Below are 57,671 nucleotides of genomic sequence, written 5' to 3'. Positions count from 1 at the left end.
AAATGATTCTGAGATTCATATTCAAGGGGAATTAGTTTCCAAACCTTATATTGATATCACTCTTGCATTAATGAAAAGTTTTGGTATTACCGTAAATCACGATCAATATCGGATTTTCCATATTAAAGGCCGACAGCAATACGTTTCTCCTGGTCACTATTTGGTTGAAGGCGATGCCTCTTCTGCATCCTATTTTCTGGCGGCGGCGGCAATTAAAGGCGGCGCTGTACGGGTGACCGGAATTGGTAAACATAGCCTGCAAGGGGATACCAAATTTGCCGATGTGCTGGAGAAAATGGGGGCGAAAATTCGTTGGGGCGATGATTTTGTTGAATGTGAGCGTGGCGCCCTTACTGGCATTGATATGGATATGAATGAGATCCCTGATGCTGCTATGACCATTGCAACCACGGCGTTGTTTGCGGCAGGGGAGACCGTCATTCGCAATATATACAACTGGCGGGTAAAAGAGACGGATCGGCTCCATGCGATGGCGACTGAATTACGTAAAGTCGGCGCAGAGGTGGAAGAGGGGGTTGATTACATTCGCATCACACCGCCATCAAGATTATTACCGGCTGAAATTGGCACCTATAATGATCACCGAATGGCGATGTGTTTCTCGTTGGTAGCGCTGTCCGATACGCCGGTTACCATTCTCGATCCAGGTTGTACAGCGAAGACTTTTCCCGATTATTTCGATCAATTGGAGAGATTAAGCCAGCGAAAGTCATAATTATCGATTATTATGATTCAATAAAGCGTATTTCTTTGAGCAAAATCTATCTACATGGCATGCGCTTATTTCGTTCACTCTGTGAGTGCATATAATAAACGGCAGATATTGATTATTTTATTGAGTAAATATTCAGTATCTGATGAAGTGTTAACTTGCCATGCTAAAGGAGAACAATAATGGTGGCGATAGCCCCAGTAATAACTGTTGATGGGCCAAGCGGCGCAGGTAAAGGAACGTTATGCCAGGCATTGGCAGAGGCTTTAGGCTGGCAACTGCTTGATTCAGGCGCTATTTATCGAGTGTTGGCACTGGCCGCGATTCATCATCAGGTGGATATCCAGTCTGAAGATGCGTTAGTTCCTCTGGCTGCTAATCTTGATGTACGTTTTGTCCCTGGCAAAGGGAAGCTTAGTGTAATGCTTGAGGGCGAGGACGTCAGTAATGAGATCCGCACCGAAACGGTCGGTAATACTGCCTCGCAGGCGGCTGCTTTCCCACGAGTTCGTGAAGCCTTGTTGCGGCGTCAGCGTGCTTTTCGGGTTGCGCCGGGCTTGATTGCCGATGGCCGTGATATGGGAACCGTGGTGTTTTCTGATGCCCCGGTGAAAATATTCCTTGATGCCAGCGCAGAAGAACGTGCGCGCAGACGTATGCTACAGTTGCAGGAAAAAGGCTTTAGTGTTAACTTTGAATGTCTTTTGTCCGAGATACAGGAGCGTGATTACCGTGACCGTAACCGGGCAGTTGCACCATTAGCGCCGGCTGAAGACGCATTAATATTGGATTCAACCAGTATGTCTATCGAGGAAGTTATTGGCCGGGCGCTAAATTATGCGAAAAAAATTCTTTTAATTACCTGAACGATTTTAAGTTTTTAGCTTATAATTGGTGACGATGTACTAAAAATTGGGTACGCGGGTAGAGAATTTTTCCGCAAACTAAAAACCCTGTTACAGGAATCGTAGCGGGGCATGTAAAACAACCCCATTCGGCGGGAAGCTAAATGGACGTTAAATTAAAATCTTGAAGATCATTAACATGACAGAATCTTTTGCTCAACTCTTTGAAGAATCCCTGCAATCTATTGAAACTCGTCCAGGTGCTATCGTTCGCGGCATCGTTGTTGCTATTGATAAAGACGTTGTATTGGTTGATGCAGGTCTGAAATCAGAATCCGCTATTCCTGTAGAACAGTTTAAAAATGTTCAGGGTGAGCTGGAAATCCAGGTTGGTGATGAAATTGATGTTGCTCTAGACGCTGTTGAAGATGGTTTCGGTGAAACTGTTCTGTCTCGTGAGAAAGCAAAACGCCATGAAGCGTGGCTGATGCTGGAAAAAGCTTACGAAGATGCAGAAACTGTTACCGGCATCATCAACGGCAAAGTGAAAGGCGGCTTTACTGTTGAACTGAACGGTATCCGTGCATTCCTGCCTGGTTCTCTGGTTGATGTTCGTCCAGTTCGTGATACAACTCACCTGGAAGGTAAAGAGCTTGAGTTTAAAGTCATCAAACTGGATCAGAAACGCAACAATGTCGTGGTTTCTCGTCGTGCTGTTATCGAATCTGAAAACAGCGCGGAACGTGACCAATTGCTGGAAAACCTGCAAGAAGGTATGGAAGTTAAAGGTATCGTTAAGAACCTCACTGACTACGGCGCATTTGTTGATTTGGGCGGCGTTGATGGCTTGCTGCACATTACTGATATGGCTTGGAAACGCGTTAAGCATCCAAGCGAAATCGTCAATGTGGGCGACGAAATCGCAGTTAAAGTACTGAAATTTGACCGTGAGCGTACCCGCGTATCTCTGGGCCTGAAACAACTGGGCGAAGATCCTTGGGTAGCAATCGCTAAACGTTATCCAGAAAGCACTAAACTAACTGGTCGCGTAACTAACCTGACTGATTACGGCTGCTTCGTAGAAATTGAAGAAGGCGTTGAAGGTCTGGTACACGTTTCAGAAATGGATTGGACCAACAAAAACATCCACCCATCCAAAGTGGTTAACGTTGGTGATGTTGTGGAAGTTATGGTTCTGGATATCGACGAAGAACGTCGTCGTATCTCCTTGGGTCTGAAACAGTGTAAAGCTAACCCGTGGCAGCTGTTTGCTGAAACTCACAACAAAAATGACCGTGTTGAAGGTAAGATCAAGTCTATTACTGACTTCGGTATTTTCATTGGTCTGGACGGCGGCATTGATGGCCTGGTTCACCTGTCTGACATCTCTTGGAACGTTGCTGGAGAAGAAGCAGTTCGTGAATACAAAAAAGGCGATGAAATCGCGGCTGTTGTTCTGCAAGTAGACGCAGAACGTGAGCGTATCTCTCTGGGCATTAAACAACTGGCAGAAGATCCATTCAATAACTACCTGTCTGTGAACAAGAAAGGCGCTATTGTTAATGGTAAAGTTACCGCGGTTGATGCTAAAGGCGCGACAGTAGAACTGGCTGACGGCGTTGAAGGTTACCTGCGTGCATCAGAAGCTTCTCGTGACCGTGTTGAAGATGCAACGCTGGTTCTGAACGTGGGTGATGCAGTTGAAGCTAAATATACTGGCGTTGATCGCAAAAACCGCGTTATCAACCTGTCTGTTCGCGCGAAAGACGAAGCTGACGAAAAAGACGCTATCGCTTCTGTGAACAAACAAGAAGACGCAAACTTTGCAAACAATGCAATGGCTGAAGCTTTCAAAGCAGCGAAAGGCGAATAATTCAAGTGAATAACGGTGGATAACACGTAAGTGTTATCCAAGTGCGGTAGTTTAGGGAGGTACTCATGACCAAGTCTGAATTAATTGAAAGACTTGCTGGCCAGCAATCTCATATTTCGGCCAAAACCGTTGAAGATGCAGTGAAAGAAATACTCGACCATATGGCAATAACATTGGCAGATGGCGAACGTATAGAGGTGCGCGGATTCGGCAGTTTTTCTCTTCACTACCGTGCTCCGCGCGTAGGTCGTAACCCTAAAACCGGTGATAAAGTGGAGCTGGAAGGTAAATACGTTCCCCATTTTAAACCTGGCAAAGAGTTGCGTGATCGCGTGAATATCTACGATTAAGTTTGAAGATAACAAGTTATTGCTTATTCTAAACAGCGTTTCGATGCTGTTTTAGATTCATAACAAAGTGCTGGCCTCTTGGTCAGCACTTTTTTGATCTAATCAAGGCTCATATAAAAAGAGCTAACTTTTATACTGAGAAAACCTTCCCCATAATCCTGTCAATCTGACGTTGTGTCCCCTGTCCTCAGAAATCACTTGCATGCGCAATCAAGACTGAACCGGTAAATAACTTTGGTAGGATGGCGATATATCAGGTTCCGTTATCTCCTGCTCCGGTAACGGCATCAAAACCTGAACAGCCTCCGCAGGATAACAAACATCCACCCAAACCGGATAAATCGCAGGATAAAAAATTACCGTGGTATAAACGGTGGCTTAGCGGCAGCAAAGATAAAGCGGAAGCTGCTGCTATCGCTGTGGCTGCAACTACTCGTGGCGCTATAGCAGATAGTGAAGCGTTGGTAATGCGTTACATCGGTGGCGGCATTACCAGCGCCGGGCGCTGGCTGGCGGTACCAAATCCGTTGACAGTCGGATTAATAAAGATGATGGTTCTGTTTATGGACTCGATAATCTGCGAGTAATAACTCCGAAGCGACATATTGAAATTCATTCTAATAAAGAGGAAAAATAGGATGGAATTAAAAAGTAAGTTAGAAGAATATACTGAAACGGAGTTTTTAGAATTAATTAGCATGATCTTTGAGGGGAAATATTCTTCTGAGGCAGAGCACGATGCAATCGTAAACAATATTGTGAGAGTCTCAGAATATCCTGGAGGTACAGATTTATTGTATTATCCTGAAGATGGCATTGAAGATAGCCCAGAAGGTGTGCTTAAAGTAGTAAAAGAATGGCGAGCCAGAAATGGTAAACCGGGCTTTAAAGAATAACCAGCCTAGTACTTGGTACCGACATTACTGATGGAAAGCGGACCTTAGTATTGCTTTCCCCTTGGTACCCCCATATTATAAAACTAGATTTTGTTGTGGAGTTAATGGCATGAAACCATCAATAGCCTTAGCTGCTAATCGGGAGGCCATCCGTCGCGTAGTGGAGTCTCATCGAGCCCGTAATGCCCGTGTTTTCGGGTCTGTTATACACGGTGATGACACCGAGGACAGTGACTTGGACATCCTGGTTGACCCGACGCCGGAAACCACTCTTTTTGATATTGGCGCGATCCGGCACGAGTTGTTGCAACTGCTCGGTGTGCCAGTGGATGTGCTGACCCCGAAGGCACTACCAGAGAAATTCAGGGCGGTTGTTCTTGCCGAGGCGGTGCCTGTATGAGCCGTGATCAGCAGCGCCTTGTCGACTATCTGGCGCACATCCTCGAAGCCATCAAGCGTATCGACAGCTACACGGAAGACATGGACGAACTGGCGTTCCTTAACAACCGGTTGGTGCAGGATGCCGTGATTCGCAACTTCGAGATCATCGGCGAGGCCAGTAACAACATTGGGAAACATTATCCCGATTTCGCCATTGCTAACCCTGAATTGCCATTGTCGTTTGCTTACCAGATGCGTAATGTTTTGGCTCATGGCTACTTCAAGGTGGATCTTGAGATTGTCTGGAAAACGATCCACAGTGCTCTACCGGGGCTTTACCAGCAAATTCTAGAATTAATGCCTAAGGATTCCCACGAAATTTCGTTTGATTAAAAACGTTATTGGACCCTCAGGCATAGCATTTCCTGACTTAAGAAAATTTCAGATTAAATAATGTTATTGAATATGAAAAGAAATAAATTCCAAGCATAATGAGAATTACACCGCTGGTGTAATTAATAAACTTAATAACACGGTGACTGAGCATTTTTCTGGAGAAGAATATCACGGTATTAATAAAGGCAACCCAAACAATAACACCAATAATTGTTCCTGTTGCGCCAATAGCTAAACTATATTTACCTGATGCAATATTGTTCAGTTGTGCACTGACAGACAGCCAGAAAATAACATTATATGGATTTAATAGTGTTAACAATACACCATCAAAAAATTGCCTATGATAGGGTTTGGCGATGATATTGATATTTTCCTCATTTTTCTTATTTATGAAGCTGGTAATACCAAACCAAATGACCATTAATGCCCCTAAAAACCCCAAGATAGGCATGAAAATAGTATTGGAGAACAATTGCAATATACCAAAACCTAAGAGTAACAAATAAATTATATCGGCAAAACAGGCGCCTAAACCAAAAACTACTGCGTGAAGACAACTGATATTCAAGTGTCTACGCATAATTTCGATATTTATAGGGCCAACGGGAGCCGCAGCTCCCAATCCTAAAAGAAAAAATGTTCCTAATGTACTGATTACATCAACCATATAATTAATTCCATAACATGAGATGTTTATTTAATGATAATCCAATGAAGCTTTGTAATGATATTCTGTACCCCTCGGGAAAACTACGAATAGCATGGGGTTTCCTGGTGTTTATTATGATCAAATCTCCTTGTTCTGGTTTAATAAGGACGGATGGCGGAAGCGTACCTCGCCAATCATTTTCTGCATTATCTTCGATTAACTCAGTAATGGGGATTTCAGGAACATCCCACAGCTCTAGCTCTCCTCCAGTTGCAGGCATGCTTATATAGATATTCACTGAGAATTGCCCCAACAAATTGACCGATTGTTGTTGAAGGCCATCAAAATGAGGTTGCTTTTCAACCATGAAAGAACGTTCTGGCCTGTTCATCACTCTGGCAATACCCGCATGCATCTTTTTACCTTCAAAGTTGGCAATACTGGCCCCGGCGTACCATATCTCATCCAGTTCTAAGCGAAATTTATCGAAAGGGGCTAACATTGGCGCACAGAAATTTCTGACGTTTCTGATGGCAGATAGTGCATTTTCAAAGTATTTTTTATAGCTATCGCTATCTTTGGATTTACCAAAAGTTGTATTGTAAGATGGACCAATTCTATCAACACCGTAATCAACTAAAACAACTTCATCTCCTTTTTTCAAATCATGAGGATGACATTCTAGATTTTCGTGGGAAAGGAAAAAATCAGAGAGCTTGTCTGCAAGAGAGTTATCAACATATTTCTTTATATGGATTGCTAACACTTCATCATTAAATAATTTAGTAAGATGATGTTCTTGCAGCGAGTCAGATACAATTATTTTGTTTTTCATAAAAACCACCTTATTGTATTTAACATGATTTTTTGATTGTTTTCCATATAAAAATAGAATGGAAATATTAATTTAATATTATTTAAATTTAATCAATGCGACCTTAATCACAAAACAAGAAGTAAACAATCATTTAAGTAGTTTCACTAATTAAGTGGTCAATTGCTTAGGTAATGTCTGATAATAGTGATTTTTATTGTTTTACATATGGTTAGGTTGATTGTTCTATTAACTCATAGGTTTGGTTAATAATTTCAAAAATGAATTTAATATTTAATTATAATAATAAGTAAATAATGTAACTTATCGTGATTTTATAATGGCTTATAATGTTTATTTATGTCTGTAATGAGAATGCATACAAAACATTACGAAATATTTTATTTGATATCAGTATCGCAATGTTGCATTTGCGATCAATATAACATTTGGTGGGTAATTAGCAGGTGGCAGTTTCTGTATTTGCGAAGCTGTTCGCATATATTTTTGAAAAGATTGTTAGCCTGGAATTAATCTGCGAAGGTGTTTGATAATTTTTCTTGTGCTTCTGGCTGAGTTGTAAAAAATAAGGAATACTCTGCTAGGAAAATAAAATGTAAGGATGAATAAGGATGTGGTTTTCAGTTTTGATAAACAAGATAACGACAAATTGGAAACAATCTATACCAATCATTAGCGTGAATCAGGCTGCAATAGCTATTATTATCGGTATTGTACCCTTGCTTTTTCTGCCTGAGTTACCACAGAAATGGCAGATTATTACATTGTTATTACTGGCGCTATTCTGCTTATTCTTGCCATTTTGTCTTTACCGAATGGTTTCAATTTCATTACTGGCATTTCTTATTGGGTGCTGGCAGGGAAATCATCTGCTCGAACAGATAATCTATTTTAGTGAGAAAGTGCATTTATCTCGAGTTATTATTGAAAGCTTATCATTAGATAATGAAGAGCAAGGCAGGATTATTCTGCGTATTATTGAGAATGAAAACAGAGTTGTTTTTCCGCCACTGCATGTTTCCGCTTCTTGGGATATTTCGCCTGAATCTCTGTGTGCTGGTCAAGAATGGTTGTTGAAAATGAAATTACGACCGGTTCATAGTCAGCTAAATCAGGGTGGATATGATAGTCAGCGTAGGGCATTGGCTATCCGTCAGCCTTTAACAGGGAAAGTCATTCATGCTGAATTAATTGATGGGGAATGTAACTTACGTCAGCGATTAGTCAGTCATATTGCACCGGATATTCGTGAATTGAAACATAGTGGTATTGCGATGGCATTAGCATTCGGAGAGCGTCGGTGGTTAAGTAGGGAGGATAATTTATTATTGCAACAAACAGGTACGGCTCACCTTATGGCTATTTCCGGGTTGCATATTACCGTTGCCAGTATGTTTGGTTGGTGGATGGCAAGGTTATTACAACTCTTCTTTCCCGTGCACTGGATAGGGCACAGATTTCCATTGATTACTGGTTGGATAGTGGCAATAAATTATGTCTGGTTATCGGGTTGGGGCATTCCGGCTATTCGTGCATTACTGGGTTTAACGCTCTGGCTATATTTACGTTACAAAAATATTCTCTGTTTCCCTTGGCAGTGGGCATTGTGGACAGCCGCAATGATTCTCTTATTTGATCCCCTGACTGTGCTTTCTGATAGCTTCTGGCTCTCTTTCTTTGCTGTGATGGCGCTAATGTTCTGGTTCTTTTGGGCGCCGTTGATTGAGCCATTTCGTTATGGTTGGAAATGGATATGGCTGCGAGGGTTATATATGCAGATGGGTATGATGCTGATGCTTATTCCTCTCCAGCTATTATTATTTCATGGCGTCAATTTTTCTGCTTTATTGGCTAACTTTTGGGCCGTGCCAATCATCTCTTTTATTACTGTTCCGTTGATTATGCTGGCATTAATAAGCAATTTTTGTTCCTTTATTCACGCTTTATTATGGCAATTAGTCGATTACTCTGTAACCTTCTCTTTAATTCCTTTGCCAGTTTTGCAACAGTCATGGAGTGAAACTGGCCGTTTTCCCTTCTTAATAACGTTTATTGGTTGGTTTGTTGTCATTATTTGGCGATTTGCTTGGTGGCAATCATATAAGTTACTGATTGCGATTTCTTTGGGGATAATGCTCTGCTATTTGAGGCGCAATGAAGAATATCTGTGGCGATTTTCTATGCTGGATGTTGGGCATGGTCTTGCGGTTATCATTGAAAAAGATGGTAAAGCGCTGATTTTTGATACCGGTAATCGTTGGGAAACCGGCAGTATGGCTGAAAGAGTGATTGTCCCTTATTTGCGTTGGCATCGATTAACGCCAGAGCAGATTATTATCAGTCATGATCATCTTGACCATACGGGCGGATTGGAATTCTTACAACAAAAATATCCGGGTATTGCTGTGAGAAGTTCTTTAATCAATCAGCGACATCTTCCATGTATACGCGGTGAGCAGTGGCGCTGGCAAGGGTTGAGCTTCCGTGTATTATGGCCGCCGGTAAGATCATTACACGCAGGTAATGACGAATCCTGTGTCATTCGGGTAGATGATGGCAAACATAGCTTACTTTTGACCGGAGATCTGGAAAAACAAGGGGAATACAAGCTATTGAGAATAGAAAAAGAGAATTTAAAATCGACCATATTGCAAGTTCCACATCATGGTAGTAATACCTCATCTACAGCCGCTTTTATTCATACTGTTTCACCACAATATGCACTGGCCTCTGTTGCACGTTATAGCCCGTGGCGACTCCCTTCGGTTAAGGTGCAGCGACGTTATCGTAAAACCGGGGCAGAATGGCGTAGTACCGCAGTATCCGGGCAGATAACGGGTTATTTTTATGGCGATCATGTTGAAATGATGAGCTATAGGCAACAAATTATGTCACGTTGGTATCATCAGTGGTTTGGTATTCGTGGTGATCATGAGTAGAATAACCCGCTATTTCTTTTGTGTTGGTAACTCAATAATGAATGATAAAGACCTTTCTACCTGGCAGACGTTTCGCCGACTATGGCCAATTATCTCTCCGTTTAGGATTGGGCTAGTAGTTGCTGCGGTTGCACTGATCCTTAATGCTGCCGGTGATACGTTAATGCTTTCATTGCTTAAGCCTTTACTTGATGAAGGTTTCGGCAAAGCAAGCAGTGATGTACTGAAATGGATGCCGCTGATTGTGATTGCTTTAATGATTATGCGGGGGCTATCCGGGTTTGTATCAAGTTATTGTATCTCTTGGGTCTCCGGTAAAGTGGTGATGCAGATGCGTCGCCATCTGTTCAGCCATATGATGGGGATGCCGGTATCATTTTTTGATCAGCAATCTACAGGGGCTCTGCTTTCCCGTATTACTTATGATTCTGAACAGGTGGCTTCCTCCTCTTCCAGCGCGCTGATTACCGTGGTCAGGGAAGGGGCATCTATTATCGGCCTGTTTGTTTTGATGTTTTACTATAGCTGGCAATTATCTCTGATCCTGATTGTGATTGCGCCGATCGTGTCATTAGTGATTCGCGTGGTATCGAAGCGATTTCGTGATATCAGTAAAAATATGCAGAACAGCATGGGGCAAGTCACTGCCAGTGCTGAGCAGATGTTGAAAGGACATAAAGAAGTGCTCATTTTCGGCGGGCAGAAAGTAGAGACTGAGCGCTTTAATAAAGTCAGTAACCATATGCGTCAACAAGGCATGAAGATGGTGACGGCTTCGTCAATTTCTGATCCAATTATTCAGCTTATTGCTTCATTTGCTTTGGCTTTTGTTCTCTATGCGGCAAGTTTTCCGGAGATTATGGACACACTGACTGCGGGTAAAATTACCGTGGTATTTTCATCAATGATTGCGCTGATGCGTCCGTTAAAATCTTTGACGAATGTTAATGCGCAGTTCCAGCGGGGCATGGCGGCCTGTCAGACTCTGTTTGCTATTCTGGATATGGAACAGGAAAAAGATGATGGCAAATTGGAGCTTAAAAAAGCGAAAGGCGATATTGAGTTCCGTAATGTAACTTTTTGCTACCCGACCAAGGAACTGCCGGCGCTACAAAACATTTCTATGCATATCCCGGCGGGTAAAATTGTCGCTTTAGTTGGGCGTTCCGGTTCGGGTAAATCCACAATAGCGAATTTGCTGACCCGTTTTTATGATGTCAATGAAGGTAGTATTCTGCTTGATGACCATGATTTACGGGAATATACGCTCTCTTCTTTGCGTGGACAGGTTGCTCTGGTATCGCAGAATGTGCATTTATTTAATGACACGGTAGCGAATAATATTGCTTATGCCAGTGAAAACCAATATAGCCGTGAAGAGATTGAGAGGGCGGCTGAGATGGCTTACGCAATGGATTTTATCAGGAAGTTGGATAATGGCCTGGATACCATGATCGGTGAAAATGGCGTATTGCTTTCTGGTGGTCAGCGTCAGCGTATTGCTATCGCGCGTGCCTTATTGCGTGATTCTCCGGTGCTGATTCTTGATGAGGCAACTTCGGCGTTGGATACGGAATCTGAACGGGCAATTCAGGCGGCATTAGATGAATTGCAGAAAAACAGAACCTCGCTGGTTATTGCACATCGTCTTTCAACCATTGAAAAAGCGGATGAAATTTTAGTGATTGAAGATGGGCATATTGTTGAACGAGGTAATCATCTCTCTCTGCTGGAGCAACAAAATGGTGTTTACTCACAACTACATCGGATGCAATTTGGGCAATGATTGAGCGCGTATGGTCAGGCCGCTCATGGCTTTATTTACTGTTATTACCTTTTTCAGCCCTTTACGGGCTGATAAGTGGCTTACGGTGGTTAAGTTATAAAACAGGCTTGAGCCAATCTTGGAAAGCGCCTGTGCCTGTTGTGGTCGTGGGTAATCTAACCGCTGGCGGTAATGGTAAAACGCCGGTGGTTATCTGGCTGGTGGAGCAGTTGCAGCAAAAAGGTTGCCGGGTTGGTGTTGTTTCCCGTGGTTATGGGGGGAAAGCAGAAAATTATCCTCTGTTGGTGACTGAAAATGTCACCACGGCTCAGGCCGGTGATGAGCCGGTATTAATTCATCGTCGAACAGCCGCGCCTGTGGCGGTTGCCCCAAGACGGGTTGAAGCAGTGAAAGCATTACTGGCGGATACGCCATTGGATATTATCGTCACTGATGATGGTTTACAGCACTATGCTTTGCAGCGAGATTTTGAAATTGCGGTTATTGATGGCGTGCGCCGTTTTGGCAATGGTTGGTGGCTTCCGGCTGGCCCAATGCGTGAGTTATCTGGGCGATTGAATCGAGTTAATGCCATTATTACCAACGGTGGTACGCCTCAGCCAGGCGAATTATCGATGACATTAGCTGGCGAATTGGCTGTGAATATGGTTAGCGGTGAAAAACGCGCAGTGAATCTGATACCTCACGCTGTTGCTATGGCTGGAATCGGGCATCCACCACGGTTTTTCGCGACCTTGCAACAGTTAGGCGCTGACCTGAGAAAGGAGTATGCATTTGCCGACCATCAACAGTACACACAAGATCAATTGTGTCATCTGGCCGATACCAACCAGAATTTACTGATGACAGAAAAAGATGCGGTTAAGTGTTTTAGTTTTGCTCAACCAAATTGGTGGTATTTACCGGTAGACGCTCGGTTCCCTCAGGAAAAGGGAGAGACAATGTTGAACAATATCTGTTCGTTATTGGAGATGAATAAAAATATTAAGTAAATTTTATGTTTTAATCAAAGCGGCCTTTGTGAGCCGGTAGTAAGCCGATGATAGTTAACAGGGAGACTCTCTTCTGCTCCCTACCAAAATGGTTCCCACCTTGCCAACAATTCGTACAATTTCAGTAATTTTTCAGATTTATTTGATTTTTCGCCATTGTTAACTGATATTAAAACTATCCATTAAGGATAAACGACTATTGTGTATTCTTGGTTCAGACATGTACGATTCTGGTAGGATATCCGCTCGTATCTGTTACTTAAACGATGCACTACTCGAATGAAATGTATTTCAAGGTCAAGGTATTGAAACTGAGATGAGGTTCTATTCGAAAATTGAATAAAGGGTAAAAAAACATCAAAAACAATAAATTAAATTATTGTGAGATGGACAAATGGGGGAGTTATTATGACATTACAATTAAAGATGGGTAGAGTGAAATGGTTTGATGAGCATAAAGGATATGGTTTTATTTCTCCACAGGATGGGGGACAAGACATATTCGTCAATAGAAAAGCGATTGCTAATACAAAAAACAAGTCACTTACAGAAGGGCAGGATGTAGAATTTTCAATTATTCGCAAAGGTTATGATTTAACCGCAGCAGATGTGATAGCATTCTGAAACTCTATCAAAATCAAGCTATTTTATTGCCATTCTTTAAATGGTAAAGAGGAAGCATTGAACCATATGCAAACAAAGGTAATCGTTTTTTTAAACGGACCTTTGGTAAAACCCGGAGGGTAGCGAAGTGAGTCACTTTTGACGACGACGCTTACTCTCCGGTTTTTGTTTATTATCTATGTTGATGATTTATTAGCAATTAGGGATTGTGCCAATAACGGCTACCAAGATGGTTTTGGGCTTTCACCAGCTTGCTTGATTTTTCAGAAGATAATGTTGGGAAAGGGATCGAAAGATTAAATAACAAGAGCTAACGATGATACCAAGCTTATGTTATTCTGGGTCGCATTAAATTGCACTAAATTAAAGCTCCATAATTGGAGGATGTATGGATCACCGTTTACTTGAAATTATTGCCTGTCCTGTATGTAACGGAAAACTCAGCTACGATAAAGAGAATTGTGAACTCATCTGTAAGTTGGATCGACTTGCGTTTCCTGTACGTGATGGTATTCCCGTCCTGTTAGATCACGAAGCTCGTGAATTACCTCTGGATGAGGAAAAATAAGGCATGTTCACCGTTATTATTCCAGCCCGCTTTGCTTCAACCCGTTTACCCGGTAAACCTTTAGCGGATATTCATGGTAAGCCGATGATTATTCGCGTCATGGAGCGGGCAAAGCGTTCAGGTGCTAAACGCGTCATTGTAGCAACAGATAATCATGATGTTGTTGATGCAGTTGTGGCTGCCGGTGGTGAGGTTTGCTTGACCAACGAAAATCACCATTCTGGTACTGAACGGTTAGCTGAGGTTATCGATAAATATCAATTTGCCGATGATGAAATTATCGTTAATGTTCAGGGTGATGAACCACTGATTCCCGAAGAGATTATTAAACAGGTTGCAGAAAATTTGGCGGGCTGTAAAGCGGGAATGGCAACGTTGGCCGTGCAGATTCATGATGCAGAGGAAGCTTTTAACCCTAATGCAGTGAAAGTCGTTATGGATAAGCAGGGTTATGCGCTCTATTTCTCTAGGGCAACTATTCCCTGGGAGCGTGACCGTTTTATACAATCACGGGAAACGATTGGGGATAATTTCCTGCGTCATATTGGTATTTATGCCTATCGCGCGGGTTTTATCCGTCGCTATGTGCAGTGGGAGCCAAGCCCGTTAGAGCAAATTGAAATGCTGGAACAACTGCGGGTACTTTGGTACGGCGAGAAAATTCATGTGGGAATTGCATTAAAAGCGCCGGCAGTGGGTGTTGATACCCCGGAAGATCTGATCGCAGTCAGAAAAATTTTTATTGAGACTGATTAGTAGTTTGAATTTATTTTTGGATTAACGAAAGCGCGTCATTTTATTGCTGTTTATTTCTATGTTGTTTATTTCTATATTGTTTCTATTGCGCTTTCGTTTCTCCATCATTTTGACTTCAAGAAGTAGCTTTAGGATTATTTCGGTTGAGAATGCTCTGATTTTTGTGGCTGTTCCAAATCTTTCGAAGGTTTAATGCGTTGCCAGAGGGTGCCTAAAGTTTCATACCATACCCGCTCTGAATGGGATAGAAAGTAAGCCGAGGGCAGATATTTTTCCCAAGGGCGTAATGGTGAAGTGATCGCTAATTGGTTAGCCGGGCCGGGAATGGGGTTTAACCCATGCTGTTGAAAGAAAGTTATCGCTCGCTGCATATGATTGGCGGAAGTCACTAAAATAAAGGGTTGTTTACCAATCAGTTTCTCAACCTCATTGGCTTCTTGCTCAGTATCCATTGGTTTTGTCAGTGCGATCGTATCTTCTGCGGGCACGCCGAGCGATTGTGCTACGATAGCGGCGACTTCCGCGCTGCTTTTAGTAGTCGTTCCTTTACCACCGGTAAAGACCATTTTAGAGCCGGGGTTCAGGCGATATAAGCGAATGCCTTCTGTTACTCGCGGCAAGCTGTTGTTAAGTAAGTTTGAACTGGGCGCCCAATTTGGGTTATAAGTGAAGCCGCCACCAAGAACGACGATATAATCAACCGGTGGATTGATCTGATTGGGATCAGATGTGGCGCTTTTAGCATAAACCGATTCCAGTGGTAACAGCAGCTTATCGGCAACAGGTTGTAAACTTAGCAAAAGTAGCGTGAGCCAACTGAGTGTCAGAATCGTTTTACCTGTTTTTTGCCAACGGGTAAACCACAGCAGTAATAAAGCAGCAAGTGAAATTAGCAATATTAATGGCAGAGGCATTACCATTGCACCCAAGTACTTTTTAAATAGAAATTGCATTTATTTGCCTTAATTTGGTTGAATTATAGCCATGTGGTTCACAGTTTGTCGTCAAAAGTGGTTATATCAACGAATGCTGTGCGAAAATAGCAGTTAGCGTAATGAAATCTCAACAGATAAATCAAATCTATTCCATTAGTGAGGCAGTTTTTCATGCGGGATCGCAATTTCGATGATATTGCAGACAAATTCTCTCGTAATATTTACGGCACAACCAAAGGTAAAATCAGGCAAGCCGTTGTCTGGCAGGATATCAGCGAATTACTGGTTCAATTACCTCAACGTCCACTGCGTATTTTAGATGCGGGGGGTGGTGAGGGAAATATGGCATGTCAATTAGCTGCATTGGGTCATCAAGTGATATTGTGTGATTTATCAGAAGAGATGATCCAGCGGGCAAGGCTGGCCGCGGAAGATAAAGGGGTCAGCCAAAATATGCAATTTATACAAAGCCCGGTACAGGAAATTAGCCAATATATAGAGCAGCCAGTAGATTTGGTATTATTTCATGCAGTGCTGGAATGGATTACTGATCAGAAATATGTAATAGAAGTACTAATGAATATCATTAATCCGGGTGGCGCTCTATCTTTAATGTTTTACAATGCCAATGGTTTGGTGATGCGTAATGCTATTTTAGGTAATTTTCATTTGGCGACGCCCAATATACAACGTCGCAGAAAACGTTCATTATCGCCTCAGAATCCATTGGCGCCTGAACAGGTCTATCAATGGCTTGATGAATTAAATATGACGATTACCGGCAAAACCGGTGTTCGTGTTTTTCACGACTATTTGCAAAATCGCCAATTACAGAGCGAAAACTTTCCGGCGTTGCTGGAATTGGAACAGCGTTATTGCCGACAGGAGCCTTATATCAGCTTGGGGCGCTACATTCATGTCATGGCACGCAAGCCAGCTTTAACAGTTTAAAGGACAAATTATGAGTGAATATTCCCAGACTGTCCCGGAACTGGTGTCTTGGGCCAGGAAAAACGATTTTTCCATCTCCCTGCCCGCAGAAAGGTTGGCTTTTCTGATGGCCATTGCGGTGTTGAACAGCGAGCGTCTGGATGGCGAGATGAGCGAAGGGGAGCTGGTTGATGCCTTTCGTGAAGTTTGCAAAGGATTTGAGCAGACCACAGAATCTATCGCTGTGCGGGCCAACAATGCCATCAATGATATGGTGCGTCAGAAAATTCTTAACCGTTTTACCAGTGAATTGGCCGAGAGCAATGCAATTTATCGCTTAACCCCGCTTGGGATGGGTATCAGTGACTACTACATTCGTCAGCGGGAATTTTCTACCTTACGTCTTTCGATGCAACTTTCGGTGGTGGCGAGTGAGTTGCACCGGGCTGCGGAAGCGGCGGAAGAAAGGGGAGATGAATTTCACTGGCACCGTAATGTTTTTGCGCCGCTGAAATATTCTGTCGCTGAAATATTCGACAGCATCGACATGTCTCAGCGCGTAATGGACGAGCAGCAAAGCTCGGTTAAAGAAGATATTGCGGCGTTGCTGAATCAAGATTGGCAGGCAGCGATTGCCAACTGTGAGCAACTGTTATCCGAAACATCAGGTACGTTGCGGGAACTCCAGGACACACTAGAAGCGGCCGGAGATAAACTACAGGCTAATTTGTTGCGTATTCAGGAAGCCAACATGGATAGCGGCGGCTCAGAACTGGTTGATAAACTGGTATTTGATCTGCAAAGCAAATTGGACCGTATTATCAGTTGGGGTCAGCAGGCGATTGATTTATGGATTGGCTATGATCGTCACGTTCACAAATTTATCCGTACTGCGATTGATATGGATAAAAACCGGATTTTCTCTCAGCGCTTACGTCAATCAGTTCAACATTACTTTGATAACCCGTGGACCCTCACTATTGCTAACGCTGAACGTTTGCTCGATATGCGGGATGAAGAATTGACGTTACGCAATGAAGAGGTGACGGGTGAACTGCCATTAGCGCTGGAATATGAAGAATTCAGTGAAATAAACGAACAACTGGCAGAAATGATTGAAAAAGCGCTGTTGATATATCGACAGGAGCAGCGCCCACTGGATTTAGGTGCGGTGTTAAGGGATTACCTTGCTCAACATCCGCTCTCTCGTCACTTTGATGTGGCGCGTATTTTGGTGGATCAGGCTGTACGATTGGGTGTGGCAGAAGCGGATTTCTCTGGGTTGCCAGCGGAATGGTTAGCGATTAATGATTACGGAGCCAAGGTACAGGCACATGTCATCGACACATATTGAACAATTTATGCCGGTTAAACTGGCACAGGCGTTAGCCAATTCACTTTTCCCGGAACTGGATAGCCAACTTCGTGCGGGTCGTCATATCGGGATAGATGATCTTGATAACCATGCTTATCTGATGGATTTTCAGGAGCAATTGGAGGAATTTTACGCCCGCTATAATGTGGAGTTGATCCGTGCGCCGGAAGGTTTCTTCTATCTGCGTCCCCGTTCAACGACCTTGATCCCGCGCTCGGTATTATCAGAGCTGGATATGATGGTGGGAAAAATCCTCTGTTATCTCTATCTCAGCCCGGAACGCCTGGCTAATCAGGGGATTTTTACGGCTCAAGAGTTGTACGAAGAGCTGATCTCACTGGCCGATGAAGGCAAGTTGATGAAGTTTGTCAACCAGCGTTCTTCCGGTTCCGATTTAGATAAACAGAAATTGCAGGAAAAAGTGCGCACGACACTAAACCGTCTGCGTCGTCTGGGTATGGTCTATATCCTACCAAATGACAGTAATAAATTTACCATTACTGAGGCGGTATTCCGTTTTGGTGCGGATGTACGCAGTGGCGACGATCCTCGTGAAGTCCAACTGAGGATGATCCGTGACGGTGAAGCAATGCCGGTTGAAAGCGGCTTGTCGCTTGATAATAGTGAAAATGATGAAACACCGGATAACTCAGCAGAAGATGCGGGAGATGAACAACCATGATTGAACGCGGTAAATTTCGTTCACTGACGCTGGTTAACTGGAATGGTTTTTTTGCCAGAACATTTGATCTTGATGAATTAGTAACCACTTTGTCAGGGGGGAATGGGGCGGGTAAATCCACCACGATGGCGGCTTTTGTCACCGCGCTGATCCCTGATTTGACCTTGTTGCATTTCCGTAACACCACCGAAGCCGGCGCCACTTCCGGTTCTCGCGATAAAGGTTTGCACGGTAAGCTGCGTGCGGGGGTCTGTTACTCAACGCTGGATGTGATTAACTCTCGGCATCAGCGAGTCATTGTTGGGGTGAGGTTGCAACAGGTTGCGGGGCGTGACCGTAAAGTCGATATCAAAGCTTTTATGATCCAAGGCTTGCCAACCGCGATCCAGCCGACTCAATTACTGACGGAAAATGTCGGTGAAAGACAGGCGCGTGTATTGCCGCTCAATGAACTGAAAGATCGTCTTGATGAGATGGAAGGCGTGCAGTTCAAACAATTTAACTCCATTACCGATTATCATGCGCTGATGTTTGATTTGGGTGTGATACCTAAACGCCTGCGTTCAGCGAGTGATCGCAGTAAATTCTATCGTCTGATCGAAGCTTCTCTGTACGGAGGTATCTCCAGCGCCATTACCCGTTCCCTGCGCGATTATTTGCTGCCGGAAAACAGCGGTGTTCGCAAGGCATTTCAGGATATGGAAGCGGCGCTGCGTGAAAACCGTATAACACTGGAAGCTATCCGGGTAACTCAATCTGATCGCGATCTGTTCAAGCACTTGATCACCGAAGCAACTTCTTACGTTTCTGCTGATTATATGCGCCATGCCAATGAGCGGCGTACCTATCTGGATCAAGCATTGGCATTGCGTGGAGAACTGTTTGGCAGCTATAGGCAACTGGCAACCGAGCAGTATCGTCATGTAGAGATAGCGCGAGAGCTGACTGAGCAGAATGGCGCCTCTGACGATTTAGAAACGGATTATCAGGCCGCTAGTGACCACCTGAATCTGGTGCAAACCGCCATGCGTCAGCAGGAAAAAATTGATCGTTATCAGGGGGATCTGGAAGAACTTTCCTACCGTTTGGAAGAACAGACAGAGGTTGTTGAAGAAGCGGGAGAGCTACAGGCTGAATATGAAGCCAGAGCAGAAGCGGCAGAACAAGAAGTCGATGAGCTGAAAAGCCAGTTGGCGGATTACCAGCAGGCGCTGGATGTTCAGCAAACCCGCGCAATTCAGTATCAACAAGCGCTACAAGCGCTAGAACGTGCTCGTGAACTTTGCCGGTTACCGGATCTTTCCGCCGATAATGCAGAAAAATGGCTGGAAACTTTTCAGGCTAAAGAGCAGCAGGCGACAGAAGCCCTGTTGGTGTTGGAACAGAAATTAAGTGTTGCAGATGCGGCTCATAATCAGTTCGAACAGGCGTATCAATTAGTCAAAAGTATGGTTGGCGAAATCAGCCGCAGTGAAGCGTGGCAGAGTGCTCGTGAATTACTGCGTGATTGGCCGTCACAGCAACATCTGGCGGATCAGGTGCAGCCATTGCGAATGCGATTGTCTGAACTGGAGCAGCGTCTAAACAACCAACAAAATGCAGAGCGTTTACTAAACGAATTTTGCAAACGTCAGGGGCGGCAATATCAGGCCGAAGATCTGGAAGGGTTACAGGATGAACTTGAAGCCCGTCAGGAAGCACTGAGCCTAAACGTTAATGAAAGTGGTGAGCGCCGTATGGAGATGCGTCAGGCGCTTGAACAACTGAAACAGAAAATTCAGTCACTGACTGCCCGCGCTCCGGTCTGGCTGGCTGCGCAGGATACCCTGCATCAGCTATGTGAACAGAGCGGTGAAACACTGGCGAGCAGTAATGACGTGACGGAATATATGCAGCAGTTGCTTGAACGCGAGCGTGAAGCGACGGTAGAACGTGATGAAGTTGCGGCGCAAAAACGTGATCTGGAACAGCAGATTGAACGTCTCAGCCAACCAAGCGGTGCGGAAGATAGCCGGATGATTGCGCTGGCGGAACGTTTCGGCGGGGTTTTGCTGTCAGAGATTTATGACGATATCACCATTGATGATGCGCCGTACTTCTCCGCCCTGTATGGACCTGCGCGACATGGCATTGTGGTGCCCGATCTTTCCTTGGTGCGTCCACATCTTGAAACGCTGGAAGATTGCCCGGAAGATCTCTATTTAATTGAAGGTGATCCGCAATCCTTTGATGACAGCGTATTTAATGCCGAAGAGCAGACTAATGCGGTACTGGTCAAATCTTCCGACCGTCAATGGCGTTATTCTCGTTATCCTGAATTGCCGCTATTTGGTCGCGCCGCTAGAGAAAATCGTTTAGAAGCCTTGAATCTGGAGCGCGACACTTTGGCGGAACGTTACGCCACGCTCTCTTTTGATGTGCAGAAAATCCAGCGTGCGCATCAGTCATTCAGTCAGTTTGTGGGTAAACACCTCTCTGTTGCATTTGATACCGATCCGGAAGCGGAAATCCGCGAACTGAGGCAGAGTCACACGGAACTGGAGCGTGAATTATCCCGATTTGAAGAGCAGACTCAACAGCAGCGCCAGCAATATACTCAGGCGAAAGAGAGCCTGACGGCATTAAATCGCCTGATCCCTCAAGTGACTCTGTTGTTGGATGAAACTTTAATTGATCGCGTAGAAGAAGTGCGCGAAGAGTTGGACGAAGCGCAGGAAGCGGCTCGTTTCCTGCAACAACACGGTTCGGCACTGGCGAAGTTGGAGCCGATGGTTGCGGTTTTGCAAAGCGATCCACAGCAGCATGAGCAGTTGCAACAGGACTATGAAACCGCTAAACAGAGCCAGCATCAGGCTAAACAACGGGCTTTCGCGCTGGTGGAAGTGGTACAGCGTCGTGCGCATTTTAGCTACAGTGATTCTGCCGGTATGCTCAACGAAAATGCGGATCTGAATGACAAACTGCGTCAGCGTCTGGAACATGCAGAATCGGACCGCAGCCGCGCTCGCGAACAACTACGTCAACAGCAAGCGCAATATTCCCAATTTAACCAAGTGCTGGCATCTCTGAAAAGTTCTTACGAAACCAAACAGGATATGCTGAAAGAGCTGCATCAGGAGATGAAAGAGATCGGTGTTCAGGCGGATGCGAATGCGGAAATGCGTGCTCGCGAGCGCCGTGATCGACTCCATGAAGCGCTCAGTACTAACCGTTCCAGAGTCAACCAGCTTGAGAAGCAGATCGCTTTTTGCGAAGCGGAAATGGAAAGTTTGCAGAAAAAACTGCGGAAACTGGAACGCGATTACCATCAAATCCGTGAACAGGTGGTTTCTGCCAAAGCGGGCTGGTGCGCGGTAATGCGCATGGTGAAAGATAACGGCGTTGAACGTCGCTTGCATCGTCGTGAACTGGCATATATGGAGGGCGGCGCGTTACGTTCCATGTCGGATAAGGCATTGGGGGCGTTACGTCTGGCAGTGGCGGATAACGAACATCTACGTGATGCGCTGCGTTTATCCGAAGATCCGAAACGGCCTGAACGTAAAATTCAGTTCTTTATTGCCGTTTATCAGCATCTGCGTGAACGTATTCGCCAAGATATTATCCGCACTGACGATCCGGTTGACGCCATTGAACAGATGGAAATCGAGCTGGCTCGTTTGACGGAAGAGCTGACTGCCCGTGAACAGAAATTAGCGATTAGCTCGAAAAGTGTGGCGAATATTATCCGCAAAACCATTCAGCGCGAGCAAAACCGTATCCGCATGCTAAATCAGGGATTACAAGCGGTCTCCTTCGGACAAGTCCGTGGTGTGCGGTTGAATGTAAACGTGCGTGAAAGCCACGCGATATTGCTGGATGTGTTGTCTGAACAGCAGGAACAACATCAGGATCTATTTAATAGCCAGCGATTGACCTTCTCGGAGGCAATGGCAAAACTTTATCAGCGCTTGAATCCGCAAGTGGATATGGGGCAGCGCTTGCCGCAAACCATAGGTGAAGAGTTGTTGGATTATCGCAACTATCTGGAACTGGATGTTGAAGTTAACCGTGGATCGGATGGCTGGCTGAAAGCAGAGAGTGGGGCGCTGTCTACCGGTGAAGCGATCGGTACCGGCATGTCTATTCTGGTGATGGTGGTGCAGAGTTGGGAAGAAGAGTCCCGCCGTTTGCGTGGTAAAGATATTTCCCCTTGCCGGTTGTTATTCCTTGATGAGGCGGCGCGTCTGGATGCTAAATCTATCGCTACTTTGTTTGAATTATGTGAGCGCCTGCAAATGCAGTTGATTATCGCCGCCCCGGAAAATATCAGCCCTGAAAAAGGGACCACTTATAAACTGGTGCGTAAAGTGTTTAAAAACCACGAACATGTGCATGTGGTTGGGCTGCGAGGATTTGGACAGGATGTCCCGGCAACTCAATTAATTTCAGATGCTACTGCTTAATTAAATGGATGACTTGCAATAGTCATAAAAATAAAGAGAGTGCGCCACGGATGGCGCAAATAGTTATTTGGCTTGATGTTGTACCCAATGTTTGGGTGTGATTTATACTATATTGAAAAGGTCATATTATGCGGAAGACAACATATAGTGTTGCAAAGGGAAATCTTGCTTCGATTATGGATCAAGCTGTTAAGGATTGCACACCAACATTGATCACCAGACAAAATGGTGGAGATTGTGTTATTATTTCGAGTGCGGAATATGCAAGCCTTGAAGAGACTGCCTATCTGCTACGTTCACCGGCTAATGTTAAACATTTGCTCAAATCATTAGAGCAGGTGAGTAATGGAAATTTACAAGAAAGACAGTCACCAAAGAATCATAAACAAGATCTTTAGCTGCAACCTGTTATTTTAGATAGAAAAAAGGCTTTATTTATGGTCTGATAATTGTCGTTAAACAAAATACCGAGAACAGAGAATAAAGCCGATGATGATTATCTCCACTACAGTAATCTCAGTATGAAAAATAGAACTTACAATAATCCAATAATCGTTTATGGCTTAATAACTTGATCTTCAATATTAAATTTGAATAATGCATCCTCGTTTAAAGTTCTTGGTAGTAGCATTTTAACAATAGGCAAAAATTTACCTGTTGCGTTTTTATAATCACGCTGATCTTTTTGTGCATCAGCTAAACCTGAATTTTCTGAATAAAAAAGGGCTTCAATAGGTAATTTATTAGGCTCATTTTCTTCCCAGATTGAAATTCTGATTTCATTCTGTTTTGGTGGAGTATTAGGAGTACGTGGAAGTTTTTTGATACTTTCTAACATTTGATAGAAAGCTATAGCTGGATTATTCACATCTTGAGTAACATTAAATCCACATTGAAAAATATCTTGAGAGTTTACTTTCCTATAATTTTTTATCCAATCATCGGAATTCATCACATTTTGCTCTTGGCAAGATTTACCTTTACCTTTCGCCTTAGTGATATTTTCACCACAACCTTGATTCGCTCTCTCATTTGTATAGCCATCAATAGGAAATGCACACAATACAGAAAAATCGACTCTATCTTTAGGCGCTATATGTTCAGGGAAAACAATAAATCCATTTCTATATCCATAAGCTAAACGTTTAAACTTAGCGTCTTTCCTTAAATATGAAAAAGAAACACCACCACTTTTTATAGATGATGGGCTAGGTTGCCAAAATCTATAATCATTTGAATGTTTAGTGCCACGCAATATAACTCCAGAGCAAAGAAAAGCAGGTGATTGAGCATCACCACAATCTTTAACGGTATTATTATATTGTTGGGTCAATATATTAGCAATATCATTTTGTACATCGATTTTATTTTCTGTTTGCGTGAAAGCAAAAGTATTTTCTGAAAAAAAGACAATACTAAGGAGCAAACCTATGGCAGGCTTTTTCATAAAATCCTCACTTAATTTAAAGTGCGTTAATTGAAATTAAATTGTTCCCCATTTACTTCCTAGTAGAGTTTTTCATTGTTTTGCTTATATCACAACTATCAGATTTGATAGTTGTTCTAGTCAATTATTGGACTAATCTTAGTATTAACGTTTTGAAATATTTAACAATACCCAGGTTAAATTATGATTGACTTATATGAATTTTATTCGAATTGTGTTGTTGAGGAGTTTAATGATCTCCATTTTGTTATTAAAACCATTCAATCTATTACTGATATAGAATGGTATTCTCTCTTTTACTCTTCAACTAAAAGTAATATTAAAGAATCAAATTTCATCACCAATAATGATCAATTATCCTTAAACTATCAAAAAGATAAATATATCAATAACAATCCAATTTTTGAATATTGCATAAAAAACACTATCCCTTTCATATGGGATTGCAATAAACTAGAAAAAAAATCACTTTTTTCCCATGAAATTAAAGATTATGGAATAAATCATGGCATATCTTTTCCTATGCATGGTATTAATCATGAGTTTGGAATTCTAACTTTATCTTTTTATTGCAAAGAAGGTGATTATATAAGGACAATAAATAAAAATTTCAATCAACTAATAGCATTAAGAGATATCATACTACACTATTTAATTATTTTAAAAAACAAAAACAACAACATTAAATTGAGTAAAAGAGAAAAAGAAGTTTGCTCTTGGTATTTAATTGGAAAAACAACATGGGAGATATCACGCATACTTAATTGCTCAGAAGCAAATATTAATTTTCATTTTAAAAAAATTAGAGAAAAATTTAATGTTAACTCTAGAGGTGCAGCCATAATAAAAGCCATTGAAAATGGCCAAATAGAATTATGAAGCCTTGTTTTGCTATCAATTTTGATAGTTGTGATATAAGAAAAACAGTGAAAAACTTCATTAGGAAGTGAACGGAGAACAATTTAATTTCAATTAACGCACTTTAAATTAAGTGAGGATTTTATGAAAAAGCCTGCCATAGGTTTGTTCCTTAGTATTGTCTTTTTTTCAGCAAATACTTTTTCCTTCACGCAAACGGGAAATGAAACCGATGTACAAAATGATATTGCTAATATATTGACCCAACAATATAATAATACCGCTAAAGACTGTGGCGATGCTCAATCACCCGCTTTTCTTTGCTCTGGAGTTTTGATGAGAGGGACTCGGCCTGGATTTAAATTTTGGAAGTTAAATCCATCTTCTATAAAAAATAATGGAGTTTCTTTTTCATATTTAAGAAAAGATGCTAAATTTGGCAATACATTTGCTAGCGTAAATGGTTTTATTCTTTTTCCTGAACAGATGGCCCCTGAGGATAAGATTAAAGTTCCTGTATTATGCTCCTATGTTATTGATGCGAATACTTGGGGGCGTCAGGGAAATTATTGTGGCGCACCGCCTAAACCCTCAGATGGAAAATCATGCCAAGATTTTGGTGTTTTCACCGCTCATCAATTAAATAAGGCTATTGTAAGAAAATCTGCATGGGGAGTCTGTGCATTTGATGTTAGACCGACGGCTAAAGATCCAGCAGATGCTTTTTATCAAACATTACTTGCAATGCCTTATCATGGTAATGGTTTAAATTATAATGAGATAGTCGTTCAACCTTGGGATGAGAATAAGCCACAAACATTACCTATTGAAGCCCTTTTTTATTCAAACGGTGCAGGTTTAATTAATGCACAAAAAGATCAACGTGATTATAAAGATGCAACAGGTAAATTTTTACCTATTGTTAAAATCGAATTACCTAAAGGTACAAATGTAAAACAGGCAACAGATGCTGTATTTACATTTAACCCTAAAGATCAAGTTGTGAGTCAGTAATATAATATTGTAGTTATACCCTATGGATTTCAAGATGCATCGGAGCGGCAAAGGAGCGAATCCCCGGGAGCATAGGTAACTCTGTGACCGGGGGGAGCGAGTCGATTGTGTCATTATTTCGAGAGTGGAATACGAAAGTTTTGAAGAAAGCGCTTATTTATTACGATCATCAGCTAATGCTAAACATTTACTTAAATCATTAGAGCAGGTAAGTGGTAGGAGTTTGCAGGCAAGAGAGTTAGATAAATAAACGCTTTAATAAAGAAAAAGCGCCAAGAATGGCGCAATTATTATTTGAAACCAAATATTTTTTAGTTTATATCAGCGGCCAATTCAAGAACACCACGCTATCATTGTAATTATTATTGGTGCCGTTTTCAGCACCGATAATAGCTGTTCCCGGTTTTCCATCAAATATATTATCGAAATAACGCAGCTTGCATGGTTTGCCATTCCCCTCAATCTCAATACAGATTTTGCCTGTACCTGATGTGTAGGTTTTAGTCGCCATGAGATTATTTTGCCCTTTACCGGTTAATGTATCTACCAGAAGATCGTCAATATATACTTTTACAGTTTGCGAAATATTTGTATTCGCGTAGGCTATCAAGCCGAATCGAATACTGTGAGGTAACTGGAAACAATGTTTACCCGTGTCATTAGTACCACATGTTCCACTACAGACGCCACTATTGTCTCGGTGACTGCCTAATAAATCAATATCGACCGATACTGCCGCTTGAATATTTTTGAAGGCTAATCCTCTCCAACCCTCATTATCGCTGGAGATGATGATAGGTCCGGCATCAAGTGCATTCAATTTTTGATCGAACCGAATAAAAGAATCATCTTTGAAAAAATAAATAAAATTTCCATCAATAGTTGGCCACAAAATAGCGGCATCAAGGTTGGTACTAAATTCTGCATATTTCCCGGTCATTCCCCACCGGTCTGCAATAGTGCTGGTCTTAATTGTGTGTAAATCGATGGTGTAATCTACACAGTATCTACCTTTAAAAAAACAAACAGTGTTTGTGGTCAATTCTATGGCCGCATCTATTCCATTTTCCAGTTCTGTTCCTTTTAATCCAGGCCAGCCATCTATAATGAAGTTCGGTCCATCAACGACTTGTGCTTTCACGATATCGAATTTAAGATACAGTGAACCTTTGAAAAAATATAAAAAACCATTTAAATTAATAATATCGTCAATATATCTTTGGAACCCGGCAGGCAGGTTGGGCCAATCTTTATTGATGGGTTGGGGATAACCAATGTATGTGTTTAAACATTGATTATTGAATTTAATGTTTTCTTCATTCAGGAAGAAGTAACTAGATATATTCATTGTTATGTATCCTTTGTGATTAGGAAGTGATAGATAATTTAAATATTTTTAGTGCAATGAAATTAAAGTTTCATAATAAAGGCTAATAAATAGTAAGGTGGAATGATATCAATACTATGATTATGTGCCGGGGATGATGCTGTTGCCGGGTGATTATGTCCTTGTCCTCCCCCAGTGCCTGATGTATATGCGTAATTAGCACTGGTATTATATGTATCACTATTGTTATTTACTTTGAAAACAGTACGGCTGTCATTAGTCTTGTAAGTCTTAACATTATATAGCATTCCAATAGCAGCCCGATAAGCCATACCTCCAATATGGTTATGACTAGGTATTTGTGATTCTGTTAATATTGTATTTTCCACAGTAACATTTACCGAAACCGTAGTTAATGTTGTATCTATGGAAAAGTTTTTTCCATTCCCTCTCCCACTGGCTTTATTACTGCTTTTCCCTGTCTCAGAAATAGTTTCACTACACATGACAAAACGGTTTCTTAAATCTGGCGTTCCATTATTACCATCACAAAAAGCCCAGCCGGTAGGAGTATCTTTACCGGAGAACATCACAATCATTCCTTTTGGGAATACATTATTGGGATCAATACTGATTCCGCTACTGTCTACCTTAATACCATTATTTGCTTTAATTTTTACACTTAATCCATCTTTATCTGCTTTTAAGCCACCATCAGGGTTAATTTTTATTGCTTGTGTATAGTCATCACCCGGTTTTAGCGCTGAATTTGGATTATCAGTTCGACAGGGCGTTTTACCAACTTCATGGCGATCCATAGTATTGGTATTCTCTATATTGGATTCTGATGTGGACCGGTTATATTCTTTTTCCATTTTTATCACCTTGTATATAATATTGGGTTGTTTTATTTAACAATGAAATTGATGATTTTCCTTTATTTACTATTTGTATTTAAAATATAAAAACGTTTATTGCTTTGTTTTCATTGGTTTTGATAGCTACTGCAATAACATGATTTATAGATGTTATTATTTATATTTAAAAATTTAATTCAATGGTTATTTAAATAAGTTTATATGAAAAAACAATTATTGGGGGTGAATTTTTAGATACAGCATAAATTAATAACAGAGATTGTTAATGGATGTTTATTTCTATGATTATTCAATTTCAAGTATGACAAGGATGGGATAATGAATAGGGTTATTTTTATTGCTTGGGATAAGTGGATTGGTTTTATTTCTATGTTTATCGTGCTGCTGAAGAATTAATATGCCCGTTATCTTCCAAGTTGCCTTTTTACTGGCAACAAAATGATAAGAAGCTCGTTAATTCACTTAACGAGCTTCTTAAAGATATAAAAAGAACACCATTTTGCGGTGTTAATAAACCTGAGCTAATACAGATTAGTGCCTGTATTATTAGTGAGATTTCCGACTAAATCTGGCCATGCCCGGTTTTTGTGGATTGGAAACGAATCTGGGATTCCCGGTGCCTGGTTTCCAGCTTGCTTTCATTTTTGCGCCAATACTATTATAAAACTGATTCAGTTCATCGATATTATTAGCAATGGTCCATTGCCCTTTACTGACGATAGCAACCGGAAATTCGCCGGGTTCAGCAACCGCTTTGACAATTCCCCCGTGTTTCTTTATCTCTTCTTGTTCTTTATCCATCGCAAAAGCAGGGTAGCTTACTTGAGGACCATGCCTGATAACATTATGTTCTGTGTCTTCAAATGGTCGGTTTGAATCAGATTTAGCAATATATTTGTTAATGCGATCAATTATTTTCTTTTCTTCTGATGAATTGGATGGTACTGAATGTGGTTGAGTGGTGAAACTAATCATGTCATGCATATCATAATCACCGGTGAAAGGCAATGCGGCCCAGTTCTTTTTCTCTTTTAAAGGAGCCAGACTTGTTTCGAGATTGTTTAAATCTATGGGATAAATTTTCCCATTGACCTGTTTATCTGATAAACCGTGACCGCTGCTCATATAAATACCTTCGAGATGTCCCGTTTCTTTATTCCAGTGACCGACATAGCCTTCAATACCCGCCTCCTGTACTTGCTTTATGACATTTGAAGCTTCATCTTTGGGATAAGCTTTGTTAATTGAACCGGGTTTAATGGTTTTTTCCAGAATATCATGCCCCTTGGCCGCGGCGCCTTTACCTAAGGCTCTGAGTGTTGGTTCACCTGCTGCCCGAAAACTGACAGCAAAATTACCGAGTCTAGACGCTTTTTCAATTGCCTTCATATGGCCTTCCCAGATAAATTGCCTCTTAACTTCTTGGCGAACGGAGGAGTCGTTAGTCAGATTATTTGAAAGTGAAAGGTGTCCATCAGAAGGAATTGATAATGGAGATGTTCTACGGCTATTTTTACTATTCTGTGTGGGTATTCTCTGAGAATTAGAATATCTTGGCATATTTATAAATCCTTGGTCATTAGTTTGATCTATTATCTGTATAATTTTCTCTTTATTAATGATTTTATATTGAAGTTAAACTGTCGGAGTTTTCTTTAGCGATAATAATACCTGTTCCATTTACTTTAACCACGGTTTTTTGGCTATTTACCCATGTAGAAAGAATATCTTTTATCTTAGCTAAATAGATTGAACGAGTAATACCCGAAACTTCAAGAATAACACTTTCATTTTCCTGATTATCATTATTATCTGTTGTAGGTTCGGTTATTAGATTCACTTTAGCTAAGGCAAGGCGAATATCTTCTGTACCGCCTAAATCGGCACATAATTTATCTGCCAGAGCTTGGTTTATTTGTGAATTATCCAGGCTGGGTTTTTGAACCACCGAGGTCGATATTTGGCTAATTGGTGTCATATTGTTTTTAATATCTTGCAGTTTCATCGGTACGGTAATGGAATAGAGTAAAGAGAGGCGAGGGCGATTACCCAGCGCTTGCCAAAAATTACCTAAGCTATTTAAATTTTCCTGTTGGGGAATAACCCGGGTATAAGCACCGGGAATACCGGTTAATTGGCGGTTGTTGATTAACGCATTTAAAATTCGTGCCATCACTTGTGCAGCTTGATTATTGGGTTGGCTGTCTGGGCTGGAGCTATCACTAGAAGGCTTGCTGGCATCCCAGTAGGTGATTAAATAGTTACAATTGATATTGACCCATCCCGGTAATAATGTGTTAGTTATCGGGTTATAACGTCTTGATTCAGCGGATCGTAATTGTAGATCTTCATGTATTTCATAAAGAAATACACTCACTGTCGGTTCTGATTGAATAGAGTTAATTTCAGGTAGATCAAATCGAATATCAATTTTTTGACCGGAAATGTCTAAATATTGAGATAAAATAGTATTTAATGCTTGATTAATCTCGATAATCGCATTGTCAGAAGCAATGATGGTTGTCATGGTTGTTCCTATTCTATTAAATATTTAAAATGCTAATCGGCCAGTTTTATTTAATTCAAGTATCACGGCGCGATCGATATGTTTATTTTCGATTTGTTCACCGTTATCATTTGCTGATAGTATTGATGACAATAAAGCAATATTCCTGATATTAGCTCCGGTTAAATCAGCCCGTTTAGCCAGAAGGGCAAAATCAATTTCATTGGATAATAGCAATTGTTCCGGCCAAATGACTTGCCACATTTTTTTACGTAAATCTTCATCTGGATAAGTAAAACGGGTAATAAAGGTAAAGCGGCGATTAAACGCGCTATCTAAATGACTGCGATTATTGGTGGCTAAAATCACTAGCCCCGGATAATTTTCCAGTCGTTGTAATAAGTAAGATACTTCGATATTCGCGTGCCTGTCTTGAGCATCTTTGGTTTCACTGCGTTTGCCAAATAGGGCATCGGCTTCATCGAAAAACAGGACCCCGGAATCCGCTTCGGCCAGATCGAAAATACGAGAGATGTTTTTTTCTGTTTCACCAATATATTTATTTACTACGGTGGAAAGATCAACTTTAATCAGATCAACCCCAAGATAACCGGCAATCACCTCGGCAGCCATTGTTTTGCCGGTACCCGATTCGCCGTAAAATAGGGCGCTAATACCGGTACCGTAATTGATTTTTTCCTGAAAACCGGCGCCCAAAATTTGGTCACGGTAATTAATCGCTGAGATAATTTCTTTTAATTGTTGTGCTAATGTGTCTGAAACCACTAAATCGTCAAAACTGCGCTTTGGAGTAATTCGTTGAGCCAGTTTGCCGAAATTCTGTTGGGCGCGAAAACTTAATGCTTGACGCAGATCGGTTTCTTCCAGTTGGCCTTCTGGTTGCCGGATCATTTTATATTGATAAGCTTCTTCAAGAATCAGCGGTAATGTTTCCGCAGTAAAAGAGAAGCGCTGGCATAGCTGAGTAATATTAATTTTTTGGGCGATATTTTCCGGTAAGCTTGTTTTTAGTAAAGTTTCTTTATCGGTCAGTGTCGCAACGGGCATATTGATTTGCACCATTGGTAGATGCTTAATCCAGACTAATGCATCTCCCGGTTCTACCAGGCAAACTACGCGTAATTTCGGCTGGTTCAGCAAAATAGATAAATTGTGGTGTAATATTTTCTTTGCCTCTGTAAGCAAAGAAAAATTGCGAATTAATAAACAAGAGTTATGTAGCCGGGTTTCTCGTATTGCGTCTGCGAGCAGGCTGGATATTAGGGTTGTGTTTTCTTCATCGGGCAGGAGAGCTAAATCAAGAGTTAAGGTATTAATGCCATGAGATGCCATAATATTACTGACTGCTAATTCTCTGGCGCTGCCTTCTTTTCCCCGGAGTATCACCAGTGGTCGTATTTCATCAGTTTCATTCAACAATATCTTTTCCAGTGAATGATAAAGAGGCAGAGGATACCAATTATATGAAGCAGGCGTTTGCCAATTAGCACAGGTTATTAGGGGTGGTAAAAGTGTTCGTTGTCCCGATAAAAAATGCCAGATCGCGTTGTGGGTTAAAAATTGTGTTTGTAACCAGATAGATTCTTCATGATTATTGAGCCGTAATAATTGGTTACTGATTAACGGTGTTTGCGGCAGAAAACTGTTTTGTAGTAATTGCCGATCACCTTGGCGTTGGCTAAATAATTCAATGGCTAAAGTAAAACTGGGCCACTGTTTTTTACTGCTACCATTTAGAACGGCAAATAACGCATGATAACGGCTATCGAAATGGGGTAATAAACCTAATAATAAAACATCACGCTCAAATTCAGTCAGTTCAAAACGTTCGACCAATAATGATAATGCATCAAGGGCAGGGCTTGCCTCGATTTCTGGATCGCGAATAGGACTATTTACTTCAATTAACCAATGAGGAACTCCTTGCGGTGATATTAAACATTGTTCGACTTCATCTTCGGTCAGTAAAAAACTTTCCGGTAATGAGTCGTATTGGTCTCCCTTTTGATAATAATAGTGCTGTAATAGCAGATCGATACGTTCCAAATGGGGATAAATCCAGTGTAATTCAGCCATGCTACAGGGGATATTTGTCAGTAGGTAGTCCATATAAACCTTCTAAATATTTTTCCAGTCAATCTTTAAAGGGTGATCCAGCCAGGGAAGCTTGGCGATATTTAATGGCCACGGCCAATCGGTTAATAGCATATCAAACGGCTGATGTTCTACGATGATGTTGATTTCCTGATCACTGATCAGCAATTCACCCGGTCGTTGTAAAAACAGTTGGCGAGCGTCATTACGGGTTAATTTTTTCCAGCCGGGAAGTTGGTTAATAATGGCATCTAGCCATTGATCTATGATCAACTGTTTTTCTGGCTCAACAGGCGCTAATTCAATAGGTTCGTTAACCACTAATCCGCATAGAACGTTATTCAATATATTTAGTTCTGTCTGTATTTCTTCGTTTTCCCAAATCAGATAGTTAAGGAAATTAACTGCGCTAAATGGGGCTTGACGATGAATAAATTTTTGCTCTTCAAGTAAGCCAAATTGATTAAATAATGCGGGTAGAATCGGCCATAAAACTAATATTCCAGCATTATTTACTGGATATGGAAGAATTTGTTTAGGCAATAAGGCGTATTCTGAATGTGTTTTATTGATACTCTGTAGTTGGTTAGCGTTATTTCCTGTAATATGTCGGTTGTTCGATATTGGTGATATTCTCTGGTTTTTGGATATTACTTTCTGATTTGCAGTGTATTGATGTGTCTGAGTATCTTTAATATCAGCGTGAGTAACGGTTAATTTCTCATTAGATTTTCCTTTATCTGTATGGCTTGAAATGAAATGTTCTGGAGTATATTGGTTTCCATGAACATTTTTGCTGTTAATGTTAGTAATGACCGATTGTTTACTGGATTTGTTTTTATTCGTACGGTTTTGAGTAAAATACTTAGGTAAATATTGATTTTCCTGAACATTAATATTGTTATGATTAGTAATAATTGATTTTCTACCAAGTATATCTTTATCTGTATGATTTGAAATAAAATGCTCAGGTAAATATTGATCTTCCTGAGTATTAATGTTGTCATGATTAGTGACAATTAATTTTTCACTGAGCATATCTTTATTCATATGATTTGAAATTAAACGCTCAGATAAATATTGATATTCTTTAGCCGATAGATATTTTTTACTGAATGTTGCAACAGTAATAGTTTGCCATAATTGTTTTAACCAATTATTTAATGGAATATTGCGAGTGATAATTTGGCGAAATAACGTAATAATGGATGTTGTATTAAGTGTACCATTATCTAATTCAGCGGTGAGATGTGATAGCACTTTCACATCCAGTTCAGGTATCTCCTGTGTATTATTTAGCTGTATATATTGCAACGCATTGAGTATCAATTGTCCGGGGGAGACAGGCTCCCCCAAATATTGTGATCTGTTTATCCTTTCGGATAGTCTGTGGTTAATAGCGCTTAATAAAGTGGGTTGTTTGAGCATTAATAACCGTTGTAGACTTAGTTCAGATAAACAGCTTTTTGCTAAAAGCAAAACCCATTTATTTTCTATTCCAGCTAATTGGTTAACTAATTGTTGGATATTAATGTCAATATTTTGATGATAAGTTTTAATCTCTATTGAATTGGATGGGGAGTTCTTTTGATTTAAATAATGAATGAAATCTTCAATATTAATTGAATTATTGATATATAATAAAGAAGGTTTGTTGATTATTTCCTGTGGTTTTGATTGTGTTAGGGATGTTTTTTTCTCCTGATGATTAATTTGATATTGGCTTAATGCTTTATTTAGCGCAGTATTAAGCTTTACAGGGAATAGTGAATTAAAATTATGTAAATTTATTTCACCAAGATCCAGAGTTAATGTTTCTAAATAGATATCCTGATTAATGGGATGTTGAGTAAAGAATGTGTTAAATAACTTATTGATATCAGTTTGATTAAGCAGGGAGCCATGTAATATTTTTTTAGCCATCTGTTGATTATTAGCCTCAATAGTAATGGTAATTCGGTTTAATAGATTTGGCTCCCAAGGCATATTAATATTTCCTCTGTCGTGAATTTACGTAATAAATTTGAAGTGGGTTTTATATAGAATATATCACTATGATTAGCTAATTTATTTTTTCATAATGTATCTCATGAAATATATATTTGCTGCTACATGTGTTCCATATTCTAACTGCCAATAATTAGTACTTTTACCCATAGAGCCTGAAATTAAATTAATATGGTCAGTTGAGCCATGATTATCACTATTAGTATTTAAGTCAGGTGTACCATTACTTCCATCACACCATACCCAACCAGAAGGAGGGTTATCATAATTGCCATAGAATGGCACAATTGTTCCAGGTGGAATGATTAAATTAGCGAGTGCTGATGCAATTGATTGTATATCAATGCTTACGCCATCACTGTCTACTTTAATACCACTACCAGCCTTAGCTTTTACAGAGACGCCACTACTATCAACATTAATTCCATTGCTGGCCTTAACATCCAATCCTCCTCCAACTTTTACCCCCCAACCAAGATTCACAGAGATTCCTGTGGGATCAACGCTAATTGTATTATCTTTGGATTTTACAGAGACACCGTTCCAATCAGCGGTAATACCATTGCCGGCTTTAACATCTAATCCATCACCTATTTTTATTCCCCAACCAAGTCTTACGGATATCCCTGTAGGATCAACGTTAATTGTATTATCTTTGGCTTTTACAGCGACACCATTATTATCAACGTTAATACCGTTGCCTGCTTTAACTTTTACACCGTCTGAACCCAGTCCCAATCCACTTACACCACTCCAACCATTACCGGAATTACCCCCTGCTAATTTTAAATAAAGGCCAGAGCCGTCAGTGACTGTAATACCACCTTTATCCCAACATTTAACAGCTACCCCCTCGTTATCAATGGCAATAGCGCTGTTAGCCTTAGCTTTTACAGAAACGCCACTGCTATCAACATTAATGCCATTATTCTCCTTAGCTTTTACAGAAACGCCACTACCATCAACGTTAATACCATTACCCGCCTTAATTTTTACACCGTCTGAACCCAGTCCCAATCCACTTACACCACTCCAACCATTACCGGAATTACCCCCTGCTAATTTTAAATAAAGACCAGCACCGTCAGTGACTGTAATACCACCTTTATCCCAACATTTAACAGCTAGGCCGCTAGAATCAACAGAAATACCGCCGGTAGGGTTAGTTTTTACTTTCAGCCCGGAGCTATTATCCAGTTCCAGCGCTGAATTTGGATTATTAGTTTGATCTGGTGCTTTGCCCACTGCTCGGCGCCCGATATCAGCAATATCAATCAGGTCTGAATAATCAGTTTGTAGGGGAATACTGCCCGCTTTAAAACGATTTTTTAATTCATCTGATGAAGGCCCTATTGATTCAGGATTGGCATTTTCTGTATTGGATTGCCCAGTAGATAGATTATATTCTTTTTCCATTTTAGTGACCTTATATATAATATTGAATTATTCTGTTTTAAATATCCTGTAAATATTGCCTGATCATAAGAGAATAATCGGAGGATATTTTATTTAGTAATGAAGTTGATGGTTATTTTTATAGTGCGATATTAATTTCTGCAACTATTTTTATTTAGATTGAATATTAGCTTGAATTTTAGGTACATATAATAACTGATTATCTTCTATTACCTTTTCGTTCCATTCGGTTCCAGAGTCGCCAATTACCTCTTTGCGCTGCTGTTCGGTGGCGATTCGCATATTACCCGTCCCGGTTGCCGCTGAAGGTAAACGCCCTAACGTTAATGTTTCTAAAATATTATACGCTTCATCACCCAGAGGCGCGCCATTGTTCTGCCAACGCTTGTAAGTACTGGCAAAATTCTTGAAATGTTCCGGTGATAGCCAGTGGAAAATCATGGAAAGATGTGCCGGGAATTCAGCTAAGATCTCCGTTTTTACCCACGCCTCCAGTTTATAAGGATCGACTTTATCATTCTCAATAAGTTGACGATTAATTACCACACTGACCATAAATGAAAAGCGGTCAGCCAACGCGTATTTTTCATTGGAAAAGTACCAATGATAACGCCATGCGTCTTCTGGTTTTGGAAAATTATATTGTTGGCCCGATATTTTTTTAATTAATATCCGGCCTTTAATGCGATCAAATTCCACAACTTGTGCTTTAAGTTCATAATCGGTAGGAGAATCACTATTAGCTAATATTGTTGTCGGCGGTCCATCGGGGGTAATAACATATTTCAGCGTGATTTCATCATTGACTTCGATCATGGCAGGGAAGGGACTTTGGGTGCTGGAGGTGATCCAACGTTCATCTTCTGTTCCCGTTTGATATGTGTCACTGGCATAAACCAGTTGGTAATCCATATCCTCCATCCATACCGGGCTATTACACCAGCGTAAATTACCTTGCTTAAACGCTTGTTCCACACGGTTTAAATTGCGCTCTAGATCGGTGCTATTACGGGTGTTAAGAGAGAAGGCGTCTCCTGTAATATCGGTAATCATTTGGCCTCGTAATATGAATTTTCTGTCGCCCTCAATAATAATCAGATTAATGACCTGCCCGTGCAATAATTGGTCCGCTGTTCCTTTCTGGGTAATGATTAATTGATGATTTTTAGCATTTGGCTCACTTTTTATTTCCAGATTATCGGGTTTTTGCTCACTATCGAATTTTTTATCAGGTTTTATCGATAATAGCTGAAGATGTTCAATCAGATAGAAAGGCAAATTAGCCAAGTTGGGGTTGTCTTTAAAACATTCTCCACCTAAGCCAATGCGGGCGGCAATCCGTTTTTGCAGCGCTGACACTTTATCAACACGAATATTATTACGCTGATAGGTCAGTTCAGGTTGTTGCGCCAAATAACCGCGCTGAGTAGAGAGAAAATCCAATGAATCCAGAGTGAGTGGTCTGGCCGCACGATGGGTGCCAAAATATTCCAATAAGTAATTCAGGATTGATAATTCTTTTGCATAATTTTGTCGATGGATACCGTCATCATTATTAATTTGGGAATCATTATTTAGTTGTTTGATTAAATCAGGCATGAGCTCCTGATGGACTTTCTGACCAATAGTATTAGCTTTAAAAGGCCATTGTGTACCATATACCGCATTTCCCCGTTGTTTAAAGGCTAACAGTTTCGGCAAAATAGCAAGTTCAGCGCAGCCGTTAGCCAGTATCTGTTCAAAAGGCAACATAAATTGGTGCAAGTGTACTTGCTGCTGAGTTTCCGCGTAGGTCTGTAATCCATAGCAGGCGGGTAATTTATTGCTGATTGGATAGTAGTCCAGAACTTTACGATGTTTGCCCCAGTTTAATAGTTCTGGTTGTGTCTGAATTAATGGTGCAATAATAATTTTGTTCTCTATGTCTTGTTTAGAGACGGCGACTTTTACCCCGCCTTTGGCGGTAATAATGAGCGGGCTTGCTGGTGAAGTCATTAAGCTTAAGGGATCACTGCCCCATAGCCTGGGATAATATCTTTGAGCGATTGTCCAGGACCAATTATCGTCCGCCAACGGAGAAATATTTTCATCGTGTTTGCCTAATGCTAATTGGGTAATACTTTGTACTCCGGGGATAGCCAATAAGCGATTAGCCAAATGGCTGAGTTTTAATTCTGTCGGCTTGGTGTAATCTTTGGCCGTCGGTAATTCGGGTATCCAGCCGTGATGTAAATAAGGTCCCGCGAATATTTCTTCATTACTGTAGCCTAATTCTTTCATGGCCTGAGTGGTATGACGTAACGGTTTTGCCAGTACTGTCTGTGCGGTTGTCATATAGACTTTAGCGAAGATGTCAGCAATATCTTTTACATCATCATCCAGCTCAATAGCAAGCTGCAACAGGAAATCCGTCGGTTGTAGCCAGATAATTTTACTGACGGATTCCCCTAGATTACGGTTATTTTTTAAGAAAGCCGCCAGACTCTGCTGTGCCAATACCTTATCGGCCTCAGTTTCCCGGTTAGGGAGTAAATAAAGCCAGTAATTGCCTCTCAGGGTTAACTGTTGGCTATCTGGCGTCTGAATGAAACTGTATTCACGTTTCTGTTTGTTATACCAGTACTGATAACGTTCACTTTCAGGTTCACGAACTAGCTGCACATCGTTAAAGAAAAAATAACCTTCACTTTTGTCGTTAATATTATCGCTGCTATGTAAATCCAGTAAGGCGCGGCGATAATCTTCCGCGGTAATGGGGCCGCAGGTCAGCATTTGTTGTGGGCCGAATTCTTGTGGAAAAATGCCATCGTTCGGTGTCTGTTCTTGTTTTTCGGGGGTAAGCAGATCGCGCAGGGGTAGCGAATGACGATAGGCCAGATCAGATGCACCGTAACAACCGGCTTCTAATAAGGTAATACCGGGATCATTTTCTGCTGTATTGCTCCAGAGTTGCCCAGACTGTTGCTCAATCACTGTCTTGGCTTGAGTGAGTAGGGTTTCAAAGGCGATATCGTCTTTAACGGTGGGAAACAGGGCATCCTGATTATTCATTGTTTGCTCCTTTATTAGCGGAACTCTTTTCTGACCAAACTAAAATCAGTACTTCATTATCAGCGGCCTCTACGCTGTCACCGACTGCTCCTGCGGTTTGGGGCGATTTTTTCAACGTTAAGTTAGTGACCCGTTCCACTAAAGGTGACTGCTGAATGGTGGCTAATAACGGGTAGTAATCAATGCGATTACCGGTTGTGACGCCGATAGCGCTATCTTCTGCCCACGGCATATATTTTCGGCTGAGTTCCTGCTGTAACTGATGACGGCCGTAGTCGGGATTAACCCCTGCGACAAATACCAGTTGATAGCTGATCAGCACGTCAACGTATTTGGGATTGTCGATTTTGAGGGTGGTCCAAGGGCTGCTTAACTGGCTTATCCAGTCGGCCATTTCCGCCAGTCGGGCCGGATTCAGGATCGGGCGTAGCGCATCGTCGTTATCTTTGTAACGACTGTTAGGGATCACAACCAGTTGTTGCGTTTCTGGGGCTGGGATTTTTGTTAGTTCATTGGCGGAAGGGTATTTGACATCAAATATACTGATAAAATTCTCTTTCAGTAGCGTAACGATATTATCCCAACTTAAAGCACGGTTACGATGGGACAACCGGGGAGGAATTCGCTTGAGAAAAGCGGATTCTGTTTCTTTCGGATGACCGTTCCAGGATGCCCAGGGTTGCGTCACACGGTTAATGGCGCCGGATGCGCTGACGGTCTGCTTGATGCTATCGGCGGCTAATCCATTGATAAAGTGATCATTTTCAATGACTTCTGAGTTGATTAATGTAACGGTGGCGGCGTTATACAGTATGCCTTGCATTTTTGGGTAATTCTCAGGGGCGGTCTGTTGAGTGATCTCTGCTTTCAACCAGTATCGTCCTGACGGCATTAAGGCTGCCTGATTTGACGCGTCTTGTGGCAATAACGTACTCCATATTCCCCGGTCAAACAGGTTGTGAGTTTGGTCGTGAACCAGTTGATTTAATGGCTGCCAGGTGTTTTGTTGATTTAGATAAGACCAGAATAGCGTAAGTTGCTGAACACCGACCAATTGCCAGTATAGGGATAAGGTTTGTCCCGGTGACACGTTAGTGAAACCCAAATAGAGTGCGTCATTGGCGAATGAAGGCGTTTCAGCGTTCGCGTTTCCCCAACCGAAAGGCGTGAGAGGATAAACGGTGTATTGCTCGGTTTTTACTTTAGCGCTGAATGTGATTTGCAATGCGCTGATTTGTGGGGTGTAGGGTAAATTTTTACCGGTCGGATCTTGCCAGTATTGGGTGTGCATAAAATCTTGGTCAGCCAATTCTATGCGCACTGACGCGGGCCAGTCATTAGGTGATGGGCTATCAGATACAGAGTAGTCCATTGTCGGTAAGGTAAAACTCAGGCTTTGTCCTTGTGGCGCATCGGTTCCGCCAAATAACGATGGGGTTCCCGTGAGCTTTTTTCTTTCCTGAGGCGTGACTAAATAGCCCTGGACTTTAAACGCGCTATTATCCGGTTCAGGGGTGTACCCTTTATACCACGCTTTAAAACTTTTTGTCGGCAAGCCAACCCATTGCGGAGTCAGGGTAAGCGTCGCGTTTTCAGAACTATACCATTCAGGGGCAACCAGATTAAAACCGGAACCCAATGAGGGATATTGACCAAAGGGGAAACTGGTTTTATCTGTTTGTTCAGTTCCGCCATCAGAGGCATAGCGCACACTGCGGTTGCCGTTGATATTGATTTCAATTCCGGTAATTTTGGGCAAAGTGGGTTTTTGAGTCGTGCCTAATGTTAATACCGGTACGTCGAATGCCATGCCGTCAAGGTTATCTGGCGGGCTGATAGGATCAGCGGTGGATGATAATCCTAGTTCAATATTCTTTTTGTCGATAAGTTTTACCGACAACGATAACCAGTGATCTTCTGCACTGATTTTAGCGGTGAGATGTTCCGCTTGACCTTCCCAATCATTTTCCAGCGTCAATGTGATATGGCGTTCTCCGGCGGACATCGCAAATAAAGAGGAGGTAATTAGATAACCGGATAGCACCGGCATATCATTAGCTGTCGGGCTAAAAAGTCGGATACCTTTTTCAGGTAATGCAATGTTATCCGAAAGATTAAAAGGGATTGCCGATTGCCAGCCATTGTTGCCGTCTTTCCGATACCAACGCAGGTCGGTCAGCGCCCCTTGATTCGCCAATAAATCCGTGTCTGACGCATACTGTAACGAATTGCCGGCGCTATCTTGCCCGGCATCAAACAGCGTGCCTTGTGTTACTAAAAATTCCGCGTTATCCGTATTCAGGACAACGCTGATGGCGACACTATCCGCTTGGGCGTTTTTAGGATTCAGTCCCAGTAATTCTCGATAATAAAGATCACGGTGTCGTGCCGGGAAGGTGTTTAATAAGCGTTTGGTTGTTTCCAGTAGTTTTAAAAAAGCCAATATAAAAGCCTGATGTGGCGGTAAAAGGCCGTTGGCTTGATTAACTTGTTGGTAAATATTGGCTAATTGTTGAGGACTATTTTTTTGAATAAAGTAGAAACTGTCCCAGAACTGTTTTTTATCTTGATCGAAAGGGATGATTGCGGCGTATTTTTTAAGCCAGTTTAAAATATCCAGCGTACTTCTTTCATCAAGTTTAAATGCAGTATTTGGCACAATAGCGGAGAGTTTATTATCTAACTCGGCCTGTCCCATATTGACACCACCTATTATTTGAATATATTCCTGATCAATTTTCAGGAGAGCATGGTTATTTAGAAATAAGGTTGAAGGGAGGATTTATCCGGCAGTGACGCTATATTGGCTAGCAATAAAACGGCCTTTTCCCATACTCGGCGTTGTCACATCCGGGCCGCTCGATGGATTATTCGCCGGTTGTGTCGGGGTGAAACGGGCGGTAAATTGTTGCCCGACCACGATCACCGTGGCGGTGCTGCGACAAAAGTTTGCCTGCTGACTAGCATCCAACTGAGCAATAGTGACCATTCCCATACCGGGTATCGGGTGGCTAGGGGTAATATATTGCGCCTGAAATTGGACCTTTTTTTCGTCACCCACAATGGCGATCTTTTTGCCTTGGATCTGGGCGTGCCCGCTGCCTCTGATGGTCGCCGGCCCTAGAAGGGTGACTTGCCGGTTGCCGAATAACGGTTCAAATAGCAGATTGTCGCCATCCACTACCAGTTGTTTACTCATAGGTTCACCCACATCTGGCCTTCGCTGACCTCAAGGATGCCATCAATTTGTTGGTTGATTTCGCTGCCTCTCAGGGCGTAAGTCACTTGAACATGTAGGGTATTGGGCAAGTCCGTTCTCTGATTGACCTGAATTATCGTGATTTCCGCGCGTGGTTCATAACGCAATACCCGTTCTTCAATTCGGGTTTGGATTTCTGCTATCAGTGCATCATTGATATTGGCAAACAGATAATCATTCAGGCCACAACCGTAATCTTCACGCATAATCCGTTCGCCGGGTTCAGTGAGAAAAAGAATTTTCATGCTTTGGCGAACATTTTCCGCGCCTGCCGCCATTTGGACACCGGTGGGTATTTCTGAGTGCGCATTATCTTGGATAGAAAATTGTGGCGGAAAAGCCCAACCCCGGCCATAAATATCGGCTAATATGCTGTCTGTCATTTTGCTGTCCTATTATTGTGTTAAATTAATTTTCGCACCTTTAATATCGACGCCGGACTTTCCTGTGGCTGACAGGGATTTTTCCGCCTGTAGGTTAATTTCCTGACCTTTGGTGATAATATTCTTGGCCGAATCTAGCGTGATATCTTTATCCTGTTGCAGAGATAATGAATGTTTCCCGCTATTAAGAGCGGCAATTTTATCTTGATGATTGAATATTAGTTCTTGCTGATTATCCCCTTGTTTAATGACCAAGGTTTTTATTGGGTTTTTCTCACTGGGTTCTATCGGTGTTTTATTTTTCGGGTTGTGCATAGCGCCTAATATCACCGGGAAGCGGGGATCGCATTCAAAGAAACCGATAATCACTTCATCCCCCGGTTCCGGGTAGAAACAGAACCCGCTTTCATGACTGGCGTAAGGTTTACCCAGTCGGGCGAAAAGTGCGCTGTTGGTTAAATTCAACGCCGGTATCCTGACCGGAATTCGGTCCAGTGACTGCTTGTCTTGTTGGTATTTCTCCACAATCCCCACATGCAGTTCTTTAACCTGCGGGACCGCCGGTTCTGTCTCCGGCGACAAACCCAGAGTTAACCGGGTACGCCAGCCTTGCCGTTGATTGATGGTCTGACTGACGCCGGTGATAATACCTTTACCATCCATTCCCTGACCAAAGCCGCTTAACGCCAGAACATCCCCCGGTTGATAGCGGTTATCCCCTGCAACTTCAACATTGCCGGAGACGTTATCACTTCGCAGGTTATTCAGGATGCCTTGCGCAAGGTATTTGGCTTGTTCATTATCTTGCGGATAACTGAAAACCCATTGCCATGCCTGATCGGTCAAAGTCGCCAGACTGTCTGGCGCGAGTTGACCACTGCCAAGCCGACTGTTTTTTGCCTGAGTGGCCTGAGACAGTTTTTGTTGTGCGATATCCCAGGATTGTACGCTCACTGTTTTGGGGTTGTGCCGGTTATCCCATTGCAGATCTGCCTCAAACAGCACGATGCCTTGATCGCCGGCACGTTGTTTAATCGTGTGCGCCGTTGATTGATTGAGTGATTCCGGCGTCGCCAGCGTGACCGTTTCGTTACCGGGTAATAACCAGATATTGGTGGCGGCCAGCCGGTTTTTTAAGAATTTCCAGTCATGGCAGCGAAACTGGACCATCTGCTCATGCTCAGTTTTAAGCTGAGGCGCCTGTTTGATCGTGACGGGTATACCTGCCTGACTGAATAGTTTTCTGATAATGGCTTCATCACTTTGTTGGCTGAATAACTGTGAATGGAAATTGTCAGTAAGTTTTTGCAGTGGATGTTTCGCCGTTAGGGTAATCAGACTGTCCTGACCTCTGAGCTTAAGCGCTTGCCGAACAATGATCCCCTTAAACAACACGGTTTTTTGCACTCTCACGATCAGTTCTTGATTGGGCCGACAGCTGGTGAGTTCAGCTTGCGCTTTAGCGGCAAAAATCGCGTTGGCGTCACCGGCTACGTTAAGGGTGATGTTGGCGGTGGGAATACCGTTGATTTGATGGTTGACGGTCAGACTAATGACAGAAAATTGGCTGAGAGTTTTTCCCGCTATTTTAACGTCTATCACCGGTATCTTCATGCGTCCCCCTGTGCCTGTAGCGTTTGCCCGGGGGTGAAATCATCAAGATTATCCAGATTGTTTTGCCAGGCGAGGGTGAGGTAATCAATGCCGCCTGCCAGAGAAGCCCCGGCGCCTAAGGCGATTAACGGCAGCGAGAGCATATCGGTGACGCTGACTGCGGTGATCGGCGGTGATTTTAACTGCTGTTCCGTGGCTTGAATAACAAAGCTTTCGTCCGCGATCAGCGATAAAGTGGCGCTGGCTCGCAGCGGGGTGGCGTCCCGGTCAAACAGGGTGTAATTGATGGTGAGATCACTAGCCCGGCAAGCGAAATAACCTTTGTTTTCCCAACGCATTTTGCCCCATTTGATTTTGAGGAAGTGGGGGACGCTGGTGCTGGCATCCACCGTACACAGGGCTTTCAAGGTTGCGAGTTGGGTTTCTACCGGGATATTGTTGCCCGGCATGGTGGCGTCAAATAGCAGAACTAACGTCAAACCGGCGGGTTGTGATAGCACATAGCGGCTGCTTTGGCTGGCGTTGTTAACGCTTTCATCCTGTTGGTAGCGGGTTTGATAATCGAGCTGAATCCCATCAGGGTTATACATTGCCTGTAAGCTGCCTACGGAGATTTTCCCTTCCCGGTCTTTAAAGGCGGTCAGGGTGAGTTTGGACAGGCTGCGTTCAATTAAGCTCATAATAGCCTCCGGTTTCACGCAACGCCTCTAATACTTCCCGTTTGATGATTTCGATCAGACGGGCGTTATCCAGCGTCTCTTGGGCTAATGTCTGTGGTGTGATGGGATTGCGTGTGATGGGATTACTCTCGGAATCAGTCACTTTAGCCCGAATAATCAGCTCCTTAATTTCGACGGTCATACTTTTACTCCTAACCAGCGCATATCTTGATAACGCAACTCCAGTGAGTTCACCAAAACGGTGTTGCTATTGGCGTCAAAGTCGCCGGTGGACCAGCGCACCGGTAGCGCGTTGCTTAATGTCCAGCTTGCCACGGGTAACGAATTTTCATTCAGCAGCATAATCACGACATCGGCATAGACCGCTTTTTCGCCACGCAGGACGCGATCAAACACCAGCGTGAGTGGTGTCACGGTCATCACGCCACGTTCCAATATCAGACTGCCATGTTGGATTTTTTCGGCCAGCCAGGTATTTCTGGCGTTTTCCCCGCCCTGGCTGTGTTGGGTGGTTTGCAGCTCGCGGCTCAAGCCCGATATCCGTTGAAAGGCGATATCCAGTGGACTGGGAATGTTGTTAAAAAGAAAACTGGCGATAAAACGGTGTGACACTGCCGGGGTGTAGAGGTTGTTCATATTTTGCCTCTGTTTAACTTTTGTTTCTGTTTAACTTAGCGGGTGGTACCGGTACAGGTATCGAATGTCAGGCTTAGCTCAATAAATTCGGCCGGAATTAAGACTGAAAGGCTGATTTTCATGATCATTTTTCCGGCCCGTATATCGGCTTCACTCATCGATTCACCCACACCCAATAACACCTTGAACGCCTGTCCTTCTTGGGTGCCTCGTAGCCCGCCGTTTAACCATAATTGACGTAGCCAGTTGTGGGCTTGTCCTTTGAGTTTCATCCAAGTGATGGCGTTATTGGGTTCAAAGACGAAGGCGCGACCTAGTAGAGTCATATGGGTTTCGATATAAGAAACCAGACGACGGATTTGGATATAACGCCAGAGGGAACCGGGGGTATTGTCCAACGTTCGGCATCCCCAGATCCGAATACCTTTGCCGGGAAAGCTGCGCGCCAGATTCAGCGAGGCGCCGTCCGGATTAAACAGTGCGTTCGCTTCAATATAAGAGTGGACCGGGCTAATCACTTTGGCTAAGGCAATGTTGGCCGGAGCGGTCCAGACGCCTTGTTGGTTATCGTTACGCTGGATGACGGCAGCCACGGCGGCGGTGGGTGAAAGCACGATAGGGTTTTGCGCATTATCCTGATAGGCGCTTTTTAACAGCGGCCAGTATACGGCGCCCCATTGTCGATCCGCGGAAGAAAACTGTTTTAAACACTCAGCGGCTAATGTGGGATTGTCTGGGGCATCCAATAATCCCATGATACCGCGCCGGCTCTTGCAAAGATTGAGCGCCGATTGCCAAAACTGTAACCAAAGATCTCTTTGAGTATAGGAAACCTCTGTCTGATTAAAGCGAATAGCATCCGGGGTGATAATCAGGGTAATGTCGTCCTCTGCGGAAATCGTTTGTGCCAGCCACGCTTGTTGCAGCGCAGTGATCAATGACGGAAAATCGCTTAATTGTTTCTCCGTACCCAGTGACAGTACATAAGCCTGTTGACCGCCGTTTTCAAAGAAATGGCGAACGGAATAGTACATTAATCCTGACTCAGGAAATGACCGGGCGAAATCGGCCAGACTGTTAAGTTTGATAGCCGTTTTATTGACCAGCGACGAGGTGTAACCAATAAAAACCGGTATACCGATAAACGTGTCATCCTGTTTTGGGGATATCAGATTTTCTGTGACGGTGACGCTCGGCTGTGTTATCTCCATTATCGTCTCCTTAGCGACTGAATAGACGCGGCATTTAACCGCGTCTCAGTACGATTACTGTGCTACATGTTGTGAAAACTGAAGGATAATAAATTCAGCCGGACGTACCGCGGCCATCCCTACTTTGACAATCATTTTCCCTTGTTTAATGTCGTCGTCAGACATGGTGATCCCTTTACCAATCTGAACAAAATAGGCTTCCTGCGGTTTATTTCCCGCTAATGCCCCTTGTTGCCATAAGGAGTAGAGATAGTTGTCAATGGCTGACTTCACGCGTTCCCAGGTAGGCTGGCTATTGGGTTCAAAGACGGCGGTGCGCATGGCTTGCTTAATATCCCGCTCTGCGCTGTTAAAGAGACGTCGAACCGGAATATAGCGCCAGTTGTCATCATTTTGCATAGTACGTGCGCCCCACACCACAAAGCCCCGCCCATTGAAATAGCGGATAGCATTGATGCCCTGTTGATTCATGGTGCCTTGTTCATCGTCATTGAGTCGTTCAGTGACATCACTGATACCGCTTAGCACGATATTCGCCGGGGCTTTCCAGACACCACGGCTGGCGTCAGTGGCACAATACACGCCTGCCATCACTGCACTGGCAGGAATAGTGTTGCCGTTGGCGGCTATTTTGCCCTGTATTGCTTGAACCGCTTGTTGGTAGACAGTTGGGTTTTTCTCTTTGAGTTGCGCCAGATTGGTGATTGCATCGAGTTTTGTTTCTGCATCTTCATAACCTGAAACTGCAATCAGGCTGTCTTCCACAGGAATAAGTTGTGAGACTTTCACCGCCGGATAGTAAGTTGCGGTTTGTGATTGCACATTAATGCCGGGTATGCTGGTTTTAGTTTGGCTGTCAGCGATCAGAAAATAGCCGGCATTCAATAATGCGGGGGTTAAGCTGTTGTATATCGAGCTCTGGTAAGAAGAATCCTGTTCAGGGCAGACGATTAAAGTAATCTCCAGAGCTTGCTCAATTAACTCAGGGATTAATGCCGAAGTGGCAGTATCTTGGGGATTAGCAACCGGCAGGATATAACAAGGTCCACCGCCATTTTGAAAATAAAGTTTTACCGCATCACTACTTGTTGTGTAGGTACTGACAGTCACAGTGTAAGTGTAACCGGAGCCTGTATCATTTGCGTTAAGAGCGATATCGGTAGTCGCGACAACTGCTGCATCGCCTGCAACTTTCTCGGAAGGCGGAGTGGGAGACGGTGGTGTTGGCGTTGGTTTAGTCGATGTGATGGCGATTGATGTAATACAACCGACATTAAATAGATTCGTAAAATCCAGCCAGCTACTAACACGTACCGCTTTTGGGGTTGTGCTGGTTTTTTTAGGTTGGAAACGGCCAATAAAAACAGGTATTGCGGTATTCCCGTGGCTGACAGAGAGCGATAATGACGCATCTTCTTCAATATAGACGCCAGGATAAGTTGGTGTCGTTGGCATGCTGCCTCCAATTATTGTGCGATATTCTGCGTGAACTGCAAGATAATGAATTCGGCTGGACGGACAGCGGCCATGCCGATTTTGACGATCATTTTGCCCTGCTTGATATCGTCATCAGTCATGGTGACGCCTTTACCGATTTGAACAAAATAAGCCTGATCGGCTTTGTCGCCCATCAATCCGCCTTGCTGCCAGAGGGAATGGAGATAGTTATCAATGGCCCGGCGTACAGCTTCCCAGGTGGGTTGGCTGTTAGGCTCGAACACCGCGAAACTCATGGCGTTTTTAATGTCCCGTTCCGCGCTGTTAAACAGGCGACGAACCGGGATATAACGCCAGTTATCGCTGTCTTCAAGGGTTCTGGCTCCCCAGACCAGCGTACCGCTCTTAGGAAAGGTACGGATCATATTCAGTGCTTTACCTTGGTTATATTTCCCTTGTAGGTCGTCGGTCATCGGATATTTAGGTTGTAATCCGCCCTGAACAGGGACATTGGCGGGAGCTTGCCAGACGCCTCGGCTATTATCGACACTGGCATAAATACCGGCCATGACAGCACTAGGTGGAATATCAATGGAAGCTTTATTTTCTCCCCACTCAGCGGTCAGCCAGGGATAGTAAACTGCGGCATATTGAGTTGCTGAATAAGGCTTAAGTACATCATCGGGTGTTTGGGTTGAAGTTATTTGAGTTTTAGGGCCGTCAAAAATGGCGAATAATCCTTTGCCTAATTGACAAAGTGTTCCGACGGCGGTTGTGATCTCTTCTCCGGCGGCAACCAATAGCGTGACATCATCAAGTACCGGCACTTGCTTTTCTAAATCTTGCGTTTTGACGAGATAACCATATCCACCGCCGTTAATAAAATAGGCGCGCAGTGCGATATCGAGTTTATCGGAAGGATTAAATTGTCCACCTTTTAGTGTCAAATACTCCAGCCAGCTACTGACGCGAATATAGGGCTTACTTGATATTAATGAATTATTATTTGCGACGGCAAAAACAGGTACTGCCGTTGCACCGGAACGAACAGAAAGGGACGGTGAAGCGTCCTCTTCAATATAAACGCCGGGATAAGTTGGGGTTATTGGCATATTGCCTCCAAGTTATTGTGCGATATTTTGCGCGAACTGTAGGATGATGAATTCGGTCGTGATGAGCCATGCCAATATTGATCATCATGTGTTAGCGCATGGATAATTGGCTATGTCAGACGATTATCTTCTGCAATATAAACATCGGGATAGATCGTTATTACCGAGGTATTAAGGTGCTTGAATAGTGACCCGATCCGCGACCAGAGCAATTTCTTGAATGGCAATATCATTGCTGGTGGCGTCAAAAGAAGGGGAGGTGAATGACGTTGGGAAGGCATTTGTCACATTCCAGGTCATTAGAATCTCGGTACCGGTTTCGTTGGTCAGACTAATTGCGATATCTTTTTTCTCAACTTGATTAAGTTGAATAGCATTAATCCAGTCAAAAAGCTTAGTATCGCCAGGGAAGACGCCTTTACGCAGGGTAATATTGATCGCTTGACGCTGGCCCGGCATTTTATAGTAATTACCGGTACCATCTTTATATTCGATGACGTCATGAGAGATATCGAGTCCGGAAACATTGTTAAAAGGGATTTTCTCATCACCGAGAGAGACAACAAACCGATAAGCAGGAATTGGATAGTCAACAGCAATTTGTTCTGGAGTTATAGCCATGATTGTTTCCTTGATTGTTTACATTTGAAATATAAGGAAAACGTCTGTTATTTTGTTTTCCTTAGTACCTAACGATTGGGTATAGCTACCGCAACAACCTGATTTACATAGGTCTTTATTCGTATTAACGGGTTTGTTCAATGATTATTTAAATCACCTTTGATAAAGCGAGGTGATTATAGAGAATGGATTTTTAGGCGGTAGCATCAATTAATAATGATATTTATTTTTAATTGATGTGGCAGGTTTTAGTGATTTCATGTATCAGCGTTAATTTACTGCTTTCTGTAAACATGAAAATAAATAACAGGTGTGATTTTTATGTTGAATAATATCACGTGGTTATGAGATTTTTCATTGTCAGGTAGTTTTGTGCTTTAATAATTTCCATTATAAATTAATGAACAGACAAAAAGATAATTGTAAAATAATTAGCTATGAAATTAGTTAGAATGTTTATTGGGGTGAAAAGAGAGAACAGCGATTTCAGAAGCATGTGGATTCAAATCCGGTCTTTCGCTTGGAATGTAAATGTGCGGCTTCTATGCGTTTTGTGCATTGACTCAAGCATTTTTATGCCGATAACGTATCAAAAGTAAGTTTGTTGGACGTTTGTTCAAGTTCACTCTGGTGATTTCCATCACCGTTTCACGGTCAAGAGTCATACCTCGGTGACTGTTTTGCCAGTCACCGTAAGATTCTCTTTTAACACGAATCGTTGAATACTGATGAAGAACTCTCAGCACGAGTTAGTGGCGTATTTGTTCAAGTTCGTTCTGACTCAGACCGGTGGTTCTCATCACCGTTTCACGATCGATTCCGCTGTTCAGCAATGCATGAGCAATTTTTAACGTTGCCTCCTGACGTCCTTCCTGGCGTCCTTCCTGACGTCCTTCTTGGCGTCCTTCCTGACGTCCTTCTTGACGTCCTTCTTGACGTCCCTCCTGACGTCCTTCTTGGAGTCCTTCTTGACGCCCTTCCTGACGTGCTTTATGTTCTAATCTTTGCGCTATTGTCATCAGTACCTCCTCATACCTCGGGGACTGTTCTGCCAGTCGCCGTAAGATTCTCTTTTAACACGAATCGTTGAATACTGATGAAGAACTCTCAGCACGAGTTAGTGGCGTATTTGCTCAAGTTCGTTCTGACTCAGACCGGTGGTTTTCATCACCGTTTCACGATCGATTCCGCTGTTCAGCAATGCATGAGCAATTTTTAACGTTGCCTCCTGACGTCCTTCCTGGCGTCCTTCCTGACGTCCTTCTTGGCGTCCTTCCTGACGTCCCTCCTGACGTCCTTCTTGGAGTCCTTCTTGACGCCCTTCCTGACGTGCTTTATGTTCTAATCTTTGCGCTATTGTCATCAGTACCTCCTCATACCTCGGGGACTGTTCTGCCAGTCGCCGTAAGATTCTCTTTTAACACGAATCGTTGAATACTGATGAAGAACTCTCAGCACGAGTTAGTGGCGTATTTGCTCAAGTTCGTTCTGACTCAGACCGGTGGTTTTCATCACCGTTTCACGATCGATTCCGCTGTTCAGCAATGCATGAGCAATTTTTAACGTTGCCTCCTGACGTCCTTCCTGACGTCCTTCTTGGCGTCCTTCCTGACGTCCTTCTTGACGTCCTTCCTGACGTCCTTCTTGGCGTCCTTCCTGACGTCCTTCTTGACGTCCCTCCTGACGTCCTTCTTGGAGTCCTTCTTGACGCCCTTCCTGACGTGCTTTATGTTCTAATCTTTGCGCTATTGTCATCAGTACCTCCTCATACCTCGGGGACTGTTCTGCCAGTCGCCGGATAAAACCCTCTGGATCGGCGGTATCTCCCGCCTGTAATAAGTAGTTTAGCACGCTTCTTAGCTGCTCTTCCGTATGGTAATCATACGCCAGCAGTATAGACAGTTTTTGCAGTGACTCCATCATATCACGCTGCCAGATATGCTTTTGCACCATTTCTAGTAGCGCGACCCGTTTATGTGTCAGGATTTCATCATCCGAAATTACCGTCACATCTACCAGCGGGAATGGACCGGAATAAAGCTCCTTCGCCAGAGTCGGATCATCGAAGCAATCGAGCCAATTGGTACTCCAGGGATACGGCTGTATTTTCCCGTGATAGAACAACACCGGAATGACCAGCGGCAATTTTTCATGTCCCTGCTCCAGATGCCGTTGCATGGCTGAAATACTGTAACGCATTAATCGGAACGCCATCATTTTGTCCGGGGAACTCTGGTGTTCGATCACGCAGTACACATAACCGTCACCTTGCACCGTTTTTAGTGAATACAAAATATCGGAATAATGCGCACGCAGATTATCTTCAATAAACGACCCTGATGCCAATTGCAATGTATCCAGATCACAAACTGCCCGTAATGTCGCAGGCAAATGTATCTCTAGAAAGTCTCTGGCCGTATCAATATGACCTAGAAACTGTTTGAAAATGGCGTCATGTGGCGTTGGTGTATTTTTTTTCTTCATAGGCGGATAATAGCATACTTTTTTTATATTGAAGGAATATTAAGCAAGAAACTGAGCGGACTGTGATGTCTTGAATTTCCTTCTTAATCGAAGTTCAGGTTAATTATCAACATAACTTGTTACTGGATTGGTATTGGTATAAAAGCGCAAAGCCTGATCATTGCGACTAAAACAATAGCCTAAAATAACATGGTAATCCGGGGAATTAATAATTTCTTCCATCTCCTGATAGGTAATTTTTCTGACATCTTTGATATGTATTGGTTCACTTCTATCATATTCACCTTTTCTATCATCTTTGTCTTCATTAAAAAATAGCTTTTCACGTAAGTCTTTTCTTCTGACTCCATTAGTATTAGCATCTCAATTGAACCCAAAAGCGTCACCGTGAGATCCCGTTAGGATTAAAATCGGTTTACCGTCATAATGAGGATTGGACATAATCATTCTTATCGGGTGATTTAAATCATAAGCTGTTATTGCGGTATCTGAACCATAAATTTTTTTACCATTAAATGATATAGAATGCCAATTTTTTCCACTGGCATTTCTTTTCTCAAGTTGCTGTTTGGTTAAAATAACTATTTTAGGATCATGCAACTGTGAAACTCATTAGGTATATTAGGTTGCTTACTAAAAACAGGACTTCTCATATTGCTGCTGCATAAATTATCAGTTTCTGATGCAGCTTCAGTCGTTCCAGTCATATGAAATTTAGGGTTGAAAAGTGAATAGGTGGAAATTTCGCTTTGATGGTCTGTTTTGGCTGCTTGGTGTTTCATTGAATTTGTTTTTTTATTTGCGTAGCTATCTTTTTTATCGAAAGTGGAGTACATGTTATCACCTAAATTTTCATTGAAATGTATATTATGGGAAAATGAAGTTTAAATTGTTGTTTATATTTTACTTTAATTTAAGAATTGATTTGAACAACTATCAATATATTAATAGAGATATTCTATATCTAGCCATTATTTCTTTCCTCCTTTTGTGTGAGCCGAAAGTGTAGGGTTTTTATCTCTGGTAAATATAATTTGGTGTTTGAAATTATATTTCTCCCTCATTTTATTTAAATGTTCCTGCATAGGATTAATACTGAGGTGAGCATCTCCTATGGAGACAACAAATGTATGATTTTCTTTTTCAGAGGCATGTTTTGCAATTTTCTCTGCTAACGTTGGGTTGACATATTCATCACGCCATGTACCAGAAGTAAAATGGAGCATTTCTGGCGCAACGTTTCCCAGCTCCCCTTTACTGCCAGCTTTTGCCATAATTTCATTTAATTCATTACCTAATTTTTTGAAATTAGGTAAAAAGCTCTGAATAGCAGTCATATAGAATTCATAAAATGAAGAAATATCTTTTTCTGTTAACTTCGTTGGTTCACTTATTGATGTCATCGATAGATCAAACATCTCCTTCATGGCGTTGGATAATGCTGAATCCTCCCATCCAACAATTTCAGCCCGCCTATTTTTATTCATGAATGGCCATGATTTTGCCATAAAATCTTTTGGTATATACTCTGCTTTATTTTTATTTATCTGTTCATCTGTTGCTTCAATATAAAGTTGAAGTGTGCCAGCATCAAAACTGCTATTAACATCAGGTATGTTTTTTGCGTATTGAAATGGTGGTTTATTATGACCATCACCGGCAATAATAATCTTAGGCTGTTTATTTGAGAATATTTCTTCTACTCTTTCTGGAGTCAGCTCTGCCTCTTTATCACCTTCATAAGTAAACCATTTGTTACGAGGATCGGCAGGTGTCACGGAATTGGAATGATTCTCTAGTTCTAACTCTAATGAATTACTTTCATCATGAGTTGCATTCTTTGACTGTAATGGTGGTCTTTTTTGCTTTTCTTTCTCTTTATATTCATGTTCCATATTATCACCTGTTAGGCTGATGTCAGAAATATATTTTAAAAGTGATATTTTTATCCTAAATTATGATGCGTTTGGCAAGGAATTTTCAGCCTTGCCAAATGTCCTGTCATATGTTTTTAAAATTTCTATAGGCGCATCTTTATTTGCGACAAAGCCTGACTCACTTTCACTGCCTGGTGATAAATATTTTGATTTTATTTTAACAACTACTCCATATCTGTTCCTTGAGAAACGATCAAATACACTTTCATCTACTGAAAACTCTGGCAAATATGCGCCTTTTCCTACTTGTTGTCGAACGTTTTCTATTGTGGGGGACGGGGTATTGATATTGGCAGGCTCTCCTCCTGCACTATTATTCTTATACATGTTGAAGGCTGTGTTGCTGCTTACTCCACGATATAAAATAAAAGATACCTCTGGGTCTATTGCTTCATTAATAGATTTGGCTATTGTGTGATATTCTAACGTCTTAAATTGACCGGAAATTATGTCATATGGCAGTGGGCCATCCTCATCTTCATCTGAATCATAATTATCATCATCGTCAGGAAGTTGATTATAAGCTAAGAGGCGTTGTGAATTATCTTTTAGCCATTTACTCTTATCAGATTCATCAATTATTTCTTGATCTTTATATATAGGCATAACAGCTCCTTAATATACTAGTGAAATAGGGAAATCCTTGTTTTTATGAAATTGCCAATTGATATTTGTGTTGTTAATGGATTAAGTTTATAACATAGAAAACTCAAATAAACATATTAAAAATAATTATTTTTAATAAATAATTATTTGTTAGATAAGTGATTGGTCGTTATTTTTGTTGTTCTAATATAAGAATTAATTTTTAATTTCAATTAACTTGTCAGCATTTTCTTTAGAAATAACAATACCGACGCCATTTATATTAACAATAGCCTCTTGGCTGTTTTTCCATTTGGTAAGCGTATCTTTTATATGTGGTAAATAAGTTGCACTAGTAATGCCGGAAACTTCAACAATAATATTTTGATTTTCTAAGTTTTGATTATTTTCTGTATCAGGCTCGGTTGTCAGATCCACTTTAGCGTAGACCTTACCTCCTCGCTTGAGAAGCCCGAAAACAAGGATTTTTCCGGCTAAACCTCGCCTGCGTTTTTCCTTACGTTTACCCCCGAAATAGCTTTCGTCTATCTCGACTTCGCCTTCAAACATGGAGTGTTCATCGACATAATCAGCGATAAGGACTCTGAGGCGGTGAAAATAGTAATCTGAAGTCGTTTTGTTGACACCCACTAACTCTGCCGCAGTGCGGGCTGTAGCCCCTGCCACAAAGAGTTCCTAAAGACGTTTTTTGTTTGTATTGGCTAATCCGACTTTTTCTCATTTGGATATCCTAGATCAAGTTATTTATCTAGGACAGCCCCTTATTTAATTAAGCCCTGCCTGATATTACCGATTCTTGCAACTTATTAATATCGAGATAGCTATCTCGGATATCAGGTTAGGCGCTATAAAACGGCGGAGAGTGTAATTCGGACAGGCTATAACAACCGTTTTTTGAGTGAATTGATAACCTTAATACTATTACCGTTCTTGCCAGGGGAAACGATAGCATCCTCCGACAATACTTTGACGCTCACTTGGCCGTTATCATTAGCTAACAGCGCGTAGCTATAACCGGCTCTAATAGCGGGTTTTCCGGGTTTGATTTCATCATAGTTAAAAACGCTGACATTTTCTGCGGTATTATCAATCACAACCGCCTGTTTCCCCATATAGGTAATAACACTCTGATCATACTCTGCAAAAATATTCACTAAATCGTTATTTTGTTTATTAACTGCAATTGGTTTGCTATCCGATAAAAGCGCTTTATGACTCTGAGCGGTAGTGACAACACCATCCTGGCCGGTTCTCCATTCATCATCGCCCGGTTTTTGGCCGGTATGATAAGCAAAGAAATAATTATCCTTCACGGCATACACCATAGTACAACCGCTTAACGCTCCTGACGTGACAATGACCGGATACCCGGGCCGAATATCTCGCAAGGCAATTTTTATTCCCACAGTTCCCGATGCGCCATTAACCACATTAATACCGGTAATATTGTGGTCTAATTTATTTTTCCCCCAATGCTTTCCTATAGCTCCTGAACCCGATTCTGAAGAGGTTACTTGGTCCCCACGAAATCCCGTAACAACATCATGAAAAGGGATCTCCTGACCAGAGTCACTATTTCTCAAAGAGCTAGCCTGCTCAAGCTGATTATTGCTATCATAACGATGTGCTATCACCGGTATATCGATTGGCGCATTATCGCTACCCACTAATAATCCCTTTCTCTTGAGAGGAGAAATATTCCCTTTATTAAGCTTATTATTCGCGGTGAAGTATTTTAACATTGATAATTCCTCTATAATAATTAAATTTTTTACCTTTAAGATTTATCTGATAATGATTGTTCAGATAATCTGATACTACGAATATAAATATTCCTGATTACCATCGAATCTCAGCTAGCTTGAGTAAATACTCAGGTATAGGTGCTGCCCGGATACATGAATAAATAAGCTGTTCGAATGTTTTTTTAAGGTTAAAGCGCCAATTGAACCTGAAACAGAATTCGGCAAGATAACGAGGTAAATACTTTTTGCTAATCGAATGATATGTTCCGCGTATCGAATTTTTTACATTACTTATCATTGTGTTAACCCACTGAAAATAAGGAAGCTTAACACT

General features: G+C 42.1%; 51 protein-coding genes and 5 pseudogenes (1 of these 56 running past the window's edge). 23 read left to right on the top strand and 33 right to left on the bottom strand.

Annotated features, from left to right (window positions below):
- The 9 genes and pseudogenes from aroA to EAE92_RS18065 all read left to right on the top strand — a co-directional run.
- On the top strand, positions 1–736 hold the 3' portion of the coding sequence (gene aroA, locus EAE92_RS18100) for a 3-phosphoshikimate 1-carboxyvinyltransferase (protein ID WP_214069090.1). It extends 551 nt beyond the left edge of the window; only the last 736 of its 1,287 coding nucleotides appear in the window; its start codon lies off the left edge, out of view; its stop codon occupies positions 734–736.
- Positions 737–915: 179 nt separating this feature from the next.
- Entirely contained in the window at positions 916–1,599 is a 684-nt protein-coding gene (cmk, locus tag EAE92_RS18095; protein WP_214069089.1) for a (d)CMP kinase, read from the top strand.
- A 178-nt stretch (positions 1,600–1,777) separates the two neighbouring features.
- Positions 1,778–3,451, top strand: coding sequence for a 30S ribosomal protein S1 (rpsA, locus tag EAE92_RS18090; RefSeq protein ID WP_105397184.1), 1,674 nt, complete (start codon positions 1,778–1,780; stop codon positions 3,449–3,451).
- Between the two features lie 65 nt (positions 3,452–3,516).
- On the top strand, positions 3,517–3,801 hold the full coding sequence (gene ihfB / locus EAE92_RS18085; protein ID WP_011145915.1) for an integration host factor subunit beta: 285 nt from the start codon (positions 3,517–3,519) through the stop codon (positions 3,799–3,801).
- A gap of 218 nt (positions 3,802–4,019) precedes the next feature.
- Positions 4,020–4,346, top strand: a pseudogene (locus tag EAE92_RS18080) (S-type pyocin domain-containing protein); the annotation flags it as partial.
- The gene (locus EAE92_RS25440; protein WP_422616065.1) at positions 4,307–4,438 is read left to right on the top strand and encodes a hypothetical protein; all 132 of its coding nucleotides are present in this window, start codon (positions 4,307–4,309) and stop codon (positions 4,436–4,438) included. The pseudogene EAE92_RS18080 and the gene EAE92_RS25440, both read left to right, overlap by 40 nt.
- A 1-nt stretch (position 4,439) precedes the next feature.
- A complete protein-coding gene (locus tag EAE92_RS18075) occupies positions 4,440–4,697 on the top strand; it encodes a bacteriocin immunity protein (RefSeq protein WP_036806785.1) in 258 nt (85 codons plus the stop codon).
- A gap of 61 nt (positions 4,698–4,758) precedes the next feature.
- Positions 4,759–5,097, top strand: coding sequence for a nucleotidyltransferase family protein (locus EAE92_RS18070; RefSeq protein WP_246545280.1), 339 nt, complete (start codon positions 4,759–4,761; stop codon positions 5,095–5,097).
- On the top strand, positions 5,094–5,471 hold the full coding sequence (locus tag EAE92_RS18065) for a HepT-like ribonuclease domain-containing protein (protein ID WP_214069088.1): 378 nt from the start codon (positions 5,094–5,096) through the stop codon (positions 5,469–5,471). The genes EAE92_RS18070 and EAE92_RS18065 overlap by 4 nt, the downstream gene beginning before the upstream one ends.
- Before the next feature lie 37 nt (positions 5,472–5,508).
- Here the strand turns inward: EAE92_RS18065 and EAE92_RS18060 are convergent, their stop codons facing one another.
- Positions 5,509–6,144, bottom strand: coding sequence for a LysE family translocator (locus EAE92_RS18060; protein ID WP_214069087.1), 636 nt, complete (start codon positions 6,142–6,144; stop codon positions 5,509–5,511).
- 4 nt (positions 6,145–6,148) lie between these two features.
- Positions 6,149–6,961 (bottom strand): 2OG-Fe(II) oxygenase, encoded by an 813-nt coding sequence (locus EAE92_RS18055; protein ID WP_214069086.1) that lies wholly within the window; start codon positions 6,959–6,961, stop codon positions 6,149–6,151.
- 611 nt (positions 6,962–7,572) lie between these two features.
- On the opposite strand from EAE92_RS18055, the gene EAE92_RS18050 reads away from it, so the two are divergent.
- The 6 genes from EAE92_RS18050 (at position 7,573) to kdsB (ending at position 14,626) form a co-directional block, all read left to right on the top strand.
- Entirely contained in the window at positions 7,573–9,900 is a 2,328-nt protein-coding gene (locus EAE92_RS18050; RefSeq protein WP_214069085.1) for a ComEC family protein, read from the top strand.
- A 34-nt stretch (positions 9,901–9,934) separates the two neighbouring features.
- Positions 9,935–11,686, top strand: coding sequence for a lipid A ABC transporter ATP-binding protein/permease MsbA (gene msbA, locus EAE92_RS18045; RefSeq protein ID WP_214069098.1), 1,752 nt, complete (start codon positions 9,935–9,937; stop codon positions 11,684–11,686).
- Positions 11,683–12,678, top strand: a complete 996-nt coding sequence (gene lpxK / locus EAE92_RS18040) for a tetraacyldisaccharide 4'-kinase (RefSeq protein ID WP_214069084.1) — start codon at positions 11,683–11,685, stop codon at positions 12,676–12,678. The genes msbA and lpxK overlap by 4 nt, the downstream gene beginning before the upstream one ends.
- A gap of 408 nt (positions 12,679–13,086) precedes the next feature.
- A complete protein-coding gene (locus EAE92_RS18035; RefSeq protein WP_036781154.1) occupies positions 13,087–13,302 on the top strand; it encodes a cold-shock protein in 216 nt (71 codons plus the stop codon).
- Between the two features lie 388 nt (positions 13,303–13,690).
- Positions 13,691–13,870, top strand: a complete 180-nt coding sequence (locus EAE92_RS18030) for a Trm112 family protein (RefSeq protein WP_046396097.1) — start codon at positions 13,691–13,693, stop codon at positions 13,868–13,870.
- A 3-nt stretch (positions 13,871–13,873) separates the two neighbouring features.
- Positions 13,874–14,626: a 3-deoxy-manno-octulosonate cytidylyltransferase gene (kdsB, locus tag EAE92_RS18025; protein ID WP_214069083.1), complete on the top strand. Its 753-nt coding sequence runs from the start codon at positions 13,874–13,876 to the stop codon at positions 14,624–14,626.
- Between the two features lie 134 nt (positions 14,627–14,760).
- Here kdsB and elyC read toward each other — a convergent pair whose 3' ends face one another.
- A complete protein-coding gene (elyC, locus tag EAE92_RS18020) occupies positions 14,761–15,579 on the bottom strand; it encodes an envelope biogenesis factor ElyC (RefSeq protein WP_214069082.1) in 819 nt (272 codons plus the stop codon).
- 153 nt (positions 15,580–15,732) lie between these two features.
- Between elyC and cmoM the strand changes: the two genes are divergently transcribed.
- The 5 genes from cmoM (at position 15,733) to EAE92_RS17995 (ending at position 23,391) form a co-directional block, all read left to right on the top strand.
- On the top strand, positions 15,733–16,512 hold the full coding sequence (cmoM, locus tag EAE92_RS18015) for a tRNA uridine 5-oxyacetic acid(34) methyltransferase CmoM (RefSeq protein WP_214069081.1): 780 nt from the start codon (positions 15,733–15,735) through the stop codon (positions 16,510–16,512).
- Positions 16,513–16,522: 10 nt separating this feature from the next.
- Complete coding sequence (gene mukF, locus EAE92_RS18010) at positions 16,523–17,845, top strand: chromosome partition protein MukF (RefSeq protein ID WP_214069080.1); 1,323 nt, start codon at positions 16,523–16,525, stop codon at positions 17,843–17,845.
- A complete protein-coding gene (mukE, locus tag EAE92_RS18005) occupies positions 17,826–18,548 on the top strand; it encodes a chromosome partition protein MukE (protein WP_214069079.1) in 723 nt (240 codons plus the stop codon). Before mukF ends, mukE begins: the two co-directional genes overlap by 20 nt.
- Positions 18,545–22,993 (top strand): chromosome partition protein MukB, encoded by a 4,449-nt coding sequence (mukB, locus tag EAE92_RS18000; protein WP_214069078.1) that lies wholly within the window; start codon positions 18,545–18,547, stop codon positions 22,991–22,993. Before mukE ends, mukB begins: the two co-directional genes overlap by 4 nt.
- A 128-nt stretch (positions 22,994–23,121) precedes the next feature.
- A complete protein-coding gene (locus EAE92_RS17995) occupies positions 23,122–23,391 on the top strand; it encodes a type II toxin-antitoxin system prevent-host-death family antitoxin (RefSeq protein WP_214069077.1) in 270 nt (89 codons plus the stop codon).
- 158 nt (positions 23,392–23,549) lie between these two features.
- Here the strand turns inward: EAE92_RS17995 and EAE92_RS17990 are convergent, their stop codons facing one another.
- Positions 23,550–24,440 carry an N-acyl homoserine lactonase gene (locus EAE92_RS17990; protein ID WP_229001750.1) on the bottom strand — a complete coding sequence of 297 codons (891 nt, stop codon included), beginning with the start codon at positions 24,438–24,440 and terminating at the stop codon, positions 23,550–23,552.
- Positions 24,441–24,623: 183 nt separating this feature from the next.
- On the opposite strand from EAE92_RS17990, the gene EAE92_RS17985 reads away from it, so the two are divergent.
- Complete coding sequence (locus EAE92_RS17985) at positions 24,624–25,319, top strand: helix-turn-helix transcriptional regulator (protein ID WP_214069076.1); 696 nt, start codon at positions 24,624–24,626, stop codon at positions 25,317–25,319.
- Positions 25,320–25,442: 123 nt separating this feature from the next.
- Positions 25,443–26,312, top strand: a complete 870-nt coding sequence (locus tag EAE92_RS17980; protein ID WP_214069075.1) for a hypothetical protein — start codon at positions 25,443–25,445, stop codon at positions 26,310–26,312.
- A gap of 316 nt (positions 26,313–26,628) precedes the next feature.
- On the opposite strand, the gene EAE92_RS17975 is transcribed toward EAE92_RS17980, so the two are convergent.
- Both EAE92_RS17975 and EAE92_RS17970 read right to left on the bottom strand, forming a co-directional pair.
- Entirely contained in the window at positions 26,629–27,660 is a 1,032-nt protein-coding gene (locus tag EAE92_RS17975) for a fucose-binding lectin II (RefSeq protein WP_214069074.1), read from the bottom strand.
- A gap of 62 nt (positions 27,661–27,722) precedes the next feature.
- Positions 27,723–28,514 carry a tail fiber protein gene (locus EAE92_RS17970; RefSeq protein WP_214069073.1) on the bottom strand — a complete coding sequence of 264 codons (792 nt, stop codon included), beginning with the start codon at positions 28,512–28,514 and terminating at the stop codon, positions 27,723–27,725.
- A gap of 353 nt (positions 28,515–28,867) precedes the next feature.
- Between EAE92_RS17970 and EAE92_RS25030 the strand changes: the two genes are divergently transcribed.
- Positions 28,868–29,083, top strand: coding sequence for a type II toxin-antitoxin system YoeB family toxin (locus tag EAE92_RS25030; RefSeq protein ID WP_248000714.1), 216 nt, complete (start codon positions 28,868–28,870; stop codon positions 29,081–29,083).
- Here the strand turns inward: EAE92_RS25030 and EAE92_RS17960 are convergent.
- From EAE92_RS17960 to EAE92_RS17825, 27 genes and pseudogenes are all read right to left on the bottom strand, one after another.
- On the bottom strand, positions 29,064–30,077 hold the full coding sequence (locus EAE92_RS17960) for an Insecticial toxin (protein WP_214069072.1): 1,014 nt from the start codon (positions 30,075–30,077) through the stop codon (positions 29,064–29,066). The two genes, EAE92_RS25030 and EAE92_RS17960, sit on opposite strands and share 20 nt — an antisense overlap.
- 64 nt (positions 30,078–30,141) lie before the next feature.
- Positions 30,142–31,044: a Pvc16 family protein gene (locus tag EAE92_RS17955; protein ID WP_214069071.1), complete on the bottom strand. Its 903-nt coding sequence runs from the start codon at positions 31,042–31,044 to the stop codon at positions 30,142–30,144.
- Positions 31,045–31,068: 24 nt separating this feature from the next.
- Positions 31,069–33,153: an ATP-binding protein gene (locus EAE92_RS17950; RefSeq protein ID WP_214069070.1), complete on the bottom strand. Its 2,085-nt coding sequence runs from the start codon at positions 33,151–33,153 to the stop codon at positions 31,069–31,071.
- Between the two features lie 9 nt (positions 33,154–33,162).
- Positions 33,163–35,124 (bottom strand): contractile injection system tape measure protein, encoded by a 1,962-nt coding sequence (locus tag EAE92_RS17945; RefSeq protein ID WP_214069069.1) that lies wholly within the window; start codon positions 35,122–35,124, stop codon positions 33,163–33,165.
- A gap of 81 nt (positions 35,125–35,205) precedes the next feature.
- Entirely contained in the window at positions 35,206–36,561 is a 1,356-nt protein-coding gene (locus EAE92_RS17940; protein WP_214069068.1) for a tail fiber protein, read from the bottom strand.
- 150 nt (positions 36,562–36,711) lie between these two features.
- Positions 36,712–39,612 carry a hypothetical protein gene (locus EAE92_RS17935; protein ID WP_214069067.1) on the bottom strand — a complete coding sequence of 967 codons (2,901 nt, stop codon included), beginning with the start codon at positions 39,610–39,612 and terminating at the stop codon, positions 36,712–36,714.
- On the bottom strand, positions 39,605–42,310 hold the full coding sequence (locus EAE92_RS17930; protein ID WP_214069066.1) for a baseplate J/gp47 family protein: 2,706 nt from the start codon (positions 42,308–42,310) through the stop codon (positions 39,605–39,607). The genes EAE92_RS17935 and EAE92_RS17930 overlap by 8 nt, the downstream gene beginning before the upstream one ends.
- Before the next feature lie 84 nt (positions 42,311–42,394).
- Positions 42,395–42,811, bottom strand: coding sequence for a hypothetical protein (locus EAE92_RS17925; protein WP_214069065.1), 417 nt, complete (start codon positions 42,809–42,811; stop codon positions 42,395–42,397).
- A complete protein-coding gene (locus EAE92_RS17920; RefSeq protein WP_214069064.1) occupies positions 42,808–43,254 on the bottom strand; it encodes a GPW/gp25 family protein in 447 nt (148 codons plus the stop codon). Before EAE92_RS17920 ends, EAE92_RS17925 begins: the two co-directional genes overlap by 4 nt.
- Positions 43,255–43,266: 12 nt before the next feature.
- The gene (locus EAE92_RS17915) at positions 43,267–44,868 is read right to left on the bottom strand and encodes a phage baseplate assembly protein V (RefSeq protein WP_214069063.1); all 1,602 of its coding nucleotides are present in this window, start codon (positions 44,866–44,868) and stop codon (positions 43,267–43,269) included.
- Positions 44,865–45,548, bottom strand: coding sequence for a CIS tube protein (locus EAE92_RS17910; protein WP_040149145.1), 684 nt, complete (start codon positions 45,546–45,548; stop codon positions 44,865–44,867). Before EAE92_RS17910 ends, EAE92_RS17915 begins: the two co-directional genes overlap by 4 nt.
- Entirely contained in the window at positions 45,535–45,729 is a 195-nt protein-coding gene (locus EAE92_RS17905; RefSeq protein WP_214069062.1) for a DUF5908 family protein, read from the bottom strand. The genes EAE92_RS17910 and EAE92_RS17905 overlap by 14 nt, the downstream gene beginning before the upstream one ends.
- A complete protein-coding gene (locus EAE92_RS17900; protein ID WP_214069061.1) occupies positions 45,726–46,184 on the bottom strand; it encodes a phage tail protein in 459 nt (152 codons plus the stop codon). Before EAE92_RS17900 ends, EAE92_RS17905 begins: the two co-directional genes overlap by 4 nt.
- 35 nt (positions 46,185–46,219) lie before the next feature.
- Complete coding sequence (locus EAE92_RS17895; RefSeq protein WP_214069060.1) at positions 46,220–47,395, bottom strand: phage tail sheath family protein; 1,176 nt, start codon at positions 47,393–47,395, stop codon at positions 46,220–46,222.
- Positions 47,396–47,449: 54 nt separating this feature from the next.
- A complete protein-coding gene (locus EAE92_RS17890; RefSeq protein ID WP_214069059.1) occupies positions 47,450–48,850 on the bottom strand; it encodes a phage tail sheath family protein in 1,401 nt (466 codons plus the stop codon).
- Between the two features lie 11 nt (positions 48,851–48,861).
- Positions 48,862–49,944, bottom strand: coding sequence for a phage tail sheath family protein (locus EAE92_RS17885; RefSeq protein ID WP_214069058.1), 1,083 nt, complete (start codon positions 49,942–49,944; stop codon positions 48,862–48,864).
- 171 nt (positions 49,945–50,115) lie between these two features.
- Positions 50,116–50,565: a phage tail protein gene (locus EAE92_RS17880; protein WP_214069057.1), complete on the bottom strand. Its 450-nt coding sequence runs from the start codon at positions 50,563–50,565 to the stop codon at positions 50,116–50,118.
- Between the two features lie 749 nt (positions 50,566–51,314).
- Positions 51,315–51,629: pseudogene (locus tag EAE92_RS17875) on the bottom strand (ISNCY family transposase); the annotation flags it as partial.
- A gap of 53 nt (positions 51,630–51,682) precedes the next feature.
- Positions 51,683–51,973: pseudogene (locus EAE92_RS17870) on the bottom strand (ISNCY family transposase); the annotation flags it as partial.
- A 53-nt stretch (positions 51,974–52,026) separates the two neighbouring features.
- Complete coding sequence (locus EAE92_RS17865; protein WP_214069056.1) at positions 52,027–53,049, bottom strand: Rpn family recombination-promoting nuclease/putative transposase; 1,023 nt, start codon at positions 53,047–53,049, stop codon at positions 52,027–52,029.
- 99 nt (positions 53,050–53,148) lie between these two features.
- Positions 53,149–53,649 (bottom strand): annotated as a pseudogene (locus tag EAE92_RS24715) (hypothetical protein).
- Positions 53,631–53,885 (bottom strand): hypothetical protein, encoded by a 255-nt coding sequence (locus tag EAE92_RS17850; protein ID WP_214069054.1) that lies wholly within the window; start codon positions 53,883–53,885, stop codon positions 53,631–53,633. The pseudogene EAE92_RS24715 and the gene EAE92_RS17850 overlap by 19 nt, the downstream one beginning before the upstream one ends.
- A gap of 135 nt (positions 53,886–54,020) precedes the next feature.
- On the bottom strand, positions 54,021–54,944 hold the full coding sequence (locus tag EAE92_RS17845; protein WP_214069053.1) for a hypothetical protein: 924 nt from the start codon (positions 54,942–54,944) through the stop codon (positions 54,021–54,023).
- A gap of 60 nt (positions 54,945–55,004) precedes the next feature.
- Positions 55,005–55,592 carry a DUF4765 family protein gene (locus tag EAE92_RS17840; protein WP_214069052.1) on the bottom strand — a complete coding sequence of 196 codons (588 nt, stop codon included), beginning with the start codon at positions 55,590–55,592 and terminating at the stop codon, positions 55,005–55,007.
- A gap of 390 nt (positions 55,593–55,982) precedes the next feature.
- Positions 55,983–56,313 (bottom strand): annotated as a pseudogene (locus EAE92_RS17835) (IS1595 family transposase); the annotation flags it as partial.
- 157 nt (positions 56,314–56,470) lie between these two features.
- On the bottom strand, positions 56,471–57,334 hold the full coding sequence (locus EAE92_RS17830) for a cytotoxic necrotizing factor Rho-activating domain-containing protein (protein ID WP_214069051.1): 864 nt from the start codon (positions 57,332–57,334) through the stop codon (positions 56,471–56,473).
- Positions 57,335–57,431: 97 nt separating this feature from the next.
- Positions 57,432–57,671, bottom strand: a 240-nt coding sequence (locus EAE92_RS17825; protein ID WP_214066812.1) for a transposase, incomplete at its 5' end; no start/stop codon positions are given.

The sequence above is a fragment of the Photorhabdus hainanensis genome (assembly GCF_018448965.1).
Classification (GTDB): Bacteria; Pseudomonadota; Gammaproteobacteria; order Enterobacterales; family Enterobacteriaceae; genus Photorhabdus; species Photorhabdus akhurstii.
This window is presented reverse-complemented; position numbering and strand designations above follow the sequence as displayed.

Bases quoted from the DNA above. Each gene is read 5' to 3' on its own strand.
- EAE92_RS17895 (WP_214069060.1), bottom strand. From the start codon at position 47,395: ATGGAGATAACACAGCCGAGCGTCACCGTCACAGAAAATCTGATATCC.
- ihfB (WP_011145915.1), top strand. From the start codon at position 3,517: ATGACCAAGTCTGAATTAATTGAAAGACTTGCTGGCCAGCAATCTCAT.
- EAE92_RS17980 (WP_214069075.1), top strand. From the start codon at position 25,443: ATGAAAAAGCCTGCCATAGGTTTGTTCCTTAGTATTGTCTTTTTTTCA.
- EAE92_RS17920 (WP_214069064.1), bottom strand. From the start codon at position 43,254: ATGACAGACAGCATATTAGCCGATATTTATGGCCGGGGTTGGGCTTTT.
- EAE92_RS17910 (WP_040149145.1), bottom strand. From the start codon at position 45,548: ATGAGCTTAATTGAACGCAGCCTGTCCAAACTCACCCTGACCGCCTTT.
- EAE92_RS17970 (WP_214069073.1), bottom strand. From the start codon at position 28,514: ATGGAAAAAGAATATAACCGGTCCACATCAGAATCCAATATAGAGAAT.
- EAE92_RS17945 (WP_214069069.1), bottom strand. From the start codon at position 35,124: ATGCCTTGGGAGCCAAATCTATTAAACCGAATTACCATTACTATTGAG.
- EAE92_RS18055 (WP_214069086.1), bottom strand. From the start codon at position 6,961: ATGAAAAACAAAATAATTGTATCTGACTCGCTGCAAGAACATCATCTT.
- elyC (WP_214069082.1), bottom strand. From the start codon at position 15,579: ATGCAATTTCTATTTAAAAAGTACTTGGGTGCAATGGTAATGCCTCTG.
- kdsB (WP_214069083.1), top strand. From the start codon at position 13,874: ATGTTCACCGTTATTATTCCAGCCCGCTTTGCTTCAACCCGTTTACCC.
- EAE92_RS18075 (WP_036806785.1), top strand. From the start codon at position 4,440: ATGGAATTAAAAAGTAAGTTAGAAGAATATACTGAAACGGAGTTTTTA.
- EAE92_RS17955 (WP_214069071.1), bottom strand. From the start codon at position 31,044: ATGACAACCATCATTGCTTCTGACAATGCGATTATCGAGATTAATCAA.
- EAE92_RS18050 (WP_214069085.1), top strand. From the start codon at position 7,573: ATGTGGTTTTCAGTTTTGATAAACAAGATAACGACAAATTGGAAACAA.
- rpsA (WP_105397184.1), top strand. From the start codon at position 1,778: ATGACAGAATCTTTTGCTCAACTCTTTGAAGAATCCCTGCAATCTATT.
- EAE92_RS17925 (WP_214069065.1), bottom strand. From the start codon at position 42,811: ATGAGTAAACAACTGGTAGTGGATGGCGACAATCTGCTATTTGAACCG.
- EAE92_RS17885 (WP_214069058.1), bottom strand. From the start codon at position 49,944: ATGCCAATAACCCCAACTTATCCCGGCGTTTATATTGAAGAGGACGCT.
- mukB (WP_214069078.1), top strand. From the start codon at position 18,545: ATGATTGAACGCGGTAAATTTCGTTCACTGACGCTGGTTAACTGGAAT.
- EAE92_RS17850 (WP_214069054.1), bottom strand. From the start codon at position 53,885: ATGTACTCCACTTTCGATAAAAAAGATAGCTACGCAAATAAAAAAACA.
- EAE92_RS17940 (WP_214069068.1), bottom strand. From the start codon at position 36,561: ATGGAAAAAGAATATAATCTATCTACTGGGCAATCCAATACAGAAAAT.
- EAE92_RS17830 (WP_214069051.1), bottom strand. From the start codon at position 57,334: ATGTTAAAATACTTCACCGCGAATAATAAGCTTAATAAAGGGAATATT.
- cmk (WP_214069089.1), top strand. From the start codon at position 916: ATGGTGGCGATAGCCCCAGTAATAACTGTTGATGGGCCAAGCGGCGCA.
- EAE92_RS17865 (WP_214069056.1), bottom strand. From the start codon at position 53,049: ATGAAGAAAAAAAATACACCAACGCCACATGACGCCATTTTCAAACAG.
- EAE92_RS18030 (WP_046396097.1), top strand. From the start codon at position 13,691: ATGGATCACCGTTTACTTGAAATTATTGCCTGTCCTGTATGTAACGGA.
- EAE92_RS18060 (WP_214069087.1), bottom strand. From the start codon at position 6,144: ATGGTTGATGTAATCAGTACATTAGGAACATTTTTTCTTTTAGGATTG.
- EAE92_RS18035 (WP_036781154.1), top strand. From the start codon at position 13,087: ATGACATTACAATTAAAGATGGGTAGAGTGAAATGGTTTGATGAGCAT.
- EAE92_RS17990 (WP_229001750.1), bottom strand. From the start codon at position 24,440: ATGAAAAAGCCTGCCATAGGTTTGCTCCTTAGTATTGTCTTTTTTTCA.
- EAE92_RS17930 (WP_214069066.1), bottom strand. From the start codon at position 42,310: ATGGGACAGGCCGAGTTAGATAATAAACTCTCCGCTATTGTGCCAAAT.
- mukF (WP_214069080.1), top strand. From the start codon at position 16,523: ATGAGTGAATATTCCCAGACTGTCCCGGAACTGGTGTCTTGGGCCAGG.
- EAE92_RS17905 (WP_214069062.1), bottom strand. From the start codon at position 45,729: ATGACCGTCGAAATTAAGGAGCTGATTATTCGGGCTAAAGTGACTGAT.
- EAE92_RS17880 (WP_214069057.1), bottom strand. From the start codon at position 50,565: ATGGCTATAACTCCAGAACAAATTGCTGTTGACTATCCAATTCCTGCT.
- EAE92_RS17840 (WP_214069052.1), bottom strand. From the start codon at position 55,592: ATGCCTATATATAAAGATCAAGAAATAATTGATGAATCTGATAAGAGT.
- lpxK (WP_214069084.1), top strand. From the start codon at position 11,683: ATGATTGAGCGCGTATGGTCAGGCCGCTCATGGCTTTATTTACTGTTA.
- EAE92_RS17890 (WP_214069059.1), bottom strand. From the start codon at position 48,850: ATGCCAACGACACCAACTTATCCTGGCGTCTATATTGAAGAAGATGCG.
- EAE92_RS17915 (WP_214069063.1), bottom strand. From the start codon at position 44,868: ATGAAGATACCGGTGATAGACGTTAAAATAGCGGGAAAAACTCTCAGC.
- EAE92_RS17950 (WP_214069070.1), bottom strand. From the start codon at position 33,153: ATGGACTACCTACTGACAAATATCCCCTGTAGCATGGCTGAATTACAC.
- EAE92_RS17975 (WP_214069074.1), bottom strand. From the start codon at position 27,660: ATGAATATATCTAGTTACTTCTTCCTGAATGAAGAAAACATTAAATTC.
- EAE92_RS17995 (WP_214069077.1), top strand. From the start codon at position 23,122: ATGCGGAAGACAACATATAGTGTTGCAAAGGGAAATCTTGCTTCGATT.
- EAE92_RS17960 (WP_214069072.1), bottom strand. From the start codon at position 30,077: ATGCCAAGATATTCTAATTCTCAGAGAATACCCACACAGAATAGTAAA.
- mukE (WP_214069079.1), top strand. From the start codon at position 17,826: ATGTCATCGACACATATTGAACAATTTATGCCGGTTAAACTGGCACAG.
- EAE92_RS17845 (WP_214069053.1), bottom strand. From the start codon at position 54,944: ATGGAACATGAATATAAAGAGAAAGAAAAGCAAAAAAGACCACCATTA.
- EAE92_RS18065 (WP_214069088.1), top strand. From the start codon at position 5,094: ATGAGCCGTGATCAGCAGCGCCTTGTCGACTATCTGGCGCACATCCTC.
- EAE92_RS17985 (WP_214069076.1), top strand. From the start codon at position 24,624: ATGATTGACTTATATGAATTTTATTCGAATTGTGTTGTTGAGGAGTTT.
- EAE92_RS17935 (WP_214069067.1), bottom strand. From the start codon at position 39,612: ATGAATAATCAGGATGCCCTGTTTCCCACCGTTAAAGACGATATCGCC.
- cmoM (WP_214069081.1), top strand. From the start codon at position 15,733: ATGCGGGATCGCAATTTCGATGATATTGCAGACAAATTCTCTCGTAAT.
- EAE92_RS17900 (WP_214069061.1), bottom strand. From the start codon at position 46,184: ATGAACAACCTCTACACCCCGGCAGTGTCACACCGTTTTATCGCCAGT.